This window comes from Sphingomonas sandaracina, assembly GCF_036663695.1.
GTDB lineage: Bacteria > Pseudomonadota > Alphaproteobacteria > Sphingomonadales > Sphingomonadaceae > Sphingomonas.
In genome coordinates, this window is the sequence record NZ_JAXOJK010000001.1 from 745,382 (window position 1) to 803,052 (window position 57,671).

Here is a 57,671-nt window from a genome sequence, read left to right on the forward strand (position 1 = left end):
GCGCGGCGTTTTCCGCCGATGGCCGGGTCGCCGCTGCGGTGGTGCAGGATTACGAACGCGCGCCGGCGATCTATGCGGGACCGATCGCCAGCCAGGGTGTCGGCGTGAAACAGATCACGCATGACAACGACGACGCCCCTGCCCTAGCTTCGGCCCGCAGCATCAACTGGAAGAATGACGGATACGACGTCCAGGGCTGGCTACTCGCGCCGCGCGTCGCGCCGAGCGGCAAGGCGCCGATGATCACCATCGTCCACGGGGGTCCCTCGTCGGCGTCCATGCCGAACTATCTGTATCCGACATCGCTGAACGCGGCGCTGGTGAAGGCGGGCTATTACGTGTTCCTGCCCAATCCGCGCGGCAGCTACGGCCAGGGCGAGGCGTTCACCGCGGCCAACAAGCGCGATTTCGGCGGTGGCGACCTGCGCGACATCCTCGCCGGGATCGACGCGGTCGAGCGCGTCGCACCAGTCGACGACAAGCGCCTCGGCCTCGGCGGATGCAGCTATGGCGGGTTCATGGCGATGTGGGCCAACACGCAAACCGATCGCTTCAAGGGCATCGTCGCGGGCGCCGGACTGTCGAACTGGGTCAGCTATTACGGCACCAACGGCATCGACCAGTGGATGCTGCCGTTCTTCGGCAAGTCGATGTACGACGACATGAAGGCGTATGAGGACGTGTCGGCGATCTATCAGGCCAAGCGGGCGAAGACGCCGACCTTCATCTATGTCGGCGAGCGCGACATCGAAGTGCCGCCGACCCAGTCGATCGAATGGTGGCATGCGCTGAAGGACCGCAACGTGCCGGTCAGCCTGGTGATCTATCCCGATGCCGGGCACTGCGTCACGGGCACCGAACAGTCCGCCGACGTCCGCCAGCGGGCGATCGCGTGGTTCGACCGCTATGTGAAGGCCGCGCGATAAGGCGTTTTACAGACATGCGGGTAACGGACGTGCGCCGCGGCCCCCGCCGGCGCGGTCACGACACGGTGGTCGCGTGGATCGGCAGCAGCGCGGCGCCGATCGTCGCGGCGGCGCCTTCGAGAGTGGAGACCGAGATCCGTGGCGGCGTAACGACGTGATCGCCGATGTGCATCGCAGCGAAATCGATATGGTCGATCAGCGCGGTCAGGATGCGATTGGGTAGCGGGCTCGAGATCACGAACTCGCCGGGGTCGATCCAGGCGATCCCCCAGTTGACGATAACCGCGATCTGGCTGGCGGCGCGGCGTACCCAGCGATCGACGACATCCTCGTACCCGGCGATCGCGGCGTCGAAATCGACCAGCGAATGGATGTCGCACCCCGCCTCGCGCAGCGTGATCAGCAGGTCGAGCGTCGAGGGGCGTGCCTCGGTATTGGGATACAGACAGCCGATCTCCCCCGCGCTTGCCATCGCGCCGCGCAGGATGCGCCCCTCGACGATGACGCCCGCGCCGATCCCGTGGCCGAGCAGGATCACCACCGCAGTGGAACAGCGGCGCATCAGGCCGCCGATATAATATTCGGCGACCGCGGCGGCGTTGGCGTCGTTCTCGATCCAGACCGGATGGCCGATCTGCTCCTCGAACAACGCCTTCAGGTCGACGCCGCGCCAGATGGCCAGGCTGTCCACCGTCCAGCGCTTGTTTCCCTCAGGCGACATAGAAGATCCGGGTACGCCGATGCCGACGCCCAACAGTCGCCGCCCCAGCAGGCGGTGCGCGATAGCCAGCTCGTGCATCGTCGCGGTCACGCACGCGGCGAACACGCGCGGGTCGGGATCGTCGAACGGTTGCGAGCTGTGCGCGATGACGCCGCCGGCGTAATCGACCAGCGCTACCTCGATCAGGCCGCGGTGAAGCATCGCGCCGACCGCATAGCCCGCCTGCGGCGATATCCGCAGCGGCACGGCCGGGCGGCCGGGCATGACCGTGTCCGCACCCGCGCACTCCTCGATCAGGCCATGCGCCAGCAGATTGCTGGACAGGCGGGTGAGCTTCGACGCGCTCGTATCGAGGTCGATCGCCAGTTGCTTGCGTGACCGCGAGCCGGTCGATCGCAATACCTGCATGATGCGGCGTTCGTCGTCGTCCAGTCTGACCCTCATGTGTGACACCTCTGCACGCTGCCGAGACAATCCACTACGCCATTAGTTTATTTCATAGAATTAATTAAAATCGTCACATTGCGCGTCCAGCGGCTCCGTCATTACACAGGGTGGGAACGAACCGATGACGAAAACAGGCTTGCGCAACGGCTGCGCGCTGCTCGCACTCAGCATGATGGCGTACACCCCGGCGTGGGCCCAAAACGCCCCGACGCCCGCTCCGACGGCGCCCGCACCAGCGGCGACGACCTCGCCCACCCAGGATGCATCCGTCTCACAAGCGACCGACGGCGCCGCATCGCCGGACGCGGCCGCGCCCGAAACCGGCGACGACATCATCGTCACCGGCTCGGCACGCCAGCAGCGCCGCTTCGACGTATCCTACGCGGTGAACTCGCTGAGCAACGCGGACATTCAGAAGCTTGCACCGGTCAACTTCGCCGACCTGCTGGGCAAGCTGCCGGGCTTCGCGGTCGAGAACACCGGCGGCGAGGTTCAGAACATCATCCGCCTGCGCGGCCTGCCGAGCGACGGTGGCCTCGTCACCTTCCAGCAGGACGGCCTGCCGATGTTCCACGAGAATGACGGCAATTTCTTCCGCGGCGACAGCATCAACCGGTTCGACCTGATGACGCAGCGTGTCGAAGTGGTGCGCGGCGGCCCTGCCCCGGTCTATGCGAGCTATGCCGCGGCGATCGTCAACAACATCACCGTGTCCGGCACCGATACGACGCGCGGCAAGGCGCAGGTGACGCTCGGCGACACCGGCCTCTACCGGCTCGACGCGTACCAGGCCGGACCGATCGACGATTCGACCTATTATGCGATCGGCGGGTTCCTGCGGCATCACGACGGCTATCGCGACAACGGCTTCCCGAACGATCGCGGCGGCCAGATCCGCGCCAACATCAAGCACGACTTCAGCAACGGCTCGCTGCGGATCTCGGGTAATTACCTGAACGATCACAACGTGTTCTACCTGCCGATCCCGACCGCCGATCCGCGCGATCCGGGCAAGTCGCTCAACCAGTATATCGATTTCTTCAGCGGCACGATGAACTCGCCTGCGCTGCGCAACGCCAACATCCGCTTCCGCGAAGCCGACGGCACGACGCGCAACGTCGCCGCCGACCTGAGCAACGGGCGGCACACCGAATTCGGCAATGTCGGCGTGCAGTACGACGCTGATTACGATGGCTGGATCGTCGCGGCAAAGGGCGGCGTCAGCGTCGGCAAGCTGCATTTCAACGCCCTGTATTCGACCAGCAACCCGTCGGACGCCAACGCCTACGCCAATGCGACCAGCAACGGGATCGGCACCCCGACAAACCTGGATAACGCGCGCAAGGCGTTCGGCGCCGGCGTCACCCGGCTCGGCTATGCGATCGCCGGCACCAACGGCGCCGAAGTCTACGACCCCAACACCGCCTCGGGCCTGGTCGTCCCCGCGCAGTTCCGCGACGTCGTGTCTAAATTCTATTCGACGCAGGGCGATCTGAGCGTCACCCGCTCGATCGCGACCGGGTTCGGCACGCATGACCTGCGCGTCGGCGTGTATGGCAGCCTGTACGGCGAGACCAACAACGTCGCGTATCAGGATTATCTGCTCGAGGTTCGCGGCCAGCCGCGCACGCTGGACCTGATCGCCTACAACGCCGCCGGCCAGGCGGTCGGTTCGGTCACGGACAACGGCGTGCTGAAATATACATCCTCGCTCAACCGCGGCAACACCGACGCGTCGATGTACGCGTTCTACGCCAACGATACGTGGGAAGTGCTGAAGGGCCTGACGATCGATGGCGGCGTCCGCCACGAGCGCTACAGCTTCAAGGGCTATGCGTTCGAAACGACGTCGGCCAATCTCGGCGACCCGAAGACGCTCGCCGACGACGGCGTGCGCGCGTTCACCGGCAAGATCATCAATGCCAAGCTGAGCCCGGACATCACCAACTGGACCGGCGGGATCAACTACGACGTCACGAAGCATCTCGGCGCCTATGCGCGCGCGTCGCACCTCGAAACGCCGCCGTCGACGCAGGTGACGTATCAGATCAACCCGACGATCATCACGTCGAAGGCGAACCAGTATGAGGTCGGTCTGAAGGCCGCGTTCGGCCGCTCGTATCTGTACCTGATCGGCTTCTACACGCGCTACGATCCGCTCAACGCGTCGTTCGTCGCGCTCGATCCGGTCACCGGCCGCAACGACCAGTCGGTGCCGTTCGTCGGCAAGGCAGCGATCAAGGGGATCGAGATCGACGGCAACCTTGCGCTGCCGCACGGCTTTGCGGTGACCGGCGCGCTGACGGTCAGCGATCCGCAGTATAAGAGCCTCGTCAACGCCAACGGCGCGAGTGCCGGCGACGTCGAGGGCAACCAGATCGTTCGCGAACCGAAGGTCTATGGCAACATCCGCCCGTCGGTCGACTTCGACGTCGCGGGCAATGCCGTGCAGTTGTACGGTCGCTATGAATATACCGGCAAACGCTATGTCGACTTCTTCAACAACACCGCGCTGCCCGCCTATCAGACGGTTGGCGCGGGGATCACGCTGACGCGCGACACGTGGCAGATGCAGGTCGTCGGCGACAATCTGTTCAACGCGAAGGGCCTGACCGAAGGTAATACGCGCACCGACCAGTTTAGCGGTCAGGGCACCGCCGACGCGATCTATGGCCGACCGAACTTCGGTCGCAATGTCCGCCTCGTGGTCAGCAAGTCCTGGTGACAGGCTTGCGATTGATGCTTGCGGCGCTGGCGATGACGGCGGCTGCACCGGTGTGGGCGGAGACGCCTGCACCGGTGGTGGTAACGGATACGGTCGTCGACACGCTGTCGGCGCGACTGTTTCCGATGCTCGGCGCGCTGGGCCGGTCGTCGGCTGGGACGCTCGATACGCGGGCGCGACGGATTGCCGCGTGCGGCGATGCGCCCGCCTGCGTGATCGAGGCGACGATCTGGACCGATCAGGACCGGGCGATGGTCGATGCGGCGCTTACCAAGGGTGGCGCAAAGCCGAAGGCGAATGCGGATCTGTCGGGTGCGGCCGGCATCGACCGGGAACTCGAGGCGGTGAACGTCGTGCTGCGGGTCTATGGCCTCGGCTTGCCGGGACGCTATCCGAAGATCGACGGACCGATCTTCGCCACCGACACGCCGTTCTTTGCGGACAACGTGAAGGTCGCGATCGATACCGCGCGCGCCGCGTCCGATGCGCCGCCAGCGACGATCCCGGCCAGCGTTCGGTTGGCGGTGGCGCTGCTCGATGCCAACGACGCAATGGCGGCGACGCAGTTCGAACCGCTCGACCAGCGCGAGAATGCAGGCGCGCGGACGCTGGCAGCGCGGACCGACTGGAAGGCGTTTCGGTACTCGCTGCTGATCGTGCCCGGCGTCGGTCCCGAGGATGTCGGCACGATGCTCAGCCCGCGCAGCAAGCTGCACGCGCTGCTCGCCGCGCAACGCTATCGCCAGGGCCTCGCGCCGTTCATCCTGGTCTCGGGCAGCGCGGTCCATCCGCGCGGCACGCGGTTCGTCGAGGCGGTCGAGATCCGCCGGGCGCTGATCGAGCGTTATGGTATCCCCGCCGATCGTGTCATTCTTGAGCCCTATGCGCGGCACACGACCACCAATTTGCGCAATGCAACGCGGCGGATGGTGGCGCTCGGCATTCCGCTCGACCGGCCGACGCTGATCGTGACCGACGCGGAGCAGAGCAAATATATCGAGAGCCAGACCTTCACCGATCGCAACCGTGCGGAGTTGGGCTATCTGCCGGGGGCGGTCGGTCGACGGCTGTCGGTGTACGACCTGGAATTTCGCCCGTCGCGGCTATCGCTGAGGGAGGATCCGCGCGATCCTCTCGATCCATGAGTGATTTGCGTCGGCAGCCAGTGGTCAGCGCGCATGCCACCACCCCGGCGGAGGCCGGGGCCCAATTGGGCGACAGCTGTAATCGGGGATCGCCCTCCGTTACGCCGACCTTTCCAATTGGGCCCCGGCCTTCGCCGGGGTGGTTAGGGAAAGCGCGTTTGCGATACCCATTCCTTCTCACACTGCTTCTCACCCCCGCCGTAGCCACTGCGCAGGACACCCCCGCAGACCTGGTCGACCCCTTCGTCGGCACCCTCGCCGACTTCGGTCAACTCTCCCCAGCCGCCGTGGCCCCGTTCGGGATGATGCAGCTCGGCCCAGATACCAGCCCCGCCAACCACGCCGGCTACGACCATGCCGCGACCACATTGCTCGGCTTCTCGCACACGCGCGGCGTCGGGGTCGGTTGCGGTGGTGCGGGCGGCGACCTGATGATCTCGCTGCGCTATGCCAACTACAGCGGGCCCGCGCGGATCGACAAGTCGAGCGAGACGGCGCGACCCGGCGTCTACCGCGTGCGCTACGATGGCGGTATCCTCGCGGAGATGGCGGCGACGCGGGGTGCGGGCGTGTTGCGCTTTACCCTGCCCCGCGCCGGTGCGGTCGACCTGCGGATCGACCCGCGGCACAGCTATTCGAAGCGGCTCGCAGCCAGCTGGGCAAGCCTGGGCAGCGACGACCTCCGCGCCGATCTGGTCGCGGGTACGGTTTGCGACCAGGGCGCCTATCATCTCCACACCGCCAGCCGGGTTCTCGTCAACGGCCGGCCTATCCACCGGACCCTGACGAAGGGCACGAGCGACCTCGCTACGTTGCGCCTGACCGCGAAAGCCGGCGACGCGATCGAAATCCGCACTGGCCTGTCGAGCGTCGACGGCACCGGTGCGGCGTCGGTGCGCGACACCGAGGTCGGCAACACGCCCCTCGCCGCCGTCGCGAGCGGCACACGCGCCGCCTGGAACCGCATCCTCGGTCGTGTCGCGCTAAGCGGCCCGCGGGACGGTCGCGCGCTGTTCTACACCTCGCTCTACCGCGTCATGGAAACCCCGGTCTCGATCGACGATCCCGATGGACGCCACCGCGACAATACGGGCACCGTGCAGACCTCGCCCAAGGGCCGGACGCGCTACACCAACTGGTCGCTATGGGACAATTACCGCACCCAGATGCCGTTGCTGGCGTTGCTCCAGCCCGAGCGCAGCGCGGATATCGCGCAGTTGCTGGTCGCGCTCTACGCAGGCGGCAAGCCGCAATGGTCGACGCCGCGCGAACCGTTCCTGACGGTCCGCACCGAGCATGCCGGGATCGCGCTGCTCGACATGCATCGCAAGGGCATCGCGTTCGACGCGGCCGCCGCGCTGGCAGGGATGGTGGCGGACAGCGACACGCTCAAGCGCGGGACGCCGGACGAGCAGATCGAGGCCGCCTATGACGATTGGGCGACCGCGGAACTCGCGCGCGATCTCGGCCGCACCGACCTGGCGCGTACCTTCACCGCCAAGGCGCAGAGCTACCGCCCGATGTGGCGATCGGTGTTCCAGACACCCGGCGCGGACGGCGACGTGGTCAAGGCGCGCGGGCTGTACCAGGGCACCTTGTGGCAATATCGCTGGGCGCCGATCTTCGACCTGCCGTGGATGACGGCGACGGTCGGCCACGAGCGGCTGCTCGGCGAACTGCACCATTTCTTCGATGCCGGCCTGTTCAACATGACCAACGAGCCCGACATTCAGGTGCCGTGGATGTTCGCCGCGCTGGGCCAGCCGCAGGCCACCGCCGACCTCGTCCGGACGATCCTGACAAAGCCGATCGCGCATCCCTATACCAACAGCGGCAAGCTGGCGGTGCCGTTCGTCGGCCGCAGCTTCGCACTGTCGCCGCAGGGATTCGCCGACGGGATGGACGACGATGCGGGCGGGATGACCGCGTGGTACGTGTTCGCGACGCTCGGCCTGTACCCGCTGGTGCCCGGCGAGCCCTGGTACGTCGTCACGACCCCCGCATTCGCACGAAGCTCGCTCGATCTCGGTAACGGACGACGGCTGACGATCCAACGGTCGGGGCCCGAGGACGGTCGGATCATGCAGGCCAGCCTGAACGGACGGACCCTGCCGGACTTTCGTGTCCGGCATGCCGATCTGCTGCGCGGCGGTACGCTGACGATTACGACCGCTGCACCATCCGTCAGAACTGCCACGCGAAATGTCCCGCAACTGCAAGACACCGGCGCTAAGACCGCAAAGTATGGAGCAGGCCACCGCCGATAGAGTCGTCGACAGGATCGTCGATCCCCCGGTCCAGCGGTCCCGGATGATCGGCTATGCGAGCGGCAATTTCGGCAAGAACGTCCTCGCGTCGACGATGGACTTCTTCCTGCTGTTCATCCTGACCGAGCGCTGGGGCATATCGCCCGCGGCAGCCGGGCTGGTGGTGATGATGGGTCTGGTCTGGGACGGCGTCTGCGATCCGCTACTCGGGCGCTTGGTAGACCGGTCGGCGGACCGACTCGGCACCTATCGTCGCATGTTGTTCGTCGGCGCTCCCGTTGTCGGTGCGTTCTTCGCGATCTTCTTCCTGCGACCAGGCGCGCCGGAATCGGTAGGGCACGACTCTGCCGTTCTGCTGTGGGCGATCGCGATCGTGCTGCTGTTCCGGACCGCCTATTCGGTCTGCGACGTCGCGCACAACGCGCTGATGATGCAGCTGACCCGTACGCCCGGTGCCGCGACGACCGTGTCGGGCCTGCGCTACATGTTCAGCTGCTGCGGTGCGCTGACGGTCGCCTATTTCGCGCCGGCGTTCGTCGATCCGGGCGCCGATGGCGGGTCCGCGCTGATCCTCGCGACGGGTTTTGCCGCGGTCGCCTATGTCGCCACGCTGTGGCTGTCGGCCGCATCCGCGCCACGATCGGCGACGATGACGGCGCATGCGCGAAAGGGGTCGTTCGCGTGGATCGTCGGCAACCGGCCGTTCCTGATGCTGCTAGCCCTGGCCTTGGCGCAGGCGCTGACGCTGCCGTTCCTGGCCCGATCGGTTGCCTATATCGGCAAGGGCGTGATCCAGGATGCGGCCTGGACCGGCCAAGCGCTGGCGACGCTGGCGCTGGCGCAGCTCGTCACGCTGCCGGCGTGGATGGCGCTCGCTCGCCGTAGCAGCCGCCGCCGCGTCCTGTGGTGCGCGCTGGTCGCGATCGCGGTCGGTCTCGCCATATTCGCGATCGGGCCCGAGGCGATGATCGCGGGCATCGCGCTTTTCGGGGCGGGGAATGCCGGGTTGCAGATGATGATCTGGGTCCTGCTCGCCGACGCGGTCGACCACGGCGAGCGGCGCACCGGCGTTCGCCTCGAGGGATTGCCAGTCGCGCTGCTGCTGCTGACCTTGAAGGCGGGTGGCGGGCTCAGTGGTGCGCTGCTCGGTCGCGGGCTGTCGGCGATCGGCTGGACCGTCGGTCAGCCGCTGGCGCAGGACAGTCGCGCGCTCCTGCTGGCGATGGCGTGGGCGGTCCCGTTGATCGGTGCGCTAGTCGGCCTCGCCATCGTGTTCGGGGCGCGGTCCGGGGGGCTCAACCGCCCCGCAACAATCGCATGACGAGCGCTCGGATGCGGCCGCGATTTTCCTTCGCCGCGCCCAATATGCCGTGTCGTTCCGGTGGCAGGAATGCGAGTGGGTGACCGTCAGGGCGAAAGACGTAATGATCGAACCACGCGCGCCATGCCGCCCGCTCGGCCGGCGGACGATCGGCGATCGCGGTGAGCGCCAGCAGCATCGCGGTATAGGGCTGGTCCGGCCCGGCGGCGAACCCATCCCACCAGAAATTGACGAGGACGTTGATGTCGCCCGTCGCCTCGACCTGATGCCACCAGAGCTTGGGCACGTACAGCGCGTCGCCCGGCTCCAGGTCGAACGCGCGCGCGCGGTGCCTCGCCTGCTCGAAGCGGGGGAAATTCGCATCATCGGGTCCGCTGCCGACCGCCAGCGCCACCGGCTGGCCCGCGAGCGTATGGTCGATCGGCCCGACATAGAGGTCGCCGATCGCATCCGGCGGAAACAGGGTGAAGCGCCGACGCCCCGCCGCGACGCACGCGACATTGTCCATCGTGTCGTAATGGCAGGCGACGGTCGAGGCGTGGCCTATCCAGATCCGCGGACGCACCTCGGGCGGTACGAACGGCAACCGGGTCATCTGCTCGACGCCGGGAAAGAAGGTCTCCGCGGTCAGCGAGCCCATGTACATGCTGGCATGCCCCGGCTCCGACGCCGTTTCGAGGATGCGGGTCAGTGCGTCGCGAAACGGCATCGTCGAGCGGGTGAAATTGAACCCGGCCATCGTCGCGTCGTAATGATAGCGGGCACCGATGGCGGGTTCGCCGACGAACACCTCGGCCGATGCTCCCGTCTCAAGCCGCAGCAAATGGTCGGCAAGCCCCTGCACGCCGTCGCCGGCCAGCAGCGGCCAGTCTCGTGCCGCACCGCGCATCAGCACCGGCTCGCCCTGGGTCATGACCTCCGCACGAAACCGCGCGGGGTCGGCCAGCGCCTCGCTGGGCGGCGCCTGCGTCACGCGGCGCCGGCCGACAGTCGCGCATTGCGGATCCGGCCGAGCGTGCGCAGATGCCGGAGCGAGCCGGTCTGCGCATAGGCCAGTTGCAGATCGCCGAGGCGGAACAGTTCCAGCACCGCGGGGTCGGGCAAGGCGTGCAGCGCATCCAGGCTGATCGTGTACAGCCCGTCGAGTCGGAGCCGGTTGCCGTCGTCGAAATCGAGCGTGACGTCGACCGGCTCCAGCAAGCCGTGCGCCAGGAAGCGCTTGATCGCCTCGTCGGTCGCCGGGATGCCTTCCTGCAGCGTATGCAGCGCCTGTTGCACGCGTTTCAGCGCCAGCGCGGGTTCGCCGTCCATCTCGAACACCGGCTCGCCCTTGACGCCCGCAAACACCGGATGCTCGCGGTCGATCACCACCTGGCCGTCGTTGACGAAGAAGCCCTGCCGTTCGAGATCGGCGGGGCGGTAGTCCGGCAGGACGCCGTCGACGGTCAGCAGATTGTCGCCCGGCTCCAGTCCCATGACGACGCCTGCATAGAAGGCGCCGGTCTCGGGATGTTTGGTGAACAGGATCATGTAGTGCGGTGCCGCCCGCGGAAATTCGTCGGCGACGATCTGCGCGAAATGCCGGTTCGCGTCGCACGCGCGGGACACGCGCAGCGCGGCATGTTGTTCCCGGTTCAACATCTCCCACGTCGGCATCCGATACTCCTGTCTTCGGGCCGCCAGGTTCGCGGTCCCGCGACCGAATTCGCACACCCCGTCATCCTTGCAAAGGGTCTTCGCTTTCACTCCTACAAGAGCTTGCAATGATTATCGCATGGCGTATTGTGAGCGCTACCGCAGGGAGGCGAGCCGGGAATCCGACTCGTGACATTGCGCAAAGATACTGCCGGATAGCTCCTACCAATAAGGAGCAGCGCGGCGTCGATGAGGGGATGTTGAAAGTGACTCTGGATACCCGTTTGATGACCGGCGATAGCGGACGTGCGCGTCGGGCATATGCATTGGCGTGCGCAAGCAGCATGGCCGCACTGGCATGGGCTTCACCGGCGATGGCGCAGGACCAGACCAACCTCCAGAATGCGACGACCGATCGTCCAGCCGCCGTGCAGCCCGCGGTGCCGGCCACCGCCAACACGACGACCGCGGCCGAAGCCGGCCAGCCTCAGGATGCTGCGACCGCACAGGACGCCTCGCAGGGCAACACCGCCGGCGACGATATCGTCGTGGTCGGCCTGCGCGGATCGCTGCAGCGCAATCTCGACCTGAAGCGCACGTCGTCGGGCGTGGTCGACGTCATATCTGCCGAGGATATCGGCAAATTCCCGGATTCGAACGTCGCCGCATCGCTGCAGCGCCTGCCCGGCGTGTCGATCCAGCGGTCCGGCTCGCGTGGCGAACCGACCGGGATCACGGTCCGCGGCTTCGGTGGCGATTTCAACACGACGCTCTACGATGGCCGCCGCATCTCGTCTGCGACGGGCGGGCGTCAGATCGACTTCAGCACCGTCGGCGTCGACTTCATCGGCCAGCTGAGCGTGCTCAAGACACCCGACGTATCGCTGGCATCGAGCTCGATCGGCGCAACCGTCAACATCGCCTTCCCGAACGCGTTCGACCACCCCGGTTTCCGCGCCGCGACGACGGCGTCGGCCTCGATCCAGGATCGCGCCGGCAAGATCGTCCCGACCGGCGGTCTGCTGCTCAGCACGACCAGCGCCGACGACAAGTTCGGCATCTTGGCCGACGTGATCTATACTCGACGTGATACCGATACCAATCGTGTCTATGTCTCGGGTTGGCCCGGTGGCAACTTTGCGGGCTGCCAGCTTGCGGGCGGCACCGGCGCGTGCACGCCGACCAGCGACACGACGTCTGCGGCCTATGCCAACCCGGCCAACCGCCAGAACATCCCCGGCTGGTTTCCGCAGCAATATGGTGCGGAACAGCAGCGCGTGCAGGACGAGCGCATCGATGCGCGCATCTCGCTGCAATATCACCCGACCGACGACCTGATGGTGACGCTCGACAACAATTATTCGCGTCAGAAGGTGACGTCGGAGAATTATGCGTTCGGCGTCTGGTTCAACCAGGGCGACCTGCGCAACGTGACGCTCGACGAGAACGGCACCGCGACCGATTTCACGCAGACCGGAACGCCGACCGATTTCACCGCGGCGCTGAACACCGAGATCCTGAAGACCAACCAGACCGGCCTGAACGTCAAATACGACGCGACCAGCAACCTGACGCTTGAAGCCGATGGATCCTACGCCAAGAGTTGGCGTAACCCGGGCGACGTCATCGGCAGCCAGAACGGCGACATCGGGTACGGCAGCGCGCTGGGCAACAATCTGCGCTTCAAGATCGATGGCGACAGCAGCAGCGCATTCCCCTCGATCAGCAATTTCGGACCCGCGGGCAATTCCGCGGCCTGGGCCGACACCTCGCTGATCGGCTCGCACGTCGCGGTCAACCAGACCCAGCGCAATACCGACGAGCTGATCCAGTTCCGTGGCAACGCGACGTGGAAGCAGGACAACCTGACGCTCAAGGCCGGTGGCCAATATTACCAGGACACGTTCAACTTCCGCAACACCAGCACGTTCGTCAACAATTTCTGGCAGGCCTATGCCGGATACGGCGCGCCGTCGGCCGGCACCTCGGGTATCGCACCCTTGCCCGCCAACCTGTATCAGGGGTCAGTCAGCCTCAACAACTTCATCCCCAGCTTCGACGGCTCGCTGCCGCCGTCGGTGTTCGTGTTCAGCCCGGTCGCGTACCAGAACTACCTGTCCAGCCTCGGCAATCCGCAGGCGCAGAATGTACCGGGCTACAACTATGCGAACGTGCAGGGGTTCACCGGCGCGTTCGACGAAGCGGTCGATCCGGGCAGCGTGCTGCGCGTGCGCGAACGGACGTGGTCGCTGTATTTCAGTGCCAATTTCAAGACCGAGATCGGTGGCCAGCCGTTCACGTTCAACGCCGGCGTGCGTAACGAGCATACCAACCTGACGGCGGAAGGCGTCGGTCGTCTGCCAACGCTGCTGGTCACCAGCACCGCCGACCGGACGCTGCTGAGCATTCCGACCTATACCGATCCCGGCGCGATCACGAGCAAGAGCTCGTATTCGTACCTGTTGCCCAGCATCGATGCGAAGCTGGAACTCACCGACAACCTGCTCGTGCGCTTCGATGCATCGCGGACGCTGACCCGCCCGGCACTCAACCTGCTGAATCCGGTGCTCAACGTCGGCAACGGCCAGCGGATCGGGGCGCTGTCGGCCAGCGGCGGCAATCCGAACCTGAAGCCCTATCTCGCCGACAATTTCGACGTCGGGGCGGAATGGTATTACCGCCGCAACTCGTATCTGTCGGTCGGCTTCTTCCTGAAGAACGTCAGCAACTTCGTCGTTGCCGGCGTCACCCGTCAGACCATCAACGGCGTCATCGATCCGACCACCGGCCAGCCTGCATCGTTCGCGGTATCGCAGCAGATCAACGGTCCGGATGCGACCGTCCGCGGCGTCGAGCTGGCTTGGCAGCAGGTGTTCGGCGACACCGGGTTCGGCTTCCAGGCCAACGCGACGTTCGTGAACACCAACCGTCCTTACGACGACAAGGACATCACGCAGTCGGGCTTTGCGGTGACGGGCCTCGCCAATTCGGCGAACTTCGTCGGCTTCTACGACAAGTCCGGCTTCCAGTTCCGTGCGGCGGCCAACTGGCGCGACAAGTATCTGCTGCAATTCGGGCAGAACCAGAACACCGGTTCGTTCGGTGCAGAGCCGACCTTCGTCAACCAGAGCTTCCAGGTCGATCTGACGAGCAGCTATGACGTCACCAAGAATTTCAGCATTTTCGGTGAGGCGTTGAACGTCAACAACAACCAGCAGAGCACGCATGGCCGCTATAGCAACCAGCTGCTCGACGTGTTCGATTACGGTCGACGCTACACGCTGGGCGCGCGCTTCCGCTTCTGAGTTCTCCCCCCTGGCGGAGCATGACGACGTTGTGCTCCGCCATTTTTCGAATACGCTGATTCATGCACCAGATCAGAAATATCGTCATCGTCGGAGGGGGTACGGCCGGCTGGCTGACCGCAGGCGTCATCGCCGCGCGGCACAAGGGCCAGCGCGAGCACGGCTTCACGGTGACGTTGGTCGAATCCCCCAACATCCCGACGATCGGCGTCGGCGAAGGCACCTGGCCGACGCTGCGGGCCACGCTGCGCAAGATGGGCGTTTCCGAGACCGAGCTGTTCCGCCACTGCAACGCGGCGTTCAAACAGGGCGCGCGTTTCAATCGCTGGACGACCGGCGCGGTCGACGACGGCTATTACCACCCGCTGATGCTGCCGCAGCAATTCGGTACGGTGAACCTCGCGCCGCACTGGCTGTCCGAACACGGCGACGACAGCTTCTGCGACGCGGTCACGCCGCAGGGCCGGATCTGCGACGAGGGCCTTGCCCCCAAGACGATGGCGACGCCCGAGTTCGACGGGCTGGCGAACTATGCCTATCACCTCGACGCGGGCAAATTCTCGCATTTCCTGCAGCGCCATTGCTGCGATACGCTGGGTGTGCGGCATGTCCTGGCCGACGTGACCGAGGTCGTGCTCGACGATACCGGCGACATCGCACGCGTGGGCACCGCGCAGGGCGTGACGATCGAAGGCGACCTGTTCGTCGACTGTACCGGTTTTGCCGCGCGGCTGATCGGCGACGCGATGGGCGTGCCGTTCCGTAGCTGCGCCGATACGCTGTTCTGCGACACCGCGCTTGCCGTGCAACTGCCGTACGACCGCCCCGACGATCCGATCGCCAGCCACACCATCTCCACCGCGCAGTCGGCCGGCTGGATCTGGGACATCGGCCTGCCCCACCGCCGCGGTGTCGGCCATGTCTTTTCCAGCAGCCATATCGACGTCGATGCTGCCGAGCAGGAACTGCGCGCATATCTGGGGCCCGCGGGGAAAGACCTGCCGGTGCGCAAGCTGGCGATCCGCGCAGGGCACCGCGAGACGTTCTGGAAGGGCAATTGCGTTGCGGTCGGCCTCGCCGCCGGGTTCCTCGAACCGCTCGAAGCGTCTGCGATCGTGCTCGTCGAACTGTCCGCGAAGATGATCGCCGAACAGATGCCGGTCTGTCGCGAGGTGATGGACGTCGTCGCGAACCGCTTCAACGACACGGCGCACTATCGCTGGGGCCGGATCGTCGATTTCCTGAAGCTGCATTATACGCTGACGAAGCGCACCGACACCGACTTCTGGCGCGACAACGTCCGGCCCGAGACGATCCCCGACCGGTTGCGCGGGCTGATGGAGCTTTGGCAATATCAGTCGCCGTGGATCCATGACGAGTTCGACCGCGCCGAAGAGGTCTTTCCGTCGGCGAGCTATCAATATGTCCTGTACGGCATGGGCGCGCGCACCGCGGTGTTGCCCGGCACGATCGAGGCGGAGGCCGCCCTGGCGCAGCGCGCACGCCGCGAGAACCATCTCCAGACGCAACGCATGATGAGCAGCCTGCCGGGTCATCGCGACCTGATCGACCGCATCGTCAAACACGGGCTGCAGCCGATCTGACCTGCCCGTCTGAGCTGCCCTCTCGTTCGATCTGAGACCCAAGGAAGATGATCCGATGAAAACCGCCCTGCGCCTCGCGCTCTACGCCGCTATCGCCGGTGCGGCCTCTCCGGTCTGGGCCGCGCCGCGCCTCGACGGCGTGGTCGGCGATCATGCCGTGATCCAGCGCGGCCAGCCGATCGTACTGAGCGGCGACGCGGCGGCGGGCGAGACGATTCTGATCGCGCTGGCCGGGCGCACCGTCACCACCAAGGCGGGCCGCGATGGCCGGTTCGAGGCGGGCCTGCCCGCGCTGCCCGCGGGCGGTCCGTACGACCTGACGATCGCCGCCAACAGCGGCGCGGCGGTGGTGCGCGATATCCTGATCGGCGACGTCTTCCTGTGCTCGGGCCAGAGCAACATGGAACTGGCGGTCGACGACGCGCAAAACCTGATCCCCGACGCGCATCCGCCGCTCGACGATCGACTGCGGCTGTTGACGGTGGCGAAGGTTTCCGCGGCGAGCCCGGCCACGCGGTTTGCCAATCAGCCGCAGTGGGCCGCGGCGGGTCCTGCGACCGTACCGGCGTTCTCGGCGGCGTGTTTCTACATGGTGCAGGCGCTGCGCCGCACCGCCGACGTTCCGATCGGCGCGATCCATTCGAGCTGGGGCGGATCGCGGATCAGCGCCTGGATGAGCGACGCGGCATTGCGCAAGGCAGGGCTCGGCGCCGAGGCCGATCTGCTCGCCTTGTACGCGCGCGATCCCGCCGCCGCCGACCGCAAGGCGTCGACGATCTGGGAAAGCTGGTGGCGCGCCGGGTCGGGCGACGCGGCGGGGCGCGAACCGTGGCAGGCGGCGGCGGCGCTCGACTGGAAACCCGTGCCGGCGATGACCAATTTCGAGACCTGGGGCGTGCCCGAACTTGCCGATTACAACGGCATGATCTGGTATCAGCGGACGGTCGAGGTCACCGCGGCGCAGGCGCGCGGACCCGCGATCCTGTCGCTCGGCACGATCGATGATGCCGACCGGACCTGGGTCAACGGCCAGGGCGTCGGTGGCAGCAGCCTGGCCAGCAAGGCGCGCGTCTACACGCTGCCGATCGGTACGCTGAAGCCCGGCAGCAACGTCATCACCGTCAACGACGACGACGTCTACGCATTCGGCGGCATGACCGGCCCCGCCGACACGATGCGCGTGACCTTCGCCGATGGCAGCAGCGCCGCGCTCGGCAGCGGCTGGCGCTATGCGATCGCCAAGCGGCTCGACGGCGCGGCCCCGCGCGTACCGTGGGACGACATCAACGGCGACGGCACGCTGTACAACGCCATGATCGCGCCGCTGGCGTCGACCAAGCTCGCCGGCATCGCCTGGTATCAGGGCGAGTCCGACACCGGCATCCCCGGCTACGACCGCCGCCTCACCGCGCTGATCGCGGACTGGCGCACGCGGTTCGGTACGCCCGAGACGGGCTTCGGGATCGTCCAGCTCGCGAACTACGGCAAGCCGACCAGTGCGCCGAGCGACAGCGGCTGGGGCTATGTTCGCGATGCGCAGCGCCGCGTCGCCGCCGCCGATCGCCATGCCGGGATCGCGGTCACGCTCGACATTGGCGACGCGCTCGACATCCATCCCGGCGAGAAGCACGAGGTCGGGCAACGCCTCGCGAAGGTCATGCGGTCGGCGGTCTATGGCGCGCCCGGCGGGCCGTCCGGTCCGGCGATCGCCGCGGTCGACGCCGGGGCCGATGGCAGCATCGCGCTGCGCTTCGGCGACGTGACCGGTGCGCTCCACGCTCGCGGTGCGAACCAGGCGATCGGGTTCGAACTGTGCGACACCGCGCCTGCCACCTGCCGCTATGCCGCAGGCACCGTGGCGGGCACGACCGTGACGCTGCCGGGCGACGGCAGGCCGGTCATGCGGGTCCGCTATGCCTGGGCCGATGCGCCGTCGGTGAACCTGTCCGACGACGCGATGCTCCCGGTCGGCACGTTCGAGATACCCGTCGCGCCACGGCGATGACTAGCGCGGGGGCGCGTTGCGGAACTTGAACGTCGCCCGGGGTTCGAGCGCGCTCAACGTGAACGAGTCGACGTCGAGCCAGCCCCTGCCTGGGCTCGGCGCGTAGCAGAACAGCGCGAACTGCTCGCCCTGGAACGTCCCCGTCCGCCACGCGAAGGCGAGCGGGAAGTCGCCGCCGAGCCCGGTCCAGCGGCGGCCGTCGAGACTATACGCGACGCGGGCACGATCGATCGTGAAATCCATCTCGGTGCGCAACCATAGCGCGCGGCCGGCACCGATCACGCCGCGACCGCGCGTCTCGGTCCGCGCACCGTCGATCGTGTCTTCGGTCACCTCCATCGCCACCGAGGTCGTGCCACCGGCGTCGCGCTCGATCGTCAAGTTGCCGCTATATTGCCCCAGCGTCCCGAACCCGCATCGGTCGCCCCGCGCGAGATGACCGATATCGAGCTTCACCTCGGCGCGGCTGGCAGGCCCCTGCCCTTTCTGCGTCAGCGTGTTGCGCGCCGACCAGAAGCGTGGCGCGACCGTCGGTTTCAATCGCAACCAGCCTGGCCGCGCCGCCAGCGACCAGCGGCTCGGGTCCGGATTGTGGTTCCACTGCCATTGCAATCCCAGGCGCGGTGCGGCGAAATTATCGGAGGTCGCCGGCTCGGCGAACGGAAAGCCGGCGATCGGCTTTTGCGCAAGCCGCGGTACGCGACCGGGGGCGTCCGCGGTGCCCCATACCGGCCAGTCGTCGCGCCAGAAGACCGGGCTGAGGTTGGTCATCCGGCCGACCGCACCGCTATCCTCCATGACGAACCCGAACCAGCGGCCGTCGGGCAGGTCGACCAGTGCGCCCTGATGCCCGCCGGTCGTGTCGTCGATCTGGTCGCGCGTTTCCCACGGCCCGAACAGGCTGCGCGACCGCGACACCGTCAGCCCGAGCCGCGGCGGCAACGCATTGAACAGATAATAATACGCACCCCGGCGGATGATCTTCGAACCCTCCGCGCCCTTGATATAATGGATTTGCCGCGCGTCGGTGACGTGCGTCATCGTCGCGTCGAGCGTCAGCAGCGTGATCGTGCCGTCGGCGGTCGAGGCGGTGGCAATATACGCGCGCCCGTCGGGCTCGATGAACAGCCCGGGATCGAACGCCTCGCGCTCCAGTTCGTGATAGCGCCACGGCCCGCGCACGTCTTTGGCGTACCAGATCCGCGTCTTCTGCCCGACCGGCGTATTAGCGAGATAATAGGTGCCCGCGTGATAGCGTAACGACGAGGCGTAGAGTCCGTGCCGATACGCATTGCCGCCCTTCAGATCATATTCGGGCTTGCCCTCCAGCCGATCGACGAGGTGCGACGCCAGCGTCCAGTTGACCAGATCGCGGCTGTGCAGGATAGTGATCCCCGGCACGTTGGCGAACGTCGTCGTGGCGAAATAATAGTCGCCGCCGACGCGGATGATGTCGGGATCGGGATAGTCCGCGAACAGCACCGGGTTGCGGAAAGTGCCGTTGCCGAGATCCGACCGCCAGACCTGCGCCGATGCCGGAATCGTCAGCAGCGACACCACCGCGATCGTGGCAGTCAGGACTTTCGACATGGGTGCAATTCCTTGGAGAACGGACGAGCCGGGGTCGCGGTAGGCGTCCGTGCGGCGATCAGCCCAGCGCCAGTCGGGCACCGCGCAGCCTGACGCTGCGTCCCGGCACCAGCGTCACATCGACGGCGCGGTCGCCAAACCGGATGCGGCGGCGACCGGGGATGGCGGCGCAAATCACCGTTTCGATCGGTATCCCGTCCTCCCACCGCACGTCCACCACGCACGTACCCCGCGCGCGCAGACCGGTGATCGACCCGGTCGGCCAAGCGCGCGGCAGGGCCGGGAGCAGCAGGATCTCGTCGCCGCGGCTCTGCATCAACATTTCCGCGATTGCGCGCGTGCCCCCAAAATTGCCGTCGATCTGGAACGGCGGATGCGCGTCGAACAGATTGGGATAGGTGCGCGCAGGGCCGAGCAGATAGGCGAGGATGCGGTGCGCATGCTCGCCCTCGCGCAGCCGCGCCCACAGGTTCGCGCGCCACGCCGTCGCCCATCCGGTCGACTCGTCGCCGCGTATGTCGAGCGAACGGCGCGCCGCATCGGCCAGCGCGGGCGTCGCGTCTGGATCGATCTGGTCGCTGGGAAACAGGCCGTAGAGATGCGAGACGTGGCGATGGCGTTGCTCGGGCGCGGCCGCATCCCAGTCGGCCTGCCATTCCTGCAACTGACCACCGCGGCCGATCCGGTCGGGTGCCAGCCGCGCGCGCGCCGCTGCCAATTGCGCGACGAACGCGACATCGGTGCCGAGCAGCGTCGCGGCCTTGCCGGTCTGATCGAACAGGTCGCGCAGGATCTGCATGTCCATCGCCGGCCCCGCGCAGATCGACGCGCCCTGCGGATGCACGTTTTCCGGCGACAGCGATGGATTGGTGACCAGCGCGCCGGTCTTCGGATCGGTCTGCAGCGTGTCGAGGAAGAACAGCGCCGCGCCGTGCATGAGCGGGTAGACCAACCGCAGGAAGGCGAGGTCGCGATTATAGTCGTAATGGTCCCAAAGATGCGTGCACAGCCACGCGCCGCCGGTCGGCCACAGCCCCCATTGCGCCCCGTCGATCGGCGCGGTCGCGCGCCACAGATCGGTATTGTGATGACAGACCCAGCCGCGCGCGCCGTACATCGTCTTCGCGGTCCGCGCGCCGGTGACCGCCAGCTCGCGCACCATCTGCACCAGCGGCGCGACGCATTCGGGCAGGGCGGTGACCTCGGCGGGCCAGTAATTCATCTCGGTATTGATGTTGACGGTATATTTCGATTCCCAGGGCGGTTCGGGCTCCGCGTTCCAGATGCCCTGAAGGTTCGCCGGTTGGCTTCCCGGTCGCGACGATGCGATCAGCAGATACCGTCCGTAATTGAAATACAGCGTCGCGAGCGCGGGATCGGCCGCGGCGTCATCGGCCAGAATGCGCGCATCGGTCGGCCGGTCCGCGATCGCCGTCCGGCCGAGGTCCAGCATCACCCGCCGGAACAGCACCCGGTGCGCCGCGCTCGCCTCCGACCGCAGCCGGGCGATGCCGCGCCGTGCCGCGCCATCGACGGCGGCGAGCGTCGCGGTTTCTGGATCGCCGCTGACATCGTCGAACCGGCGATAGCTCGTTCCCATCGCGATCAGCAGCGTGACGGCCCGCGCGCCGGTAACGCGCAGGCGCTCGCCCGCCGACGTGATCGTGCCGCCGTCCGCTATGACGCGCACGCGTGCCGCGAACCGCAATTTCCCGGTGACGCCCGCCCGCGCGCCGTTGCGTCCGGACAGGGTCAGCATCGCGCCGGCCGGTCGTGCCGCTGCGACCACGCCCGCGCCCGGTTGCGGCGACGTCAGGCCGACCAACAGGTCGAACGGCCGATCGCCGGTCATGTGCACCGCGATCACCTCATCCCCCGGCGACGCGAAGACCTCGCGCCGGAACCGCGTGCCGCCCAGCGTGAAGCTGGTCGTCGCGATCGCGGCATCGAGGTCGAGTTCGCGGATATACGCGCTTGCCTCTCCGACTGCCCGGGGCAGATCGAGCAGCACGTCGCCGACCGGCTGATACGCCATCTGAGTCTTCGGCACGCCCATCATTCGTGCATTGGCGAGCGTCTGCGCCTCCGCGAACATCCCCGCGTCGATAAGCCGCCGTACCTCGGGCAAGGCCGCCCGCGCGGCCGGGTTGACCGGGTCGTACGGACCGCCGGACCACAGCGTGTCCTCGTTCAGTTGCAGGCGTTCGCGGGTCGTCCCGCCGAACACCATCGCGCCGAGCCGCCCGTTGCCGACCGGCAGCGCTTCGGTCCACGTCTTGGCCGGCTGCCGATACCATAATCGTGTTTCACCTAGCGCGGACATAGCGGCATCGGCAGCCGTCTCGAAGCCCAAGGTCGGGACCGCCAGCGCGAACGTCGCCCCCACGCCTTCCAGGACCGCGCGACGCGACGGCGATGCATGCGGTCCCCCGGCTGGCAGTTCGGTCATCCTTCTCCCTTCCGCCATCGTCACGAGCCAGTCTGCGGGAGGCCGGACTCTGTCCGACTCTCGCCACGCTGCCCGTTGCGTCTGCGTTTGATCGGAACGTAACTTGGTACCGGTATCTAAGCCACCCCCCATAGAGGGTGAGCGGCTAGGCCTGGGGTCCGCGCCGCATCGCTGGCCTTCGGTAATGTTAGCGCTATAGTGCTGGCAAAGCAGGCGCGATCAGCGCCGCCAGATACAGGAGAGGACCATGATGACGCGCGTCGATCGATCCACAGGCATAGTCTTGCGTGCGACCGCCCTCATGCTGGCGGGCACGGCCACCGTCGGCGCGACAACCGCCCAGGCAGGCGAAGCGCCGCGGTTCAGCCGCTTCACCTATGACGGCCGTGCGCAGGAACAGGTCAAGGTCGGCCCCGGCGAATACCGCAATCCGATCCTGTCGGGCTATTATCCGGACCCTTCGGTCACCCGCGTCGGCGACGATTTCTATCTGGTGTCGTCGTCGTTCGCGCATTTCCCCGGGCTGCCGATCTTCACCTCGAAGGACCTCGTCCACTGGACGCAGATCGGCAACGCGATCGACCGGCCCGAACAGCTCGATTTCACGGGCATGCGGACGTCGCAGGCGGTGTTCGCGCCCGACATCTCCTACCATGCCGGCATGTTCTACATCATCAACACCTGCGTCGAGTGCAAAGGCAACTTCGTCATCACCGCGACGAACCCTGCCGGTCCGTGGTCAAACCCGACCTGGCTGCCGTTCGAAGGGATCGATCCGTCGATCTATTGGGAGGACGACAAGGCCTATGTCGTCAACAACCGCGCGCCGAACGAGCCGCCGCGCTACGACGGTCACCGCGCGATCTGGATCCAGGAGTTCGACTGGCGCGCCGGCAAGATGGTCGGCGAGAGCACGCAGCTGATCAACGGCGGCGTCGACCTGACCAAGAAGCCGGTCTGGATCGAGGGACCGCACATCTTCCGCAAGGACGGCTGGTATTATCTGACCGCCGCGGAAGGCGGCACGAGCGTCAATCATTCGCAGGTCGTGCTCCGCTCGCGCAAATTGCTCGGACCGTTCGTGCCGTTCGCCGGCAACCCGATCCTGACGCAGCGCGACCTCGATCCGGCGCGGGCCAATCCGATCACGTCGGCCGGTCACGCGGAACTCGTCCAGACCGCGAAGGGCGACTGGTGGGCGACCTTCCTCGCGGTGCGGCCGTACGAGGGCGATTATTATAATATCGGTCGCGAGACGTTCCTGCTGCCGGTGACATGGCGCGACGGGTGGCCGATCATCCTGCCCAAGGGCCAGCCGATACCGTTCGTCGGCAAAGCGCCCGCTCTCCCCGAACAACCCGCCCCCAAGATCGCGACAAGCGGCGATTTCCGCTATGTCGACGAATTCGACGGCACCAAGCTCGCGATGCAGTGGATCGGCGTGCGCACTCCGAAACAACCGTTCTACCGGCTCGATCGCGGCGACCTCGTGCTGGGCAAGGGCACGCCGATCGGCGACCTGTCGGGCGTGCCCGCATTCGTCGGGCGGCGTCAGCAGCATCATGTCGCGACGATGTCGACCACCGTGCAGTTCGCGCCCAAAACGGATGGCGACCGCGCCGGTCTCGCGGCGATGCAAAGCGACCGCAATTATCTGCTATTCGGGGTCACGCGGATCGCGGGCAAGACCGTCGTCGCGCTGTATACCACGGCCGACGGGCGCGAGCGGCTGGTCGCGTCGGCCCCCGTCGCGACCGGTCCCGTCACGCTGACGATCCGCGCCAATGGCGGAACGATGGCGTTCGATTATCAGGTCGCTGGCTCCCGACGCACGCTGTCGGACAAGGTCGACGCACGCTTTCTCAGCACCAAGTCCGCGGGCGGGTTCGTCGGAACCGTCGTGGGTCCGTATGCGTGGACGCAGTGACCGCGTGATGGCGTAGGTCAGGCGCGCGGGCGCGGATGCATGCTTGACGCTGGCGCGATGCTCTCCGACTGTTCGGCGCGATGGCTTCCCTCCCCACTCCCCGCTGGTCGAGCGACCTGATGCAGGCCGCGCTGGCGCTGCACGACAATGATCTCCACGTCGCCGAACCGCTGCTAAAGGCCTATCTCAAGCGCGATCCGTTCGACGCGCGCGCGATCCGCATGCTGGCGGAACTCGCCGGGCGGATCGGGCGGTACAAGGATGCCGAGACGCTGTTGCGGCGCGCCGTCGAACTAGCCCCCGGCTTCACCGCGGCACGCGCCAACCTCGCGCTCGTGCTCTACCGCCAGAACCGCGCGCCCGAGGCACTGACCCTGCTCGATGCGGTGATCGCCGACGAGCCCGACAATCCCGGCCACGCCAATTTGAAAGCGGCGGCGCTCGGTCGGCTCGGCGGGTTCGAGGATGCGATCACGCTGTACGAAAAGGTGCTGCACGACGCGCCCGATCAACCGCGCGTGTGGCTGAGTTATGGCCATATGCTCAAGACCGTCGGGCGCCGCGACAAGGGGATCGCCGCGTATCGCCGCGCGCTGTCGCTGCAGCCGACGCTGGGCGATGCGTGGTGGAGCCTCGCCAACCTCAAGACGGTGCGGTTCGACGACCGCGATATCGCGGCGATGGAAACGGCGCTCGCGCGCGACGACCTCAGCGACGAGGACCGGTTCCACCTCGACTTCGCGCTGGGCAAGGCGTTCGAGGATCGCCGCGACGCCGCCCGCTCGTTCGCGCACTACGCGGCCGGCAACGCGCTGCGCCGCACGCGCATCGCGTACGACGCCGACGAAACGACTGCGTTCGTCGACCGCAGCATCGCGGTGCTGACCGCCGACTTGCTCGAAGCGCGACGCGACCAGGTATGCGCGGCGCGCGACCCGATCTTCGTGCTCGGCATGCCGCGCGCCGGATCGACGCTGATCGAACAGATCCTCGCCAGCCACAGCTTGGTCGAGGGGACCACCGAACTGCCCGACATGCCGGCGCTCGCCCGCGGCATCGCCGGGTATCCAGGCGGCATCGACGCGCTGTCGCCGGATGCGGTGTGCGAGATCGGCGAGGCGTATCTGCGCCGGGCCGCGATCCAGCGCCGCACCGACCGACCGTTCTTCATCGACAAGCTCCCCAACAACTGGGCGCATGTGCCGCTGATCCTGCTCGCGCTGCCCAACGCGCGGATCATCGACGCACGCCGCGATCCGCTCGACTGCTGCTTCTCGAACTTCAAACAGCATTACGCGCGGGGGCAGACGTTCAGCTATTCGCTCGACGACCTCGGCCGATACTATCGCGACTATGTCCGGCTGATGACGCATGTCGACGCGGTGTCGCCGGGCCGCGTCCACCGCGTCGATCATGAAGCGCTGATCGAGAATACCGAAGCCGAGGTCCGCGCGCTGCTTACGGCCTGCGGGCTCGACTACGAACCCGGCTGCCTCGCCTTTCATGCGACCGAGCGGGCGGTCCGCACCGCAAGTTCGGAGCAGGTCCGCCGTCCGATCAACCGCGACGGTGTCGACGCTTGGCGGCCGTACGAGGCGTGGCTGTCACCCCTGAAATCCGCGCTCGGCGACTGTGTCGGCGCATGATTAGTGATAAATACGTCACGGGCACGTAATAAAGCTGCAAAAATACTCGCCGCACGTTTGACCTTTGCTGCACCGCACCACAGTCTGCCGGCACTATTCGCTTGGGGGCTCGCGCATGCATATATTCGATCGTCGGTTGTTGATCGGCTCGCTTCTGGCCTCGTCGGCGATGGTCTGTCCCGCCTATGCCCAGATCGATCCCGCCACGACCCCGGCGCCGGTTGCCGCGCCTGCCGATCAGACGGCTGGCGAATATGACGGCGACATCGTCGTCACCGCGCAGAAGCGCGACCAGAGCATCCAGAGCGTGCCGATCAGCATCCAGGCGATCGGCACCAAGCGGCTCGACGATCTCAACATCTCGAACTTCAACCAATATACGCAGTTGCTGCCGTCGGTGTCGTTCCAGACCACGCAGCCCGGCTCGACCGTAGTCTACATGCGCGGCGTCGCATCGGGCGGCGATGGCAATCATTCGGGCCCCCTGCCCTCGGTCGGCACCTATCTCGACGAGCAGCCGGTGACGACGATCGGCGGCACGCTCGACGTCCACATCTACGACATCGCCCGGATCGAGAGCCTCGCCGGGCCCCAGGGCACGCTCTACGGCGCGTCGTCCGAAGCCGGCACGATCCGCATCATCACCAACAAGCCCGACCTGAGCGGTTTCTACGGCCGCGTCGACGGCGAGGTGAACAGCGTCAAGTCGGGCGGCATCGGCAGCAAGCTCGAGGGCATGCTCAACATGCCGCTGTCCGGGTCGGCGGCGCTGCGCGTGGTCGGCTTCTATCAGCGCGATGCGGGCTATATCGACAACGTCGCCGGGTGCCGCAGCTATCTGCCCGAACCGACCGCGACCTCGTGCACCTCGGCCAATGGCGGTGTCGTCGTCGATAATGCCGCGTTCGTGAAGAAGAATTACAACGACACCGAGACCTATGGCGGCCGGGCCGCGCTGAAGGTCGATCTCGACAGCAACTGGACCGTGACGCCGACCGTGCTGTACCAGGAACAGCGCAACCACGGCACCTATGGCTACGACCCGAAGGTCGGCGATCTCCAGGTCCAGCATTTCTTCCCCGAATTCCGCCGCGATCGCTTCATCCAGGGCGCGCTGACGATCGAGGGCAAGGTCGGCAATTGGGACGTGACCTATGCCGGCGCGTATCTCGACCGGAAGACCTACACGTCGAGCGACTATACCGATTACGCCGAGGCGTATGACTCGGCCTATTCCTCGGTCGGGGGGCTCGCCGGCTATTTCTATTACCAGGACAATGCCGGCCGGACGATCGACCCGCGGCAGAAGATCATCGGCACCGATCATTTCAAGAAGACCAGCCAGGAACTGCGCGTCGCGTCGCCCGTCGAGGACCGGTTCCGGATCGTCGCCGGCGCGTTCTACCAGCGCCAGACGAACGCGATCTTCCAGGATTACCAGATCGCCAATCTCGGGACCGCGGTGTCGGTCAACGGCTCGCCCGGCACCTTGTGGCTGACCCAGCAGAAGCGCGTCGACACCGATTATGCGGTGTTCGGCGAAGCGAGCTACGACATCCTGCCGACCCTCACCGCAACCGCGGGAGGCCGCGCGTACATCTACGACAATTCGCTGATCGGCTTCTACGGCTTCGGCCGCAACCCGGCGATCGATCCGGCCGACGGCCGACCTTACACCGCCACGCCGTTCAACGCCGCAGGCAGCGGCCAGACCGGCGTTGCGGGGTGCTATCTCGCCAACGGCCAGACCTTGCGCGAGGCGTATCAAAGCGGCGGCGACACCTCGACCCTGCTCCCCGCGGCAGTATCGGGTTCGCCGTGTACCAATCTGGCGACCTACACCACCACCGGACTGGTCCCGAAGAAGACGCAGGGACAAGGGGCGACGTATCGCTTCAACCTGACCTTCAAGCCGACCGACAAAGTTATGGGCTATGCAACGTTCTCGCGCGGCTTCCGGCCGGGCGGGATCAACCGCCGCGGCGACGTCCAGCCCTATGATGCGGATTTCCTGACCAACTACGAGCTCGGCCTGAAGACGACGCTGTTCGACCGGCTACGGTTTAACGCCGCAATCTATCAGCAGGCCTGGGACAAGTTCCAGTTCTCGTTCCTTGGCGAGAACAGCTTCACGATCATCCAGAACGGACCGAACGCGCGCATCCGTGGCGCGGAAGCCGATGCGAACTTCTCGACCGGCGGCCTGTCGCTGACCGCCGCGGCCTCCTACACCGATGCCAAGACCCGCAACGATCTGTGCGCGAAGCCGGTCTGTGCCGTCGGGGAAACGCCGCTCGCCGACAAAGGCACGCGCCTGCCGATCACGCCGCGCTTCAAGGCCAGTGGAACGGCGCGCTACAGCATACCGATCGGCGCGGCGAAGGCGTATATCCAAGGACTGGTCGCGCATCAGAGTTCGGCGTCCGCGGACATCCGCACGTATCAGGCGGGCACGCTCGGGCGGCTCAAAGCCTACACCACCGGCAACGCCTCGATCGGCGCGGAAGTGTCCAACTTCACCTTCGAGGTATTCGTCCAGAACCTGTGGGACGAACGCGCGGAGCTGTCGCGCTACCAGCAATGCGGGACCTGTTCGCAGCGGACCTACATCGTCACCAGTACGCCGCGGACCATCGGCCTTCGGGCCGGCGCGAAATTCTGATGCATATTCGAGGATATACGAGAATGACATTGAAGCTGCTTCTGACGTGCGCGGCCGTGACGGTCGCCCTCCCCGCCGCGGCGCAGACGGGGACTTCGACCGCCGCCGCCAACGGCCTCGAAATCGCCAAGAAGATGATCGCGTTTCGCAGCGTCCGTGGTCCGGGCAACCAGACGCCACAGCTCGCCGCCTACCTCAAGACCGTACTAGTCGGCGGCGGCTTCGCGGCGAGCGACGTGACGATCACGCCGGTCGACGACACCGCCTATCTGATCGCGACTTGGAAGGGCAGCGACGCGGCGCTGAAGCCGATCGTCATCTCCGGCCATATCGACGTGGTCGAGGCCAAGCCCGCCGACTGGCAGCGCGATCCGTTCACGCCGGTGGTCGAGAACGGCTATCTCTACGGCCGCGGCGCGACCGACATGAAGCTCGATGCCGCACTCGCGATCGCCACGCTGATCGACATGAAGAAGGCCGGGTACAAACCCAAGCGCGGTATCGTGCTCGCGCTGTCGGGCGACGAGGAAACCGTCATGAAGACATCGTCGTTGATCGCCGACACACTCAAGACCGCCGAGATGGCGCTCAACATCGACGGTGGCGGCGGGCTGTACGCGGAAAACGGCAAGGCCGAATATTTCACGGTCGGCGCGGCCGAGAAAACCTATGCGGACTTCCAGTTGGAGACCACGAGCGCGGGCGGCCACTCGTCCGCACCGCGGAAAGTGAACGCGATCAACCAGCTCGCCGCGGCATTGGTCAGGATCGGGGACTATCGCTTCACGCCGCAATTGTCGCCGATCACCAAGGGCTATTTCGAGGGCGTAGCACCGCGCCAGACGCCCGAGATCGGTGCGGCGATGCGCGCGTTCGCTGCCAACCCGAGAGACCAGAAGGCGATTGAGACGCTCGCCGCCAACCCCGGCTATGTCGGCCAGATCGGCACGACCTGCGTCACGTCGATGATCAACGGCGGGCATGCGCTCAACGCCTTGCCGCAGCGCGCGACCGCAAACATCAACTGCCGCATCTTTCCCGGCGTGAAACCCGCGACCGTGATGGCCGAGCTCGCCAGGGTCGCCGCCGATCCGGGGGTGAAGTTCAGCGACGTCACCGAAGGGTCGAACCCGACCGACGCCTCCCCCTTGCGCGCCGACCTGATGGGCGCGGTGAAGACAGCGCTTGGCAAGATCCGCCCCGACGTCCCGATCTTCCCGAGCATGTCGGCGGGCGCGAGCGATTCGATGTGGTACCGCTCGGTCGGCGTGCCGAGTTACGGCGTCAGCCCGACCTTCATCAAGCAGTCCGACGACTTCAGCCACGGCCTGAACGAGCGCACCCCGATCGACAACATTCCGCTGGCGATCACCTATTACCGCTCGCTGCTCACCGACCTGACGAAATAAGCGCGCGACTTACGAGTTCGCGCGCGCCCACTCGCCCGCTTCGGCGACCTGCGCGGCATCGGGCGTTACGCCGGTGTAGAGCACGAACTGGTGCAGCGCCTGCAGAGTCGCGACCTCGGTTCCGGTGATGCAGCGCTTGCCCGCGTCCGCGGCGGCGCGCAGGAACGGCGTCTCGGGCGGATATTGCACCACGTCGAACGCGATGTCGCACGCCGCGATCATTTCGGGCGGGAACGCCATCGCGTTCGCATCCGCCCCGGTCATGCCGATCGGCGTCACGTTGATGAGGAGCGCCGCCGCCCCGCTCGCTTCGGATGCCCAACGATACCCGTACAGATCGGCGAGCGCCCGACACGCCGCCGCATTGCGCGCGACGATGGTGCCGTCCCGGAAACCGCTGTCGCTGAGTGCGGCGGCGACCGCCTTCGCCATCCCGCCCGAGCCTCGCAGCACGAACGAGAGCGATCGATCGAGATCCGCGACCAGATCCACGACCGCGCCGTAATCCGTGTTGTGCCCGGTCAGCACGCCGTCGTCGTTGACGATCGTATTCACGCTGTCGATCGCACTGGCCGATGGCGCAAGACCGTCGAGCAGCGCGATCACCGCCTCCTTGAACGGCATCGAGATCGCACAGCCACGGATATCCAGCGCCCGGATACCGCCGATCGCCGCGGACAGGTCGGTGGTCGAGAACGACTTGTAGACATAGTCGAGCCCGGTCAGCTCGTAGAGCCGGTTGTGGAACCGGGTACCGAAATTGCCGGGTCGTGCCGACAACGACATGCAGAGACGCGTGTCGCGTCCGATCGGCGGTTTCATGCTGCGTTCCTTCGTCGGTCCGGCCGCCGCTGCGTACGGCGTGCGCCTCTATATCGCGTCAAACCGGCCTAGCCACCCTGCTCGACCTGCTCCTCCAAGCTGAGCTTTAGCGCGCAGATCAAAAAACGATATTGGTATTCCTACTCAATCGATGGAGTTTCCCGTCATTGCTTTGGGGGAGAGTTCCGGTGCTGACTGCTTTGCTGTTTACGTTACAAAGTGCCGAGCAGGTGCCGCCGCCCGCGCCGATACCGCGGACGCAGACACCACCGATACAGACTGCCGCCGAGCGAGAGCGCGCCGGTCCGGCAGCGGGCGATGCGGGTGGCGAGATCCTCGTGACGGCACGGCGTCGCGCGGAAACCGTCCAGAGCGTGCCGATCGCGATGTCGGTCATCGGCGGCACCGCGATCGCCGATACCGGCGCGTACAACGTCAGCCGCATCACGCAGTTGGCACCAACGCTGCAATTCTATTCGACCAACCCGCGCAATTCGGCCGCCAACATCCGCGGGCTCGGTGCGCCGTTCGGCCTGACCAACGACGGCATCGAACAGGGCGTCGGCATCTATGTCGACCAAGTCTATTACAGCCGGATCGCCTCGGCGACGTTCGACTTCACCGATACCGAGCGGATCGAGATCCTGCGCGGACCGCAGGGCACGCTGTACGGCAAGAACACGACCGCGGGCGCGATCAACGTAACCACGCGCGCGCCGAGCTTCACACCGGAGGCGCGCGTCGAACTGAGCGGCGGCAATTACGATTTCTTCCAGGGCAAGGCGTCGGTGTCGGGTCCGCTGGTCGACGACAAGCTCGCGATCCGGCTGTCGACGTCGATCACGACGCGGCGCGGCACGATCTACAATTCGCGCACCGACACGTATCTCAACAGCCAGGACAATCTCGGGTTTCGCGGCCAGTTGCTGTGGCGTGCGGCCTCCAATCTCGATCTGACGCTGTACGGCGATTACGGCCGGCAGAACCCCAATTGCTGCGTCCAATATTATGCGCGGGTCGGCACGACGCAGCGACCGCTCAACCGGCAATATGCGGCACTCGCCGCGGCGCAGGGCTATGTCGTGCCCTCGACGAACGCGTTCGACCGGGTGACCGACGTCGATACGCCGTTGCGCGCGATGCAGGAACTGGGCGGCGCATCGCTGCTCGCGAATTGGGATATCGGCCCCGCGACGGTGACGTCGGTCACCGCGTGGCGGTTCTGGCATTGGGACCCGTCGAACGATCGCGACTTCATCGGCCTTCCGATCACCCCGGTCTCGGCAAACCCGTCGCAGCAGAGCCAGTTCAGCCAGGAACTGCGGGTCGGATCGAACGGCACGCACGCGGTCGACTACACGGTCGGCGTGTTCTATTTCCACCAGACGATCGATACGCAGGGTCTTCAGGTCCAGGGGCCCGCGGCGAGCCGGTTCCTGCTCAATCCCGGCAACGGCGTCGCGCCCGGCGCCACCGGATGCGCCACCGCGACCACCGCGGCCTGCAACCCGTCGGCGCTGAACGGGCTGACCAGCCGCAACACGATCGGCTTTACCAACACCAGCGCCGCGCTGTTCGGCAAGCTCACCTGGCAGGCCACGAACAAGCTCCAGATCGCGCCCGGCCTGCGGTTGAACTACGACAAGAAGGACGGCGATTACGTCTCCGTCGTCACCACCGGCAATGGCGGCACCACGCTGACAGCCGATCAGCGCGGCGTGCTCGCACCGCAAAGCTACAAGCCGAAATTCGACAACTGGAACCTGTCAGGCGACATCACCGCGTCGTACACCGTGACCCCCGACGTCCACGCCTATGCGACCTATGCGCGCAGCTACAAATCGGGCGGCATCAACCTGTCGGGTCTGCCGCTCGACGCCAGCAACAATCCGATCCTCGCATCTGCGACTGTGAAGCCGGAAAAGGTCAATCACTACGAACTCGGGCTGAAGACGCAGTTCGCCGATCGGCGCGTGACGCTGAACATCGCCGCGTTCTGGACAGAGATTTCGGATTATCAGGCGACCGTCACGAACAACCAATATTCGGTGTTGCGCGGCTATCTCGCGAATGCCGGCAAGGTCCGCACGCGCGGCCTCGAATTCGACTCCGCGTTCCGGCCGTCCGAGCGGCTGAACCTGTACGTCAACGGCGCCTATACCGACGCGAAATACGTCAAGTTCGTCGATGCGCCCTGCCCGCCCGAACTGACCGGGGGCACGGCGGCGGACGCGACCCACCCAGCGAGCCCCGCTGGCCAGGCCGGCACTGTTACGGCGCCGTCGTACAGCCCGGCGAGTTGCGACATCTCGGGCCAGCGTCTGCCCGGCGTGTCGAAGTTCGCGTTCTCCTACGGGGCGGAATATGATCTGCCGGCACGGATCGCGGGCAAGGATGGCCAACTCTATGTCGGCTATGACGGCAGCTACCGCTCGCATTTCTCGTCGAACCCGTCGGAGTCGATCTATACCGAGATCAACGGCTATTCGCGGAGCAATTTCCGCGTCGGGTTCCGCGAGCATGATGGCATCAACGCGTTCGTCTGGCTGCGCAATGCGTTCGACGAGCGCTATTACGATGTGCTCGCAACGCAGTCCGGCAGCACGGGTCTGATCGTCGGCCAGCCGGGCGATCCGCGCACCTATGGCGCGACCATTTCGACGCGATTCTAACGAGAAACGGCGGCCTGTATCGCAACAGGCCGCCGTCTTCATTTAACCGGGGTTTGCTTAGTAGGTCGTCGATGTCGTCGACGGCCGATACCTGTTCCGCTCAGCAGCGACTTCGTCACGCGTATAAGCGGGGGCGGCTTCGTCGAAGCTGTTCCAGCCGTCCTGACGATACGCCGCGCCGCGCGTCGTCGCGTCGACCGAGCGGTTGCGATCGAGCACAGCCTCGGCCTCGGCGACGAGATCGTCCTCCACGCGCGCGCTGAGCAGGGCACCGCCACGGCGGACGCCTTCCGAATAGACGTGCGCGTCTTCCTCGGTGTGCCCTGCGTCCTTTAGCGCGCCGACGATAGTGCCGGTCGCGGCACCGCCGGCCGCACCGATCCCGGCGCCGACCACGGTGGACGCGAGCCAACCGGCCGCGACGATCGGGCCCAGGCCGGGGATCGCCAACAGGCCGAGACCGGTGAGCAGGCCGCCTACGCCGCCGACCGCCGCGCCGGTCGAGACGCCGCGGCCGACATCGCCGTGATCGTTGACGTCGCCGAAAGTGGTTTCGCCATGCGCGCCGTCGGCGTTGCTGGCGACGATGCTCACATGGCTATGCGGTACGCCCAGTCGCTCGAGATCGTGGAGCGCAGCGGTCGCGTCGGCATAGTCGTCGAACAGGCGTGTGAGTGTCTTGGTCATCGTTTCTCTCCTAAGGATTGGGATCAGCGCGCGGTCACATTGCCCTTGTAGTCGAGCCCGACATGGACCTTCTTGCCTGCCCGCGTGGCCATCCCGCGCCAGACGCCGTCTTTGTCCTTGGTCAGCGCCGACACCGACCGATAGCCGGCCTTGGTCAACCGACCGCGCGCCTGGTCTTCCGAGAAGGAATTGGCGCCACTGGCGGGAGCCGCGACGTGGGCTGCGTCGTTGTTCTTGATCGCGGGGTTGTGTGCGCCGGTATGGGCCGCGGTCTGTGCGATGGCGCTCGACGCCAGCAGCATTGCGCCACAGGCCATAAATGCTCGAACAGTCATCATACTCTCCTTTGTTTCTTGTTCTTCGATAATCCGCCGTCGGGGCGGCAGTTCCACGCTGGAACGACCGCCCCGTTTGCTCAGCGTGCCGTGCCGCGACGAAACAGGTTGATGATCGCGAGCAGGACGACCGCGCCGACCAGCGAGATCAGGATCGACTGGATGTTCAGTGCGCCGTCCATGATCGACGCGCCACCGATCAGCGGCGTGATCAGGAACCCGGCGAGCAACGCGCCGACGATGCCGACGACGATGTTGAGGAAGATCCCCTGCTGCGCATCGGTCCGCATGATCATGCTGGCGACCCAACCGATGAGTCCGCCGACGACGAGAAGGATGATGAGGTTCATGATGAGGCTCCCTGAGTAATTGTGGTACGGGATGCTCAACTGTCGGACTCGTGATTCCGTTCAGTTCGCGCATTTGGCCGATTGGTGCAGGAATACTGGGATCGTTGGTATTTTCGTGACCCGGTCGCGGAACCGGAATGCCCCCGTCGGCGCTGGGTACCGCATGGACAAGACCCCGCATCCACCGCTCCACGCACCCACGTTGCATCATCTCGAACAGCTCATGACCGGGCTTCTCGAAGGCGTGATCCTGATGGACCCGACCGGCGTCATCGTTAGCGCCAACCCCGCCGCATTGAAGATGCACGGGATCGCCTCGGTGAAGGACCTTGGCGAAACCGCCGACGATTACGCCGCACGATTCGACCTGCGCTACCGGAACCACCGGAAGATCCCGCGACGCGAATATCCGTTGATGCGGCTGCTAGCGGGCGAGAGCTTTCCCGACCTGATCGTCGAGGTCGCGCCGGCCGGCGCCGACGAACCGCGCTGGGTGCATCAGGTTCGCGACATCGTCATGGACGAGGATGGCGGTGAGCCCGATTGCCTGGGGCTCGTCATCAACGACGTGTCCGAACGGTTCGATGCCGAGGACCGGTTCGAGGCGATGTTCCATGCCAATCCCGCTCCGGCGCTGATCATGCGGGTCGCCGATCAGCGCTATGTTCTGGTCAATCAGGGCTTTCTCGATCTGTCGGGATATGACCGCGATCAGATCGTCGGCAAGACCCTGTTCGAGTTCGATTTTCTGGCCGAGGTCGAGCGCAAACCGTTCGTCAAGGAATGCGTGGCCGCGGGCAAGCCGGTGCCGCAGCTCGAGGCCGAGTTGCCACTGGCGAACGGCGACGAGACGCTCGTGATCCTGGCCGGCCAACCGATCGAGGTGGCGAACGAGGACTGCCTGTTGTTCACCTTCGCCGATCTCGAACCGAGACGTCGCGCCCAGCGTGCGTTGCAGGCGAGCGAACGCCACTTCGCCTCCGTATTCGAAATGGCACCGATCGCGATGGTGGTGACGCAAGGCGACGACAACCGCATCGCGCAGGTCAACACCGCGTTCAAGGGCCTGACCGGCTACACCGAACAGGCGGTGCTGGGCGAAGTCGCGGACGACCTGCAGCTTTGGAACGACGCGGCGCAGCGTCAGGGGCTCGAGACCGAGATCCGCGATCGCGGCGGATTCCGGGGGCACGACGTCCGCCTGCGGCACAAGAACGGCGAAGTGCTCGATTGCCTGGTGTCCGCCGAGCGGATCAGCGTCGACGGCGCGCCGTGCGTGCTATGGTTGTATCAGGACATCTCGGCACGGCGACGCGGCGAACTCGATCTGGTCGAGGCGATCGATGCGGTGATGAAGGACGCCAACTGGCTCAGCCGCTCGATCATGGACAAGCTGGCGACGCTGCGCAATCCGCGCCCCCTGCCCGGCACCAGCATGCCGTCCACCGATCTCAGCAAGCGCGAACGTGAGGTCCTCGAACTGATCTGCCAGGATCTGGACGACGCGGCGATCGCCGAGCGCCTGGGCCTGTCGCGCAACACGGTCCGCAACCATGTCGCGCGGCTCTATGCCAAGATCGGCGTCAACCGGCGCAGCGCCGCGGTCGTGTGGGCGCACGAGCGCGGCGTCGGCGCCTGATCGCCGCGATCAGAACGAAACGCCGATGCCCGTCCTCAGACGCGTATCCGCAGGTAGCGGAGACCCCGCGGCGCCCGCTGCATGCGTCAGGTTCTCGCCGGCAACCCAGGCGGAGACGGTCCGCGACAGACGCACACCGATCTTTGCGTCGAGGGCGAGTGCGGCCGATATGTCGAACAGGTTGAGGAAGGTATCGGGCCGCGTGCCGAGCTGCCGCGTCGCAGATGTATAGCGGCCGATGACCGAACCGGACCAGCGATCGCTGCTATAGTCGATAACGACGTTGGCCTTGTGCCGGGCGGTCGCTTCGCGCGGCACGAACGAATATGCGATCGCCGGGACCATGCCCGCCAACGCCTCGTCGGTCTGCGTGAACGAATAATTCGCGCGCCATGTCACATGGTCCCGGATGGCGCCCCTCGCCGACACCTCGACGCCGTAGGTGCGGAAATTTCCGATATTGGCGACGCGCGCGACGAGGAACGGATCGGTGGCGTCACGCAACTCCAGCACGGGACTGTCACCGGGATAGGCGATCGCGTGGTTCGTGCGGGTGAAGAACGCCGTCGTCTTGAGTTCCAGGGCATCGGAGATCCGGTAATCATAGGCGAGCTCGGCGCTCCACACCTGGACGGGTTTGATCCCAGGGTCACCCGCGACGACGACCGGCAGCGGCACGCCGACGAACGTGACCGGGATATTCATCCCGAATACGACCAGCGACGGGGCCTGCACGGCGCGCCCACCGTTCAGACGGACGGTCTGCCGGGCGCCGAGCCGATAGACGATCGCACCGTTGAAGCTGACCGTCGTGAATTTGCGGTCGAAGTCGCTTGCGCTGTTGGCGTTGAGCGCGGAGATCGTTCCGGATTGGCCCAACGAGAGCGTGTCGATACGGCCCGCCACGGTCATCGACAGCGGGTCGGCCAGCCGCAGATCCAGCATCGCATTGGCCGAGACGACCGAATAATCGGTGATCCGTGAAAAGGTCACGCCACTGTCGAGCCGGTTTTTACGGTATTCGACGCCGATCCGTGCGGTGTCGGCGCTACCCAACCTCACCAGCGCAGACGTCTGCGCGACGAAGGTCCGTGCCGACAGGTCGAACGTCTGCAACGCGGCGATCGGCGGTCGTCCGGGATCGTTCGAGCCGATCCCGTACCGCGCGTCGAGCCAGTTATTATACACCTGCGCGGTGATGCTGCCCCATTGGGTATCGCGGTCGACGTGAAGGCCGATATTGCCGGTCTTGTATAGCTGTTCGCTGGAGATCTGCGTGACGAGCAGTTCGAGCTGGCGATTGCGGGCATAGCCGCCGGTCAGGCTCAGCTGGGTCTGCGCGTCGAGGTCGGCATCGACCGTCGCCGACACGTCGTCGCGGATCACGTCGTCGGTGCGCGCGGGCTGGATCTGGTCGGCCGGCACCTTGCGTTCGTTCTCGCGCATGTGTCCGCCGGACACCCTGATGCCCACCGAGCCGGTGACCGGCATGCTCAGGGCACCGGCGATCCGCCCATAGCCGTGATTGCCCGTCTCCACGGTGGCGAAGATCTTGCGGTTTGCCCGCGAATCGACCGTGATGATGTTGACGACGCCGCTCGCCGCATTGAACCCGAACAGGGCGCCGACCGGCCCGCGAACCAGTTCGATCTGCTGGATTTCCTCCAGCTGGATGCCGAGCAGGTTCCAGTCGGTCATGCCGTAGTGATCGAGATAGACCTGACGTCCGTTGACCAGCACGAGCAGTCGCGGATTGTAGGTCTGCACCCCGCCCCGCACCGCCACATCGCTCTGCCCCGCGGTCCAATGGTTCACGTCGATCCCGGCATAGGTATTGAGCAGGCCGGGAACGTCCTTGGCCGGCGATCGGAGGATCTGGTCGTGGGTGATGATGATCGTCGATGCGGGGGTTTCGGACTGCCGCTGCGGCTTGCCCGTGACGCTTTTCGTGACAAGCTCGCCCATCGCCTGGCTCAGCATGTCGTAATCCATGCGCTGCGCCTGCACGGGCACCGCGACGAACGGTAACGTTGTAAGGGCGACGACGTATGGCGGGGTGCGAGGCCGCATGCTCAAACCTCCTTGATCAGCATCAGGAACGCCGAACCGAAGCGGATACCGCTCCGCCGCGCGGCTGCCCTGTTGACGATGATCTGCGTCCGGTTTGCGCTGCTGATACCGACGATGCAGCGCCCACCGATGACACAGGCGGAGTCCGCGGTGATCGTCAGCACCGATTGGGCGCTGGCCGCCGCCGCGACCTCGTCCTGATACGCACGCAGCCCGGTCGTCACGAAAGCCGCCTTGAAGCCGCTCAACTGGCCGAGGTTCGACACCGGCACCCGGCGCATGCGCAGCGTCGCCCGGCCGATCGTGATCCCGCTCGACAATGCGCGTTCCATATCCGCGGCTTCGGCTTCCGATGCGGCGTTGCCGGGCTCGTACACGATGGCCACCGGGACGACACCGACAGGCGCCGGCTGGACGAAGGTTATGACGCGGGCCGCTACCGGCACGTTCAGCACGGCCGAGGGTGCAGGTTGCGTCGCCAACACCGCCGCGAGAGCGAGGACGGGACCCGCGAGATACCTCAAATGCTTCACGATGATCCCAATGGTGCGTCACGAAAGACGATATGGAAGACGGTATGGATGACGGAATTGGGGACGGGCGCGCGAACCGGTTGCCGCCGCCCCGTGGACGACGCACGATAGAGGGGCTGGCGCACTACGCCGCTTCCCGCACGCTGCGGGTGATGACCATGAGCGCCTGTGCCAACGAGGTCGGCTTGCCGAAGAAATACCCCTGGCCCTGGGTGCATCCGCGCTGCGCGAGAAGACGGGCGGTACGGTCATCTTCGATACCCTCGGCCGTGACCTCCATGCCGAAATTGATCGCCAGTGCGATGATCGCGTCGATCAGTTTTTCGCTCTCGACGCTTTCGTGCATCGACGCGACGAAGCTCTGATCGATCTTGATCTTGTCGAATTTCAGGCGGCGCAAATGGGACAGGCTCGAATAGCCGGTGCCGAAATCGTCGAGCGCAATCGAGATCCCGCTAGTACGAAACGCGTTCAGCACGCGTTCGGCGGCGGCGATATCGTCCATCACCGCGTCTTCGGTAATCTCGATCTCCACCCGCGACGGGGCCACGCCCGCATCGCGGATGATCTCGATCAGTGCCTCGGCGAGGTTCGGCTCTTCGAGCTGCATCGGCGATATATTAACCGCGATCCGAAGGTGCGCCGGCATGCGATGCAGGTCGGCGCACGCCTGCCGCAGGATCGATTTGGTCATCTCCGTGATCTGCCCGGTGGTCTCGGCGACCCGAATGAATTTGTCGGGCGCCAGCATGCCCAGACGCGGATGATACCACCGCGCAAGAACCTCGAAGCCATAGAGCTCGCCGTCGGCGAAGCGCATGATCGGCTGGTAGAACGGGCGTATCTCGCCACGCGGGATGCCGTCGCGCAGGTCCTGCTCCATCCGACGCCGTTCGGTACGGTCGAGTTCCATCGCCGGGGCGAACAGGCAGACCCGCTGCTGGCGGTTGCGCTTGGCTTCGTACATGGCGATGTCGGCGGCATGAAGCAGATCGTCGGGTTCCGAACCGTCTTCCGGGAACCGCGACACGCCGATGCTTGCGCCGACCTTGATCATGTTGCCGCGCCACGCCAGTGGCTCGTGCAGCGCAAGGCTCGCTTGTTTCGCCAGCGCCATCACGTCGTCGCTGTCCTGGTCCTGCGGCAGAAGGATGGCGAACTCGTCGCCCCCCAGGCGCGCGATGGTGCTGTCCGGGCCGAAGACGATCCGCAGCCGGTGCGCGACCGCCTTCAGCACCGTGTCGCCCGCGGCATGGCCGTGCGTGTCGTTGGCATCCTTGAAACTGTCGAGATCGGTCAGGATCACCGACAAGCGGCGACTGGACGCGTGCGCAGCACCGATCGCGCTTTCGATATCGCCGACGAACACGCGGCGATTGACCAGTCCGGTCAACGCATCGGTCCGCGCCAGCAGCAGCGCTTCCTGTTCGGCCGCCCCGCGCCGGATAATCTCCGCGCGAAGCTGCGTACCGCGTCGTGCCGCCAGCGCGAGCCATGCATACGACAACGCCGCCACGATCAGCATCGCGCCGGTCACCAAGGCGACCAGCAGACGAGTCCGCAACGCGGCCTCCTCGGCATGCCTGTGCGCGTTGGTCATGCCCGACGCGGCCATCGCCTTGATGGCCACCAGCACACGGTCGGCATTGGCGCGAAACGGCCGCAGCATTGCGACACTGGTCGCGAAATCGATTTCCAGCATCGACGAAACCACGTCGACCGCGTCGCGATATTTCGCGAGCTCGACCACGACGTTTGCCGCCCGCGCGCGATCGGCCGGCGACAATTCGCGCTGCTCGGCCACGAGATCGGCGCTGATCCGGTCGATCCGGCTGCTGATTCGCGCAAGCTGGGCATCGCCGCCGGGCGTCGGCACGCCCGCCGCCTCGTCGACCATCAGCCGGTAGAGATTACCGTCCTCGTGATCGAATCGCGCCGCGATCTCGCTCAACGACACCGCGGTATCCATGTCGCGGTTCACGATCACGGTGTTCGTATGCTGGACGTAGATCAGCGTGCCGAGGCACAGGGTCACCGCCAGAACGAGCAGGACGATGACCGCCCTGGGACCCGCAACCACCCGCGAGAACGGCAGACAGTTCAGCAGCGAGCCGGCGAGCCGGATTGCCGTCTTGGTGGTGTCCCTGCGATGCGCGGAACCGTCGATCACAAGGCCCGCAGTGGTCCGACCGGCGTTCGCGAGATCGTCGCGCGCACTGACTTGCGCCAGCCTCGAACGATGGCGCCGCGATGACTCGCTTCGGAAATTTCGCTGGTTTAGCATCGTGTTGTCGATGCGAATGCCAGCAGAACGCTAACAACTTACCTACACGCCGCACAACATAGATCACTAATCGGCGGCAAGTCGCTTGCGATCACGGGTACCCGGTCTCCGGCAATGCGGACTTCCAGAGCTCGCTCGCGGTTAATTTGGCGCTGACGACCATGCCGCTGAGCCTGCGCACCGCCGACAGGATGTTGGCCGACGCAGGGAGTGTGTTCGTATCGGCACACGCGATTGTATCGAAAATAATTTGTCGCGCTCAGACTTTGGCAACTCGTTCACCTTAAAACGAAAGCATGTTGTCGTCACTTTCCTCGCGCATAGTCGTGCTCGGCGTCATGGTGGTCATCGCCCTGACGGCTCTCGCGGCGCTGCTCATCCATGCCTCGCTTGATACGCGCGACAGCTTCGCCCGGGTGACGCATTCGACCGAGGTCATCGAGACGATGAGCGATGCGCTGGACGAACTTCGCGACGCCGAGTCGGGCCAGCGCGGATTCATCATCACGCACAACCCGGTCTTCGCGCAGTCGTTCGAGGATCGCATCGCCGGCGCCCTGAGCGAGATGGCGCAGGTCGTGTCGCTGACCGTCGACAATCCCGTTCAGAACAGTCGGGCGGCCGAGCTTCATCGGCTGGTCCGCGCGCGTATCGCCGTGCTGCGCGGTCCGCTGGACCTGGGCAAGATGGGCGCGTTCGACAAGGCTGCGGCGATCGTCGCCAGCGGGCACGGCCGCGACCTGATGGCGACGATCACGATCCGCGCGCGGACGTTTCTGGACGAGGAGCGAAACCTCCAGACGCAGCGCACCGCCGCGGCGGGACAGCGGCTGAAGGGCGTGCGCCTGCTGGCGATCGCCGGAGTCGCCCTCATCGCGCTCATCGTCATCCTGGTGTCAGGCCTGGTCATTCACGGCATCAAGCGGCCGGCGATCCTCATACGCGAGGCGATGGCCGACCTCGGCAAGGGGGACCGCAGCGCCCGCATCACCAGCGCGATGGGCTCGCGCGAATTCGACGACCTCGCATCGGGGTACAATGCGATGGCCAACCTTCTGGAGGCAGCGGTGGCCGAACAGGTGCAGAGCGAGCATCAGCTCCAGCATGCGAACGTGGCGCTCGTGCGCAACGCCGACAGCATGCGCGAACGCGGCGAGGCGATCGAACTGCTCGGCGGCATGGCGCACCGGATGCAAGCCGCGCGGACCGACGTCGAACTGGCCGAGATCGTCCAGCTGTTCGTACCGCGCGTCCTGCCGGACCTGCCCGGCGCGCTGTTCGTCCACAACAATTCGCGCAACCTGCTGACCCCCATGGCGGCCTGGGGCGGCGTCGCGATCGAAAGCGAAGGGTTCGCCCCCGATCACTGCTGGGCACTACGCCGCGGACAGAGCCACTTCGCCGCCGTGCCGGGCGGCGACATCGTCTGCGCGCATGTCGGCAATTCCGAGACGATTTACCACTGCGAACCGCTGCTCGCATCGGGCGAAGTCATCGGCGTCCTGTATCTGGAGGGCATGATCGCCGGCGATGCCCGCTTCCAGCTGACGGTCCTGGCCGAGAACATCGCCTCCGCGCTCGTCAACCACCGGTTGCAGCGCGATCTGCGCGAACAGACGATCCGCGATCCGCTAACCGGGCTGTTCAACCGGCGCTACATGGAAGAGACGCTGGCGATCGAGATCGCCCGCGCCGCACGCGGTGGTCCGCCGCTCAGCCTGGTGATGTGCGACGTCGATCACTTCAAGCGGTTCAACGACGAATTCGGCCACGACGCGGGCGACTTCGTCTTGCACGCGGTTGCCAGTGAAATGCGCGCCCGCTTCCGCGACGGCGACGTCGTCTGCCGTTTCGGCGGCGAGGAGTTCACGATCATCGCGCCAGGAACGACCGCGGAAACGCTGTTGAAGCGCGTCGAGATCGTCAGACAGACCATCGCTGACCTGACGCTCGTCCAGCACGGCAAAAGGCTTGGCTCGACGAGCATGTCGTTCGGGCTCGCGACCTGGAACCCCGACATGTCGCGCGATGGCTCGACGCTCATCCAGACGGCGGACGCCGCGCTGTACCAGGCAAAGCGCGAAGGCCGTAACCGGGCGATCGTCAGCCCCGCCCGCATGCTCGAAAGTTCGGCTTGCCGCTGACAGTTCACTCGCGTGCGGCTTTCGAGATTGACGCAGTGCAGCATCAACATTAGACGCGCGTCTCCTCATTACGCCAAGCCCGTTACGGTGCCGCTTAGCTCTGCGCCGGAGGCGCCGCTCGACCATGACCATGACTTTCGCCGACCTCGACCTCGCGCCCATTTTGCTGCAGGCGCTAACGGAAGAAGGGTACACCCGCCCGACGCCGATCCAGGCCCAGTCGATCCCGATGCTGCTGCAGGGTCGTGACATGCTGGGCATGGCGCAGACCGGCACCGGCAAGACCGCAGCCTTCGCGCTGCCATTGCTCCACCGCCTCGCCGCCAATCCCCGCCCTGCCCCCAAGGGCGGCGCGCGCGTGCTCGTGCTCGCACCGACGCGCGAACTGGTATCGCAGATCGCCGCGGGCTTCGAGAGCTTCGGCCGCCATATCAAGCCGCGCGTGACGACGATCTTCGGCGGCGTCAGCCAGTTCCACCAGGTCAACGCGCTGAAGGACGGCGTCGACATCATCGTCGCGGCGCCAGGGCGCCTGCTCGATCTGATCGATCAGGGTCTGTGCGATCTGTCCGCGCTCGAGGCGCTGGTGCTCGACGAGGCCGACCAGATGCTCGACATGGGCTTTGCCAAGCCGATCGAGCGCATCGTCGCGACGCTGCCCAAGGATCGGCATACGCTGCTGTTCTCGGCGACGATGCCGAAGTCGATCGCCGCGCTGGCCGAAAGCCTGCTAAACGATCCCGCGAAGGTCGAGATCGCACCGCCGTCGACCACCGTCGACCGGATCGACCAGTCGGTGATGTTCCTCGATGCGGCGAACAAGAAGGCCGCGTTGCTGGCATTGCTGCGGACGCCCGACATGGGCCAGGCGGTCGTCTTCACGTTGCAGAAGAACATCGCCAACGAGGTGTGTGCCTTCATCAGCGAAGAGGGCATCACCGCCGAGGCGCTGCACGGCAACAAGTCGCAGGGGCAGCGCGAGCGTGCACTCGACGCGTTCCGCGCCGGTACCGTGCAGGTGCTGGTGGCGACGGATATCGCCGCGCGGGGCATCGACGTCGACACCGTGACGCACGTGTTCAACCACGACCTGCCGAGCCTGCCGGAAAGCTATGTCCACCGGATCGGCCGCACCGGTCGCGCCGGGCGTAGCGGCTTCGCCATCACGTTGTGCGATGCCGAGCAGCGCGCCTGGCTGCACGATGTCGAGCGCGAGATCGGCCGCACCCTGACCGTGCAGGACGATCACGAATGGCATTGCGAAGTGGCGCGCCACTCGACCCAGCGCGCACCCGTACTGGGCGGCGGCCCTGCCAAGCAGATCAAGCCGACCAAGGAGCGCGTGCGCAAAGTCTGGACCGAGGAAGAAAAGCTCGCCGCGCGCATGGCCGCGAAGGCCGCCTGAGTCTCGACTACAGGGTCCGGCATAATAGCGCCGAAAACGTCTCGTCCGAAGTCACTGGCGAGACGGCGCTGCGTCGACATACTCTCGACGTGGTCGTCTTGGCGGCACCGATGAGGGAATACGGCCCACTGGACATCGCCGCCGCAGCATGGTTTTCGCTGCCGATGTCCAGCGCCGCCCCGTTTTGTCAGCCGTTTCGCTGACATGATTCTGGAAATCGATTTCCTGTTCCGCGGTGGCGCGATCGGGCTGCTGATGCTGGCGGCCGTGGTATTCGCGCGGTCGCCCGCGTCGTTGCCGAGCCGCTTCGGGCTGGCGCTGACGCTGTGCACGGTCGTCGGCACGCTGGCCGGATTACCGCATGCACAGAGTGCGTTCGACCCGCTGCTGGATGTCAGCGCGAACGCCGCCATCCCGCTGTTCTGGCTGTTCGCACGCGCGTGGTTCGACGACGCGTTCCGGCCGACGCCCGTCGATCTGGGTCTGTCGGCGGCGTTCCTGTGTTGCACGCTGTACGCCAGCTTGCAGGGCCGCGGACTGGCGGCGCCGATCGAGGGGCTGGATATCGCGGTCTATCTGGGCGGGATGGCGTTTGCGGTCCATGCGCAGTGGCTGGCGTGGCGCAACCGACAGGGTGATCTGGTCGAAGCCAGGCGCAAGGCGCGGACGATCTTCGTCGTGTCGATCGGACTCATCATCCTGTGGCTGCTGGGCAGCGAGATCGTCGGGCGGGCGACGGGCGAACTCGCGGTGTCCGGCATGGCGTCCGCCGCCGGGTTGTTCATGGGCGCATTCGTGATCACCGCGCTGCTGTTCGGCCTGCGTCACCCTGAGGTTTTCGTCAGCGCGGATACGGGCCCCTCGGTTGGTGAGGCTCCGGCCGCGACCATAGTTGCTGAACCGCTCGACGCCGGGCTCGGTCACAGCCTGACCAGGATGATGGCCGAGGACCGCGCTTATCGCGATCCCGACCTGACGATCGGCATGATCGCCGCCCGCGTGGAGACACCCGAATATCGCGTGCGGCGGCACATCAATGGCGGGCTCGGCTATCGCAACGTCAGCGATTACCTGAACGAGCACCGCATTGCCGAAGTCCGCGATGCGCTGGCCGACCCCGCACAGTCGGACGTGCCCATCTTGACGATCGCAATGGATGCCGGGTTCGGCAGCCTCGTCATGTTCAACCGCGTGTTCAAGGAACGCATGGGCGAGACCCCGAGCGCGTTTCGGCGGCGGCATCTCGAAGGCTGACCGCGCGTAGAACCGGTCGTTTTCGAAAATGACTGGTCGATTTCGAGGACTGGCAGGCCAGCATACGCCCGGATCGGCAGGGCGACCGCGTTCACCAACGGGACGCGACGATGCCGAAGATTTCCACTGCCCCGACCGGGCTACCGACGACGCTGCCGACGATGCTGCCGATCGGGTTGATTGCCGCCGGCCTGACCCTCCTGGCCTGTTCGGGGTGTTCCTCCGAGCCGGTCGCATCACCCAGATCCGACGCCACGCTGGTCGATGTCGTCACGATCCATCATGCCGGCGGCCAGACATCGACGTTCGACGGCGTCCTGCGCCCGCGCCGCGAGATCGCGCTCGGCTTCAAGACCGGCGGCCGCGTCCTCGCCTTGAGCGTGCAGGTCGGCGATCACGTTCGCGCCGGCCAGGTCCTCGCCCGCTTGTCGCGCGACGGCGCGGTCGCCGATAGCGGGCAGGCGCGCGCCGAACTGGCAGCCGCGACCGCCGAGGCGACCCGCGCCGGCGATGCCGCACGACGCGCATCCGGGCTCGACGGGATCGGCGCGCTATCGACGGCCGAAGTTCGCGACCGCGCCCTGACCGCCAGCGCCGCTGCGGCCAAGCGCGATGCGGCGCGCGCTGCCTTCGAACGCAGCCGTGCGACGCTCGCAGACGCGGTGCTGGTCGCGCCCAAGGACGGCGTGGTGACCGAGCGCGCGGTCGAGTCCGGCACCGTGGTCGACGCCGGCAGCGTCGTCGTCAGGCTGGCGGCGGGTGGTCCCGAGATCGAAGTGCGCCTGCCCGAGCGCGTGCGCCTGACCAGCGGCACGATGGCGCATGCGAGCTTCTGGTCCGCGCCCGACACGATCGCCGAGGCGCGGCTGAGGCTGGTCGGGCCGGCGGCGGACGGCGCGCTCAGGCTGCGGACCGCACGTTTCAGTGTGCTGGGCGATGTCTCGCAGATTCCGTACAACAGTTCGGCGACCGTCTCGCTACGGATGCCCGATCCCAGAGCGACGATCCGCGTGCCACTGACTGCGATCGGCGCACAGGGTAGCCAGCCGCACGTCTGGTCGCTGTCGAACGTCGGCGACCGGGTCCACCGTCAGCCCGTGCATCTCGTCGAGCTGCGCGGCGAAGACGCGATCGTTTCCGGCCTGCCCGACGGCCAGCGGATCGTCGCCAGTGGCGGCGACACACTGTCGGAAGGGCAACGCGTGGTCATGGCCGGCCTCGTCGCTGGCGGCAATTGAGCGATGGACCGCTTCAACCTGTCGCGCTGGGCGATCCGTCACCCCGCGCTTGTCGGCTTCCTGATCGCGTTGCTGTTCGCCGCCGGGACCGTGCAGTTCTTCGCGCTTGGCCGCGACGAGGACCCGACCTTCACCCTGAAGGAGATGATCGTCGCTGCGGCCTGGCCGGGCGCGACGCCGGCACAGATGCGCACGCAGGTTGCCGATCCGATCGAACGCCGGCTGCGCGCGACCGAGGATCTCGATTTTCTCCAGACCTACTGCGTCGATGGTCGCTGCGCGATCCGCGTGTCGCTGAAGGATGGCGCACCAAAGGACCGCGTACCCGTGATCTGGCAACAGGTGCGCAAGCGGCTGAAGGACATCGAGCCCGACCTTCCCGCGGGCGCTTCCGTCGCGGCGGATGACGACTATGCCGACGTCTACGGCTATGTCTTCACGCTGACCGGTGCGGACAATGCGCGGCTGGTGGCGCTGGCCGAGCAGGCGCGCGATGCGATGCTGCGCGTGCCCGGCGCGGGCAAGGCGCAGATCACCGGCGAAATTCCGCGCAAACTGTTCGTCGATCTCGACAGCCGCCGGCTCGCCGCGATGGGCCTGTCACCGGACGCCGTGGTGCAGGCCTTGGTGAAGCGCAGCAGCGTCGCGCCGGCGGGCGTGCTCGAACGGTCGATGCGAGTCCCGGTGCGGATCGGCAATCCGGTGGACGGCGTCGATACGGTAGAAAACACCGCGGTCTCAGCCACGAAAGAGACCGTGAAGGTCGGCGACGTCGGCATCGTCAGCAACGGCCATGCCGATCCCCCCGACGGACTGGTACGCCATGCGGCGAAGCCCGCAGTGGTGCTGGCGATCGCAATGGCGCCCGGCGCAGACGGTCTCGGGTTCGGCAAGCACCTGTCGCAAGTCGCCGTCGAGTTCGCCCGCACGCTGCCCGCAGGCGTGAAGATGACTCAGGTCGAGGACCAGAGCCAGAATATCCGCGAGGCGGTCGACGCGTTCCTTATCAAGTTCTTCTGCGCGCTGACGGTGGTGTTGCTGGTCGCGTTCGTGACGCTCGGGTGGCGGACCGGCGTGGTCGTCGCGCTGTCGGTGCCACTGACCCTCGCGATAGTCGCGCTGTTCATGGGCGCGAGCGGGATCGGGCTGGAACGGATCTCGCTCGGCGCACTGATCCTGTCGCTCGGCCTGCTGGTCGACGATGCGATCATCAGCGTCGAGGCGATGGTGGTGCAACTCGAAAAGGGCGCGACGCGCGCCGATGCAGCGGCCTATGCGTGGACGCACACCGCCTTCCCGATGCTGACCGGCACGCTGCTGACGATCGTCGGCTTCCTGCCGGTCGGGTTCGCGCAATCGACCACCAGCGAATATGCCGGCGGGATCTTCTGGGTGACGGGCTCCGCGTTGCTGGTCAGCTGGGTCGTCGCGGTGGTGTTCACGCCGTATCTCGGTGTGCGGCTGCTGCCCGAGGCGCATGCGCAGCACGATGCTGAGGCTATGTACGAGACGCCGGTGTATCGCCGGCTGCGCAAGCTGGTCGATGCGTGCATGGCGCGGCGCAAGGCGGTGGTCGCGGTGACCGCCGCGCTGCTGGTGGCGAGTCTCGCGGGCGCGATGCTGGTGCGGCAGCAATTCTTCCCCACGTCGGATCGCCCGGAGATCATCGTCGACGTGAGCCTTCGCCCCGGCGCGTCGCTGTCCGCCACCTCCGCCGCGGTAAAGCGCATCGAGGCGGGAATCTTGCACGACCGTGATATCGCGCAGGTCGACAGCTATATCGGCCAGGGATCGCCGCGCTTCTATCTGCCCTACGGCCCGTCCCTGCCCGATGCGGCGACCGCGACGATGGTGCTGGTCGCGACTGACCTTCACGCACGTGAACGCGTCATCGCGCGGCTGCTGGCGAACCATGCGGCGCCCGAGGCCAAGCTGCACGTCCGCCGCCTGTCGCTCGGGCCGAGCGCCGGCTTCCCCGTGCAGTATCGCGTGATCGGCCCCGATCCGGAGGTACTTCGGACGATCGCCACGCGGATAGAGGCGGTGCTCCGCGCGACGCGGGGGACGACCGCGGTGCAGGCGGATTGGGGAACGCCGTCGGTCGCGATGCGGCTCGATGTCGATCCCGACCGGGTCGCGCGGCTGGGGCTCGACCGGGCGCAGCTGGCGGGCGAGGTCGCGACGATGCTGTCGGGCCAGCCCGCGGGTGACGTGCTGCGCGGAACGAAGCGGATCGGCATCGTCGTACGCGGCACGGCGGCGGATCGCGGCGATCCGGGACGGCTCGGCGACATGGCGGTGAGCACGCCTGGCGGGCCGGTTCCGCTCAGCCAAGTCGCGCGGATCGGTGCGACGACCGAACAGCCGATCGTCTGGACGCGCGACGGCGAGCTTTGCATGACCGTGCAGGCTGACATGACCGGCGACGTGCAGGCGTCCGAGGTCGTCGACGCCGCCGCAGCGCGTGTGGCCATGATCGCGAAATCGCTGCCCGCCGGTTACCGGATCGAAGACGGCGGCGACGGTGAATTGTCCGCCAAGGCGAACGACGCGATCTACGCACTGCTGCCGATCACCTTCGCGCTGATGCTCCTGCTGCTGATGATCCAGCTGCAGAGCATCGGCCGCACGTTGCTGGTGCTGGCAACCGCGCCGCTCGGGGTGATCGGCGCCGTGGTGGCGCTGCTGCTGACGGGCGCGCCGTTCGGGTTCGTCGCGTTGCTCGGGCTGATCGCGCTGGCGGGGATGATCATGCGCAATGCGATCATCCTGGTCGATCAGGTGCAGCATAACCAGGCCGAGGGCATGGACCTGCACGCGGCGATCGTCGCCGCCACGATCGGTCGGTCGCGTCCAGTCGTGCTGACGGCGCTGGCAGCGGTGCTCGCGTTCATTCCGCTGTGTTTCAATATCTTCTGGGGGCCGATGGCGATCGTGATGATCGGCGGGCTGATCGGCGCGACGATCCTGACGCTGGTCGCGCTGCCGGCGCTGTACGCGCTGGCCTTCGACCGCCCTGCCCGCCATTCAAAGCAGGACGACCGACATGCATGATCCGAAGGGTTCGCGAGCCTTGCCGCTGCTGCTCGCCGCCGCGCTAGCGGGGTGCACGGTCGGCCCGAACTTCACGCCCCCCGCGCCGATCCTGCCGCCGGTATGGCAGGGGGCGACATCGTCGTCACCGGTCGCCACCGATGCGCGCTGGTGGCGAAGTTTCGACGACCCAGTGCTCGATACGCTGGAGGCTCGCGCCGGATCAGCGAACCTCGACATCGCAGCGGCGATCGAGCGGATTACCGCCGCGCGGATCGAACGCGGTCAGGCGCGCGCCGCCGGTGCACCGCAGGTCGAGGGTCAGGCCGGCTACAGCCGAGAGCGCGTCGGCACGGCGGGGGTCGCCTCGGTTACGCAGACGCTGCTCGGCGTCACTCCGACGACGACCCCGCCCAAGGGTGTCGACTTCGATCTCTACAGCGTCGGCGTCGGCGCAAGCTGGGAACTCGATCTGTGGGGCGGTCACCGCCGTCAGGCCGAGGCGGCGCAGGCTTCGGTTGCAGCAACCGAAGCCGCCGCACGCGGCGTGCGCCTGTCGGTCGAGGCCGAAGTCGCGCACACCTATATCCAGCTGCGCGGCCTGTGGGACGAGCGCCGCATCGCGCAGGACGGCGTGGACATCGCCGACCGCAACGCCGCCATCTCGCGCGCGCTGCTCGCCCGCGGCCTCGCCACCCCGATCGATCTGGCCGCGACCGAGGAGAAGCTCCGGGCGCTGCGTGGCGACATCGTCGACCTCGATCACCAGGCGGCAACGACGCAGCGCGCGCTCGCGATATTGGTCGGTGGCACGCCCGATACCGCCCCGTTCGACCGCACGATGCTGCAACCGCCAAGACCACTCCCGGCAACGGCCGTGCGCCTTCCCTCGGAGGTCGCGCGGACCCGACCCGACATCGTCGAGGCCGAAGCGCGGCTCCACGCCGCAACCGCCCAGATCGGCGTCGCCAAGGCCGATTTCTATCCGAAGATCAGCCTGACCGGATTGTTCAATATCGACGTGCTGAACCTAACCGATTTCGGCTGGGACTCGCGGAGCACCAGCATCGGGCCAAGCCTGTCGCTGCCGATCTTCTCCGGTGGTCGCCTGCAACGCCAACTCGACTTGCGCCGCTCGGAAGAACGCACCGCTGCGCTCGCCTATCGCCAGACCGTCCTGACCGCGTGGCGCGAGGTGGACGACGCCCTGTCGGCGACCCGTGCCGCCGCCGAACGCACCACTCTGTCCGAGCGCGACCTCGCCTCACGGCGCCAGACGGTCGCAACAGTCGAGGCGCGTTTCGCCCGCGGCGATATCGCGCTGCTGCCGGTGCTTGATGCGCGTCAAGCCGCGCTGTCGGCGGAACTCGCGGTCGTCCGACAGCGCGTCGTCGCCGCACTCGCGCACATCCAGCTCCACCGCGCACTCGGCGGCTAGCCGTCCGCGTGTCCCGTCATTTCACCACAAAGGACCTTTTCATGCTTCACACCCGAACGTTCACGCTCCTGCTCGCAAGCGCCTCGACCGCGCTTATCGCACTCCCGGCTTTTGCGCAGGACCAACCTGCCGACCCGTACCGCGATACCGTCACGATAGGTGCCGGCGTCGCGGCGCTGCCCGACTATGAAGGCTCCAACGACTATCGCATTACCCCCGTCCCGGCCGCGATCGGCGCGATTAAGGGCTATGGCTTCGTCCTTGCCGGCAATCAGCTCAGCGTCGACCTGATCAAGGACAAGCCCGGACCAGTCTGGGATTTCCAGGCCGGCCCGATCGCCCAGCTCAACTTCAACCGCAGCTCGTCCGGCAACATCGACGACCTTCGCGTCCGCGCACTCGGCAAGCGCGCCACCGCGGTCGAACTCGGCGGCTATGTCGGTCTCAGCAAGACGGGGGTTTTGACGAGCCCGTACGACAAGCTGTCGGTCACGCTGGGCTATCGCCACGACGTCAGTGACGTCCACGACAGCGGTATCTGGAACCCTAGCGTCACCTATTTCACGCCGCTGTCGCGCAAGGCCGCTTTTGGCCTGTTCGCCTCCGCCGACATCGTCGAGCGCGGCTATGCGCAAGCCTATTACAACGTCTCGGCGGCACAGAGCCTCGCGAGCGGACTGCCCGTTTACACTGCGGGCGGTGGCCTCAAAAACTGGACGCTCGGCGCGATCGGCAGCTATTCACTGACCGGCGATCTGCTGCACGGCATCAAGATCGTCGCAGGCGGCACCTATGGCCGCATGGAAGGCGACATCGCACGCAGTCCGCTCGTCGCCATCGCCGGATCGCGCGACCAATGGCTGGGGACGATGGGCCTCGCCTATACGTTCTAGCCGGTGGTCGGCCGCCCCGGCGTTTCGTTCCGAGACCGTCACACCTGAGTTCGACGGCGGGTTGGTGGCGCAGCCGCGGCCCCGTCACCATATCCCTGTCTGTAACAGGAGAGATGCCATGGCAGGCGGATGGACGCGCGACGGCGCGGTGCAGGATCAGATCGACGACACGGTGATGGACGCAGTCTTGGCCGCGCGCGCTCGAATTCCTGCGGGCGAGAGCGAACGTTATTGTGCGCAATGCGGTGACGATATCCCCGAGGGGCGCCGGCGTGCGATTCCCGGCGTCCGCACCTGTGTGACATGCCAGAGCGGACGCGATCGTCCACTGGCTGCAACCATCAACCGGCGCGGCAGCAAGGACAGCCAGTTGCGATAAGCGCGCACGCCGATGTCACCTATTACCGGGGATACACGTATTGCCGTGAACTGACGGTAGAACAGTTGGCGATTGCCGCCTTTGTCGCGAACCGGGCGCCGACCGAAGGCTTCGTTAGCCGATCTTCTGGATGACGGGCAGCGTCGCGGTCCAATTCTCGCCGGCGACGAAAATCCTGGTTTCCACCCGGCGTGCCAACGTCCTGACCTCGAAGCGATGGCAGATAAGTGTCGGATCGGAGAACGATCCAAAATGCCGACGCTTGAACAAGGGCGCCGACACGCCTTCGCTACGGATATCGAGAGTCAGGACGGGCAGGCTCAACCCGGGACGGGGCGCAGAGCGCTGCGCGATCACCGTGACCTGGTACAAGCCCGGCTCCAGGTCGACATACGGACCGTAGATCAAGGCACCTTTCCTGTCTGGTACCTGCGTGAACGCCGGCCGGTCGATCAAGGTCGTGGGTTTACCCGAATGGGTCAGAAACAGGTCGTTCGGGATCGCGAACTCGTCGACACGGTATATTTCCGACAGACCCAGCGCGCGCGCCTGCACGCGGACAGCCTCGAGTTTTTCGGCGGATGCGGCTGCGATACCGATCGCACCGTCCCCCAGTCCTCCAGTGAAGAACGCGAGCGTCAACCCGTTCCGCTCGAAGCACTGCCTGATGAACCTGTGCGACCATCCATTCTCGAACCAGCCGCGTTTGCGCGCGACATAGATGGATTCGGGGTCCAGCCTGATCCCCCAATTTTTCCACCAGTTTTCCTGAACGGGTTCGCCAACGAAACCAATGATGCCGTCCGGTACGATCTTTGACTTGAGCTGCTCGACCAGATCCCATGGTCGCAGGCAGTGGTGGAACGACTGGAAGAAAAAGGCGGCATCATAGGCGGAGTCCGGAACTCCGCCGAGGTCGTCGAAGTTCATCTCGTCGCGCGTGATGTCCAGGTTTCGCGCCGATGAGCGGCGGCGGCTCAGATCCCCCAGCGCCGGATCGATATCGATCGCATGGACCTTGCAGCCGGCATACGCGTAGATTTCGGAACTGAGGCCGTGGCCGGCGCCGAGGTCCAATATGCGCGGCGCGGCGCCGAGCGTTGATAGCGACAGCATCGTCGTCAACGCCCGCATGCTTTCCGCCAACATCGCGGCGTTGGCGACCCCCGTAGGGTTCGCCGCAGTCAGCAGCGGTCGAAGATCGTCGTCGTGCAACTCACCCGAAGACTGATCGAGCGCACGAGCCGCGATCTCGCGATACAGCGCGACCTGCTGATCGAAATAGGATGCCGAAAACGGGTCGGACGACTGATCCACGACCGCATCGAAATCGAGATCGATGGGATAGAACGCGTCCTGGACCGTCGCGGACGCAAGGTCTCCGCCACACGCATCGACAGCGTGGACGAACCTGTCGATTTCAGCCGTGTGCATACGTGGCATATAACTCTCGCGTAGTGACGGTCCCATCCACGCCTCTATCACGGTCGGAGGAAAATGCGCCTACCGTCGGCGTCCCCCCCTTTATCGCCACCCCGTATCCACGCGTCAGGGGCCGACGTCGGCCGCGCCACTTTGCACGCGTAGGGCTTTGCCCGCTTTGAAGCCCAAGGCTGCGCCCACGCGATCGTCCCATCCATATGGGTCGTTGCGTACGATCGGTTCGCCGGTGTCGTCGAACAGCACCGTCTGGTACAGCATTCGGACGGGGATCTGTCGTGGCAGCTTGACGAAGGTCTCCTTGCCGGTCGCGCGCGCCTGGTGCCATTGGTCCAGCACCCCGCCGTCCTTCGCGAGGATCCCGGCGAACCCGAGCGCATCCTCGACACGGACGCAGCCGTGGCTACGCTGACGCTGGACCATGGCGAACAACGGCTTGGCGGGCGTGTCGTGCAGGTAGATCGCGTGATCGTTCTGCATGTCGAACTTCACCAACCCGAGCGAGTTCTTCGGTCCGGGTTGCTGCACGATCCAGCCATTTTTCCAGACCATGTTGTTCGCCTTGAGATAGCCTGCGCCCTTCCTGGCGAGATCCTTTTTCTGGATCGAGCGGGGCACCGTCCAGGTCGGATTGGCGACCAGTCTGAAGATCGGCGAGCCCAGCTGGGGGGTCTCGGTCTCGGGCTCGCCGACGATGACCTTGCGGCTGTCGACGATCTTGCCGTCCCGCCAATAGGTGAGCCGCGCCGCAGCGAGGTTGACGTCGATGCGGGTCGCCGGCGGCGTACGCTCCAGCCAGCGCAATCGCTCCATGGCCACGGCGATCGCCCGCGATCGGTCGACGTCCGACATGTTGAGGATGGCAAGCGCCTCGCCGCCGATGATGCCGTCGGGCTTCATCGCATAGTCCGCCTGCATCCGACGCACGGCCGCGACCATCGCCGGTCCATACTGATCGCCCCCGGATCCTTCGCCTCGTGCGGCATTCATATCGAGATAATCGAGGACGGCCAGTTCGCGCGCGATGGCGGGCAGGCGCGGATCCGCCGCGCCGGGTTCGATCGCCTTGCCCGTGCTGGCGATGTCCGTGACCGGTGCCCCCGGCTGTTGCCTGAGCTTGAGGTAGGCGTCCGACAGCTTCTTGTAGTTGGCGTCGCCCGGCGCGAGGCTATTCAACCAGCCGGTCACGTCGCCGGCCTGCACCGCCGCGGCCAGTCCTGCCTTCAGATCGGGCGTTGGCCGCGGCACGGTATAGACCTCGTAGAGCTTGGTCGGATCCGTCGCGCCGCGTACCAGGGCGCCTGCGAAACGCAGTGCCTGCTGCGTGACGTCGGCATCCTGTCCGGACGCCGTACCGAAATCGACATGATCAAGGCCGTGCGCGGCGCGGGCGTCGATCGCCTTGCGCAACTGACCTCGCGTCGTGTCGCTCCACCGAGCGGGCCCGGCGGGGGTGGCCGCCGCGGCCGCGTTCGACGTCGCGTTCTGGTCCGGCACGACGTTGACGCTGCAGGCCGACAGCAACAGGCCCAAAGCCAGCGATTTTCCCGATGTTGAACGCACACGTCACTCCCACAAAACGCTTTAGGCCGCGCTGCCGACCGGCCTGCTCCAGCCCGACCTCAGATCTCCGGGATGGACCACAAACGATGACAATCCGATGAACGGTTCATTCGGTACGACAAGACGCCAAAAGGTAAACGGCCTGTTCAGTGCTCTTGCGCTATGTGTCGGGCCTCTCATCGACCGGAAGCGACATTTTGCCTAACTCTTTGTTTTCACGCCGCGATCTTCTGAGCGGTGGAACGGCTGCACTCGTGATGGCAGCCTTATCGGAAAAGGCTTCGGCGCGGGCGCCCGAGCGTCGCCTCGTATTGGTCAATGCAAATAACGGCGAGCGTTACGATGCCTGCTTCTTCGCTGGCGGCCGGTACCGCGCGGATGGCCTGGCCGAACTCAACCATGCCATGCGCGATTGGCGCACGGGCGCGACTCGGACCATGGATCCCAAACTTCTCGACCTGCTGGTCGGCGTCCGCGATCGCCTGGACATAGCCGCGCGCAAGCCGCTGAAGCTGGTGTCGGGCTATCGCAGTCCGAAGACGAACGGCATGATGCATAGTCGGTCCCACGGCGTTGCCAGCAAAAGCCAGCATATGCTCGGCAAGGCGACCGACATCGCGATCCCCGGCGTGCCCCTGAACCGTCTTCGCGACGCGGCGCTATCGCTGCGCGGCGGGGGCGTGGGCTATTATCCGCATGACGGCTTCGTCCATGTCGACACGGGTCCCCTGCGCCACTGGAGCTGATGCGTATTTACGCTGAGCCAGATTGCGCGTTCGCTCGTTGACGCAAAATGCCGTTTAAAACAAAATGCCTACGCACCCTCCCCCTGCTCGTCCTGCTGACCAACGGAGCAGTTTACGCACAGGACGTTCCCGTGGCCGCCGTCGCTCGACCGGCGAACGCCGGCGTTGCGATCACCGAGGGGGACGTCACGAACCCGAAGCTGCGGACGCTGTATGCCAAGGCGAAATGGCGGGCGCTTTGGTCTCCGGCAAATGCGGAGGCTCTAGAGGCGGCACTTGCGGATCGCGGGCAGCATGGTCTCGATCATTTGGCATTCCGCGCCGCCGACCCGCAGGACCCAAACGCGGCAAGCGCTGATGTCGCGCTGTCGCAAGCTGCGCTCGACTATGCGGACGCGCTGGCCAACGGTCGCATCGATCCAGCATCGCTGCACGAGGTCTACACCCTTCCCCGACCGAAGACGGACGTCGTGGCGGGTCTCGGCACCGCGCTTCGGGCCGGAACATTGTCCGAGTGGCTTCGATCATTGGCCCCGCAGGACGCCGAATATCGTGCCTTGTCCGATGCCTATCGCCGCTTCAGCCAGGCAGCGTCCGGTGAAGGGTCTGCTCCGGCGATATCAGGCGGGCTTATTCGGGTCGGCAATCGTGACGAGCGGGTATCGGCGATTGCCGATCAGCTGAGGGAGAACGGCTATCTGGTGGCCACCGGGGCCGCCACCGATCCGTCGCCATCGGTGCCCTCGTCCCCCACGCGCCGGCTCTATACCCAGGCGATCGCCGACGCGCTGAAGGGGTTGCAGACCGACTATGGCATCGCCGCGGACGGGGTGGTCGGTCCGGAGACCCTGAAAGTGCTCAATCTCGGTGCCGGCGACCGCGCCCGTTCGCTCGCCGTAGCGCTGGAGCGGCGCCGCTGGCTGTCACGGACGTCACCGGCGACCAGGATCGACGTCAACACG

General features: G+C 66.2%; 38 protein-coding genes (2 of these 38 running past the window's edge). 24 read left to right on the forward strand and 14 right to left on the reverse strand.

Features of this window, described 5'->3' with window-relative positions:
• On the forward strand, positions 1–926 hold the end of the coding sequence (locus U1707_RS03315) for a S9 family peptidase (protein WP_332798681.1). It extends 1,006 nt beyond the left edge of the window; only the last 926 of its 1,932 coding nucleotides appear in the window; its start codon lies off the left edge, out of view; its stop codon occupies positions 924–926.
• 55 nt (positions 927–981) lie between these two features.
• On the opposite strand, the gene U1707_RS03320 is transcribed toward U1707_RS03315, so the two are convergent.
• Entirely contained in the window at positions 982–2,091 is a 1,110-nt protein-coding gene (locus tag U1707_RS03320) for an ROK family transcriptional regulator (RefSeq protein ID WP_332798682.1), read from the reverse strand.
• Positions 2,092–2,215: 124 nt separating this feature from the next.
• Between U1707_RS03320 and U1707_RS03325 the strand changes: the two genes are divergently transcribed.
• The 4 genes from U1707_RS03325 (at position 2,216) to U1707_RS03340 (ending at position 9,552) form a co-directional block, all read left to right on the forward strand.
• Positions 2,216–4,819: a TonB-dependent receptor gene (locus U1707_RS03325; protein ID WP_332798683.1), complete on the forward strand. Its 2,604-nt coding sequence runs from the start codon at positions 2,216–2,218 to the stop codon at positions 4,817–4,819.
• Between the two features lie 14 nt (positions 4,820–4,833).
• Positions 4,834–5,964, forward strand: coding sequence for a YdcF family protein (locus tag U1707_RS03330; RefSeq protein ID WP_332799048.1), 1,131 nt, complete (start codon positions 4,834–4,836; stop codon positions 5,962–5,964).
• A 158-nt stretch (positions 5,965–6,122) separates the two neighbouring features.
• The gene (locus U1707_RS03335) at positions 6,123–8,231 is read left to right on the forward strand and encodes a glycoside hydrolase domain-containing protein (protein ID WP_332798684.1); all 2,109 of its coding nucleotides are present in this window, start codon (positions 6,123–6,125) and stop codon (positions 8,229–8,231) included.
• A complete protein-coding gene (locus U1707_RS03340; protein ID WP_332798685.1) occupies positions 8,209–9,552 on the forward strand; it encodes an MFS transporter in 1,344 nt (447 codons plus the stop codon). Before U1707_RS03335 ends, U1707_RS03340 begins: the two co-directional genes overlap by 23 nt.
• On the opposite strand, the gene U1707_RS03345 is transcribed toward U1707_RS03340, so the two are convergent.
• Both U1707_RS03345 and U1707_RS03350 read right to left on the reverse strand, forming a co-directional pair.
• Complete coding sequence (locus tag U1707_RS03345) at positions 9,527–10,525, reverse strand: cupin-like domain-containing protein (protein ID WP_332798686.1); 999 nt, start codon at positions 10,523–10,525, stop codon at positions 9,527–9,529. The genes U1707_RS03340 and U1707_RS03345 overlap by 26 nt on opposite strands.
• Entirely contained in the window at positions 10,522–11,208 is a 687-nt protein-coding gene (locus U1707_RS03350) for a SapC family protein (RefSeq protein ID WP_332798687.1), read from the reverse strand. Before U1707_RS03350 ends, U1707_RS03345 begins: the two co-directional genes overlap by 4 nt.
• Positions 11,209–11,531: 323 nt before the next feature.
• Here U1707_RS03350 and U1707_RS03355 point away from each other — a divergent pair, with 323 nt between their 5' ends.
• From U1707_RS03355 to U1707_RS03365, 3 genes are all read left to right on the forward strand, one after another.
• Positions 11,532–14,492: a TonB-dependent receptor gene (locus tag U1707_RS03355; RefSeq protein ID WP_332798688.1), complete on the forward strand. Its 2,961-nt coding sequence runs from the start codon at positions 11,532–11,534 to the stop codon at positions 14,490–14,492.
• A 62-nt stretch (positions 14,493–14,554) separates the two neighbouring features.
• Complete coding sequence (locus U1707_RS03360; RefSeq protein WP_332798689.1) at positions 14,555–16,096, forward strand: tryptophan halogenase family protein; 1,542 nt, start codon at positions 14,555–14,557, stop codon at positions 16,094–16,096.
• A 55-nt stretch (positions 16,097–16,151) separates the two neighbouring features.
• A complete protein-coding gene (locus tag U1707_RS03365) occupies positions 16,152–18,101 on the forward strand; it encodes a sialate O-acetylesterase (RefSeq protein ID WP_332798690.1) in 1,950 nt (649 codons plus the stop codon).
• Here U1707_RS03365 and U1707_RS03370 read toward each other — a convergent pair whose 3' ends face one another.
• Positions 18,102–19,691, reverse strand: a complete 1,590-nt coding sequence (locus tag U1707_RS03370) for a glycoside hydrolase family 43 protein (protein WP_332798691.1) — start codon at positions 19,689–19,691, stop codon at positions 18,102–18,104.
• 58 nt (positions 19,692–19,749) lie between these two features.
• On the reverse strand, positions 19,750–22,140 hold the full coding sequence (locus U1707_RS03375; protein ID WP_332798692.1) for a glycoside hydrolase family 95 protein: 2,391 nt from the start codon (positions 22,138–22,140) through the stop codon (positions 19,750–19,752).
• 247 nt (positions 22,141–22,387) lie between these two features.
• Here U1707_RS03375 and U1707_RS03380 point away from each other — a divergent pair, with 247 nt between their 5' ends.
• The 4 genes from U1707_RS03380 to U1707_RS03395 all read left to right on the forward strand — a co-directional run bounded on the left by U1707_RS03380 (position 22,388) and on the right by U1707_RS03395 (position 29,784).
• A complete protein-coding gene (locus tag U1707_RS03380; RefSeq protein ID WP_443025640.1) occupies positions 22,388–24,067 on the forward strand; it encodes a glycoside hydrolase family 43 protein in 1,680 nt (559 codons plus the stop codon).
• Between the two features lie 80 nt (positions 24,068–24,147).
• On the forward strand, positions 24,148–25,713 hold the full coding sequence (locus U1707_RS03385; protein WP_332798693.1) for a tetratricopeptide repeat-containing sulfotransferase family protein: 1,566 nt from the start codon (positions 24,148–24,150) through the stop codon (positions 25,711–25,713).
• 115 nt (positions 25,714–25,828) lie between these two features.
• Positions 25,829–28,375 carry a TonB-dependent receptor gene (locus tag U1707_RS03390; protein ID WP_332798694.1) on the forward strand — a complete coding sequence of 849 codons (2,547 nt, stop codon included), beginning with the start codon at positions 25,829–25,831 and terminating at the stop codon, positions 28,373–28,375.
• A 23-nt stretch (positions 28,376–28,398) separates the two neighbouring features.
• Positions 28,399–29,784 (forward strand): M20/M25/M40 family metallo-hydrolase, encoded by a 1,386-nt coding sequence (locus U1707_RS03395; RefSeq protein WP_332798695.1) that lies wholly within the window; start codon positions 28,399–28,401, stop codon positions 29,782–29,784.
• A gap of 9 nt (positions 29,785–29,793) precedes the next feature.
• Here the strand turns inward: U1707_RS03395 and U1707_RS03400 are convergent, their stop codons facing one another.
• A complete protein-coding gene (locus U1707_RS03400) occupies positions 29,794–30,606 on the reverse strand; it encodes a shikimate 5-dehydrogenase (RefSeq protein ID WP_332798696.1) in 813 nt (270 codons plus the stop codon).
• A 188-nt stretch (positions 30,607–30,794) separates the two neighbouring features.
• On the opposite strand from U1707_RS03400, the gene U1707_RS03405 reads away from it, so the two are divergent.
• Positions 30,795–33,278, forward strand: coding sequence for a TonB-dependent receptor (locus tag U1707_RS03405; protein WP_443025641.1), 2,484 nt, complete (start codon positions 30,795–30,797; stop codon positions 33,276–33,278).
• 57 nt (positions 33,279–33,335) lie between these two features.
• Here U1707_RS03405 and U1707_RS03410 read toward each other — a convergent pair whose 3' ends face one another.
• The 3 genes from U1707_RS03410 to U1707_RS03420 all read right to left on the reverse strand — a co-directional run bounded on the left by U1707_RS03410 (position 33,336) and on the right by U1707_RS03420 (position 34,650).
• Positions 33,336–33,965, reverse strand: coding sequence for a hypothetical protein (locus tag U1707_RS03410; protein WP_332798697.1), 630 nt, complete (start codon positions 33,963–33,965; stop codon positions 33,336–33,338).
• Positions 33,966–33,988: 23 nt separating this feature from the next.
• Positions 33,989–34,300 (reverse strand): hypothetical protein, encoded by a 312-nt coding sequence (locus tag U1707_RS03415; RefSeq protein WP_332798698.1) that lies wholly within the window; start codon positions 34,298–34,300, stop codon positions 33,989–33,991.
• 80 nt (positions 34,301–34,380) lie between these two features.
• Complete coding sequence (locus tag U1707_RS03420; protein WP_332798699.1) at positions 34,381–34,650, reverse strand: GlsB/YeaQ/YmgE family stress response membrane protein; 270 nt, start codon at positions 34,648–34,650, stop codon at positions 34,381–34,383.
• A gap of 163 nt (positions 34,651–34,813) precedes the next feature.
• Here U1707_RS03420 and U1707_RS03425 point away from each other — a divergent pair, with 163 nt between their 5' ends.
• Complete coding sequence (locus tag U1707_RS03425) at positions 34,814–36,289, forward strand: PAS domain S-box protein (protein WP_332798700.1); 1,476 nt, start codon at positions 34,814–34,816, stop codon at positions 36,287–36,289.
• 9 nt (positions 36,290–36,298) lie between these two features.
• On the opposite strand, the gene U1707_RS03430 is transcribed toward U1707_RS03425, so the two are convergent.
• The 3 genes from U1707_RS03430 to U1707_RS03440 all read right to left on the reverse strand — a co-directional run bounded on the left by U1707_RS03430 (position 36,299) and on the right by U1707_RS03440 (position 41,062).
• The gene (locus U1707_RS03430) at positions 36,299–38,359 is read right to left on the reverse strand and encodes a TonB-dependent receptor plug domain-containing protein (RefSeq protein WP_332798701.1); all 2,061 of its coding nucleotides are present in this window, start codon (positions 38,357–38,359) and stop codon (positions 36,299–36,301) included.
• Positions 38,360–38,361: 2 nt separating this feature from the next.
• The gene (locus U1707_RS03435; RefSeq protein ID WP_332798702.1) at positions 38,362–38,892 is read right to left on the reverse strand and encodes a YfiR/HmsC family protein; all 531 of its coding nucleotides are present in this window, start codon (positions 38,890–38,892) and stop codon (positions 38,362–38,364) included.
• Between the two features lie 124 nt (positions 38,893–39,016).
• Entirely contained in the window at positions 39,017–41,062 is a 2,046-nt protein-coding gene (locus tag U1707_RS03440; RefSeq protein WP_332798703.1) for a putative bifunctional diguanylate cyclase/phosphodiesterase, read from the reverse strand.
• 410 nt (positions 41,063–41,472) lie between these two features.
• Between U1707_RS03440 and U1707_RS03445 the strand changes: the two genes are divergently transcribed.
• The 8 genes from U1707_RS03445 to U1707_RS03480 all read left to right on the forward strand — a co-directional run bounded on the left by U1707_RS03445 (position 41,473) and on the right by U1707_RS03480 (position 52,960).
• Positions 41,473–43,320 carry a diguanylate cyclase gene (locus U1707_RS03445; protein ID WP_332798704.1) on the forward strand — a complete coding sequence of 616 codons (1,848 nt, stop codon included), beginning with the start codon at positions 41,473–41,475 and terminating at the stop codon, positions 43,318–43,320.
• Positions 43,321–43,444: 124 nt separating this feature from the next.
• Positions 43,445–44,725 carry a DEAD/DEAH box helicase gene (locus U1707_RS03450; protein ID WP_332798705.1) on the forward strand — a complete coding sequence of 427 codons (1,281 nt, stop codon included), beginning with the start codon at positions 43,445–43,447 and terminating at the stop codon, positions 44,723–44,725.
• A 204-nt stretch (positions 44,726–44,929) separates the two neighbouring features.
• Positions 44,930–45,979 (forward strand): AraC family transcriptional regulator, encoded by a 1,050-nt coding sequence (locus U1707_RS03455; protein ID WP_332798706.1) that lies wholly within the window; start codon positions 44,930–44,932, stop codon positions 45,977–45,979.
• 110 nt (positions 45,980–46,089) lie between these two features.
• The gene (locus U1707_RS03460; protein WP_332798707.1) at positions 46,090–47,217 is read left to right on the forward strand and encodes an efflux RND transporter periplasmic adaptor subunit; all 1,128 of its coding nucleotides are present in this window, start codon (positions 46,090–46,092) and stop codon (positions 47,215–47,217) included.
• 3 nt (positions 47,218–47,220) lie between these two features.
• Entirely contained in the window at positions 47,221–50,271 is a 3,051-nt protein-coding gene (locus tag U1707_RS03465; RefSeq protein WP_332798708.1) for an efflux RND transporter permease subunit, read from the forward strand.
• Entirely contained in the window at positions 50,264–51,688 is a 1,425-nt protein-coding gene (locus tag U1707_RS03470; protein WP_332798709.1) for an efflux transporter outer membrane subunit, read from the forward strand. The genes U1707_RS03465 and U1707_RS03470 overlap by 8 nt, the downstream gene beginning before the upstream one ends.
• A 41-nt stretch (positions 51,689–51,729) precedes the next feature.
• Entirely contained in the window at positions 51,730–52,581 is an 852-nt protein-coding gene (locus tag U1707_RS03475) for a MipA/OmpV family protein (protein WP_332798710.1), read from the forward strand.
• Positions 52,582–52,699: 118 nt separating this feature from the next.
• Positions 52,700–52,960, forward strand: a complete 261-nt coding sequence (locus U1707_RS03480) for a DksA/TraR family C4-type zinc finger protein (protein ID WP_332798711.1) — start codon at positions 52,700–52,702, stop codon at positions 52,958–52,960.
• Between the two features lie 114 nt (positions 52,961–53,074).
• Here U1707_RS03480 and U1707_RS03485 read toward each other — a convergent pair whose 3' ends face one another.
• Positions 53,075–54,403 (reverse strand): class I SAM-dependent methyltransferase, encoded by a 1,329-nt coding sequence (locus tag U1707_RS03485; RefSeq protein ID WP_332798712.1) that lies wholly within the window; start codon positions 54,401–54,403, stop codon positions 53,075–53,077.
• Between the two features lie 105 nt (positions 54,404–54,508).
• A complete protein-coding gene (locus tag U1707_RS03490) occupies positions 54,509–55,963 on the reverse strand; it encodes a L,D-transpeptidase family protein (RefSeq protein ID WP_332798713.1) in 1,455 nt (484 codons plus the stop codon).
• 209 nt (positions 55,964–56,172) lie between these two features.
• On the opposite strand from U1707_RS03490, the gene mepK reads away from it, so the two are divergent.
• Both mepK and U1707_RS03500 read left to right on the forward strand, forming a co-directional pair.
• A complete protein-coding gene (gene mepK, locus U1707_RS03495) occupies positions 56,173–56,709 on the forward strand; it encodes a peptidoglycan L,D-endopeptidase MepK (RefSeq protein ID WP_503676856.1) in 537 nt (178 codons plus the stop codon).
• A 131-nt stretch (positions 56,710–56,840) separates the two neighbouring features.
• Positions 56,841–57,671, forward strand: the 5' portion of a protein-coding gene (locus tag U1707_RS03500) for a L,D-transpeptidase family protein (protein WP_332798715.1). It continues 645 nt past the right edge of the window; the window shows 831 of its 1,476 coding nt (coding positions 1–831); it begins with the start codon at positions 56,841–56,843; its stop codon lies beyond the right edge, outside the window.

Excerpts from the sequence above, each read along its gene's own strand:
- U1707_RS03355 (WP_332798688.1), top strand. The coding sequence starts at position 11,532 with ATGGCCGCACTGGCATGGGCTTCACCGGCGATGGCGCAGGACCAGACC.
- U1707_RS03445 (WP_332798704.1), top strand. The coding sequence starts at position 41,473 with ATGTTGTCGTCACTTTCCTCGCGCATAGTCGTGCTCGGCGTCATGGTG.
- U1707_RS03390 (WP_332798694.1), top strand. The coding sequence starts at position 25,829 with ATGCATATATTCGATCGTCGGTTGTTGATCGGCTCGCTTCTGGCCTCG.
- U1707_RS03395 (WP_332798695.1), top strand. The coding sequence starts at position 28,399 with ATGACATTGAAGCTGCTTCTGACGTGCGCGGCCGTGACGGTCGCCCTC.
- U1707_RS03475 (WP_332798710.1), top strand. The coding sequence starts at position 51,730 with ATGCTTCACACCCGAACGTTCACGCTCCTGCTCGCAAGCGCCTCGACC.
- U1707_RS03385 (WP_332798693.1), top strand. The coding sequence starts at position 24,148 with ATGGCTTCCCTCCCCACTCCCCGCTGGTCGAGCGACCTGATGCAGGCC.
- U1707_RS03350 (WP_332798687.1), bottom strand. The coding sequence starts at position 11,208 with ATGCCGACGTGGGAGATGTTGAACCGGGAACAACATGCCGCGCTGCGC.
- U1707_RS03400 (WP_332798696.1), bottom strand. The coding sequence starts at position 30,606 with ATGAAACCGCCGATCGGACGCGACACGCGTCTCTGCATGTCGTTGTCG.
- U1707_RS03325 (WP_332798683.1), top strand. The coding sequence starts at position 2,216 with ATGACGAAAACAGGCTTGCGCAACGGCTGCGCGCTGCTCGCACTCAGC.
- U1707_RS03370 (WP_332798691.1), bottom strand. The coding sequence starts at position 19,691 with ATGTCGAAAGTCCTGACTGCCACGATCGCGGTGGTGTCGCTGCTGACG.
- U1707_RS03465 (WP_332798708.1), top strand. The coding sequence starts at position 47,221 with ATGGACCGCTTCAACCTGTCGCGCTGGGCGATCCGTCACCCCGCGCTT.
- U1707_RS03365 (WP_332798690.1), top strand. The coding sequence starts at position 16,152 with ATGAAAACCGCCCTGCGCCTCGCGCTCTACGCCGCTATCGCCGGTGCG.
- U1707_RS03450 (WP_332798705.1), top strand. The coding sequence starts at position 43,445 with ATGACCATGACTTTCGCCGACCTCGACCTCGCGCCCATTTTGCTGCAG.
- U1707_RS03470 (WP_332798709.1), top strand. The coding sequence starts at position 50,264 with ATGCATGATCCGAAGGGTTCGCGAGCCTTGCCGCTGCTGCTCGCCGCC.
- U1707_RS03480 (WP_332798711.1), top strand. The coding sequence starts at position 52,700 with ATGGCAGGCGGATGGACGCGCGACGGCGCGGTGCAGGATCAGATCGAC.
- U1707_RS03375 (WP_332798692.1), bottom strand. The coding sequence starts at position 22,140 with ATGACCGAACTGCCAGCCGGGGGACCGCATGCATCGCCGTCGCGTCGC.
- U1707_RS03320 (WP_332798682.1), bottom strand. The coding sequence starts at position 2,091 with ATGAGGGTCAGACTGGACGACGACGAACGCCGCATCATGCAGGTATTG.
- U1707_RS03420 (WP_332798699.1), bottom strand. The coding sequence starts at position 34,650 with ATGAACCTCATCATCCTTCTCGTCGTCGGCGGACTCATCGGTTGGGTC.
- U1707_RS03410 (WP_332798697.1), bottom strand. The coding sequence starts at position 33,965 with ATGACCAAGACACTCACACGCCTGTTCGACGACTATGCCGACGCGACC.
- U1707_RS03425 (WP_332798700.1), top strand. The coding sequence starts at position 34,814 with ATGGACAAGACCCCGCATCCACCGCTCCACGCACCCACGTTGCATCAT.
- U1707_RS03360 (WP_332798689.1), top strand. The coding sequence starts at position 14,555 with ATGCACCAGATCAGAAATATCGTCATCGTCGGAGGGGGTACGGCCGGC.
- U1707_RS03430 (WP_332798701.1), bottom strand. The coding sequence starts at position 38,359 with ATGCGGCCTCGCACCCCGCCATACGTCGTCGCCCTTACAACGTTACCG.
- U1707_RS03460 (WP_332798707.1), top strand. The coding sequence starts at position 46,090 with ATGCCGAAGATTTCCACTGCCCCGACCGGGCTACCGACGACGCTGCCG.
- U1707_RS03340 (WP_332798685.1), top strand. The coding sequence starts at position 8,209 with ATGGAGCAGGCCACCGCCGATAGAGTCGTCGACAGGATCGTCGATCCC.
- U1707_RS03330 (WP_332799048.1), top strand. The coding sequence starts at position 4,834 with ATGCTTGCGGCGCTGGCGATGACGGCGGCTGCACCGGTGTGGGCGGAG.
- U1707_RS03380 (WP_443025640.1), top strand. The coding sequence starts at position 22,388 with ATGATGACGCGCGTCGATCGATCCACAGGCATAGTCTTGCGTGCGACC.
- U1707_RS03455 (WP_332798706.1), top strand. The coding sequence starts at position 44,930 with ATGATTCTGGAAATCGATTTCCTGTTCCGCGGTGGCGCGATCGGGCTG.
- U1707_RS03415 (WP_332798698.1), bottom strand. The coding sequence starts at position 34,300 with ATGACTGTTCGAGCATTTATGGCCTGTGGCGCAATGCTGCTGGCGTCG.
- U1707_RS03485 (WP_332798712.1), bottom strand. The coding sequence starts at position 54,403 with ATGCCACGTATGCACACGGCTGAAATCGACAGGTTCGTCCACGCTGTC.